Source organism: Streptomyces pseudoechinosporeus (genome assembly GCF_054783935.1).
In genome coordinates this window covers 1-57671 of the sequence record NZ_BAAGPS010000028.1, presented here as the reverse complement: position 1 = coordinate 57671, position 57671 = coordinate 1, and the positions used below count along the sequence as shown (strand labels likewise).

The window sequence follows — 57671 nt, the reverse complement described above, 5'->3', positions numbered from 1 at the left end:
TACGGCTCCGACTCCCGGATCACGAACATGGTGAACAACCGCGAGATCTGGATCCTCCCGGACCTCAACCCGGACGGCGGCGAGTACGACATCGCGACCGGGTCGTACCGCTCCTGGCGCAAGAACCGCCAGCCCAACAGCGGTTCCTCGTACGTCGGTACCGACATGAACCGCAACTGGAACTACCGCTGGGGTTGCTGCGGCGGGTCCTCCGGTTCCACGTCCTCGGAGACCTACCGGGGTTCCGCTCCCGAATCCGCTCCCGAGGTGAAGGTCGTCGCCGACTTCGTACGCAGCCGGGTCGTCGGCGGTACGCAGCAGATCAAGGCGGGCATCGACTTCCACACGTACAGCGAGCTGGTGCTGTGGCCCTTCGGCTACACCTCCGCCGACACCACGACGGGGATGACGGCCGACGACCGCAACGCCTTCGCCACCGTCGGCGGGAAGATGGCCGCCAGCAACGGCTACACCGCCGAGCAGTCCAGCGACCTCTACATCACGGACGGCTCGATCGACGACTGGCTGTGGGGCGACCAGAAGATCTTCGGCTACACCTTCGAGATGTACCCGTCGTCCGCCTCGGGCGGCGGTTTCTACCCGCCCGACGAGGTCATCGAGCGCGAGACGTCCAGGAACCGGGACGCGGTGCTGCAACTGCTGGAGAACGCGGACTGTATGTACCGGTCCATAGGCAAGGAGGATCAGTACTGCTGACGGGCGGTGTGTGAGGGTGCGCCCCGGCTTGGCTCGGGGCGCACCCTCACGCATGAAGTACGCGGTTACTCCTGGAAGTACGCGTCCAAGACCTCGTCCAGCTCCTTCTCCCACTCCTTGACCTTGGCGCGGGACGGGACGCGGAGTTCGACCGGGTACCAGCGGCGTTCGGGGGTGTGCACCGTGATGGTGTACCAGCGGCCGAAACGCGAGGTCTCCGACTCGACCGCGCCGATCTCGTCCCAGCGGAACTCGGCCTCGTGGTCGTCCAGGCGCAGTCGTACGCCGCGGTGGTCGGCGGTGATCTTCGCGCGGTAGTCGGAGGCCTCGAAGACGGGACCGCCGGGGCCGGCCGCCTCCGAGTCGTCCGACTCGTCGGAATCCGCGGCCTCGTCCGACTCGGCTGCCACCTCCGCCTCGTCCGACTGATCCACCTCGTCGGACTCCGCCGAGGCGTCCTCGTCGGAGACGTCATCGGCCTGGCCGGCGTCGGCTGCCGTTTCCGTCTCCTCGGAGGCGTTCTCTTCGTCTGCCGCGATCTCCTCGACCGGGTCCTTGTCGTCCTTCGGATCGGCAGGGCGCGGGCCCGTGATGCCGGGGACGAACGCCGGGTCGGCTGCCGCGCCTTGCAGGGGCTGGATGCTGGGTCCTATGCGCTGCTCCACGGTGGGCAGTATGGCCGATGAAGCTGTGGCGTGGGGTGCCGGGGCGTCACTCGTCACCTGAGTGATGCCAAGGTCCGGGCAGCCGCTATACGAACACGCTCAGCGCCGCCGCCACCACGAACCCGGCGACGGAGAGTACCGATTCCAGGACCGTCCAGGTCTTGAGGGTGTCCCGTTCGGAGAGGCCGAAGTACTTGGCCACGATCCAGAAGCCGCCGTCGTTGACGTGCGAGGCGAAGATGGAGCCCGCCGAGATCGCCATGATGACCAGGGCGACGAAGGCCTGCGAGTGGTCGCCCTCCGACAGCAGTGGGGCCACGATGCCCGCCGTCGTCACGATCGCGACCGTCGCCGAGCCCTGGGCCACGCGCAGCACCAGCGAGATCAGGTACGAAAGGACGAGCACGGGCAGGCCCACGTCGTTGAAGGTGTCCGAGAGGGCCTGCGCGACCCCGCTGCCCTGGAGCACGGCACCGAAGATGCCGCCCGCGCCGACCACCAGCAGGATGTTGCCGACCGGCTTGAGGGAGGCGCTCGACACGGTCTCCAGGGACTTGCGGGACCAGCCGCGGCGGATGCCGAGGAGGTAGTACGCGAGCAGCAGCGCGATGGTGAGCGCCACGAAGGGGTGGCCGAAGAACTCGATCACGCTGCGGCCCGTGGAGGGGTCGAAGGCGATGGAGGAGAACGTTGCCAGCAGGATCAGGAGCAGCGGGGTCCCGATGATCGCGAACACGATGCCGAGCGGGACCGGCTTCTCCGGTGGCGTCACACCGTCCTTGCGCTGCTCCTCGGCGAGCGCGGCCTTCGCCTCGTCGGCGGCCTCGACCATGTCCTGCGGTACGGGGACGAAGAGCCGCCTGCCGATCCACGCGGACCAGGCCCAGGCGGCGACCACGGCGGGGATGCCGCAGACGATGCCCATCAGGATGACCCAGCCGAGGTCGACCTTCAGCAGTCCGGCGGCGGCGACGGGGCCGGGGTGCGGCGGCAGGAAGGCGTGGGTCATGGACAGACCGGCGAGCAGTGGCATGCAGTAGAGGACGATCGACTTGCCGCCGCGCTTGGCCGCCGCGTACACGATCGGCGCGAGCACGAAGATGCCGACGTCGAAGAAGACGGGGATGCCGAAGATCAGGCCGGTCAGGCCCATGGCGAGCGGGGCGCGCTCTTCGCCGAAGAGGTTCAGCAGACGAGAGGCGAGCACCTCGGCTCCGCCGGAGACTTCGAGTACGGCGCCGAGCATGGTGCCCAGGCCGATGATGATCGCGACATGGCCGAGTGTGCCGCCCATCCCGTCTTCGATGAGCGAGACGGCGTCGGAGCGCTGGACAGTGCCGAAGAGTTCGGTGACGGAGAGGCCGGCCGCGAGGCCGACGGCTATGGAGACGGCGAGCAGGGCGACGAAGGGCTGCAGCCTGACCTTGATGATCAGGACGAGGAGCAGAACGATGCCGAGGGCCGCGATGGTCAGCAGACCGGCGGTGCCGTCGATGAGGGTGAGCAGACCGCCGGTGTGGGGTGGAGTCTCGGGGGTCTCTGCGGCGATGAGTACGGCTGTGAGGGGGGACGACATGGAGGAGGGCCTCTTCTTGAGTGCATGGGGCTTTCGAGCAGGGGGGATCGCGGTGCGGCGACCGGGGAGCGGGCGCCGCACCGTGAGGATGTACGGGGTGCGGGAGTTGAGGTGAGAAGCCGGCTCAGCCGAGTACGGCCAGCGCGTCGATCTCGATGAGGAGGCCCGCCGGCAGGCCGACGTAGACCGTCGTGCGGGCGGCGGGAGGAGCGGTCAGGCCCTGCTCCTCGAAGTACTGGTTGTAGATGCCATTCATCTCGGCGAAGTGGTCGACGTCCGTCAGATAGACGCGGATCATCATCACGTCGTCCCAGGTCGCGCCGCCCTCTTCGAGGACCGACTTGACGTTGGTGAGCGTCTGGAGGATCTGTTCGCGCAGGGTCGGGCCGGCGGGCGTCGGCGGCTGCCCCTCCACGGCGGGCAGGAAGCCGACCTGGCCGGCGACCTGGAGGATGTTCCCCTTCTTGACTCCGTGCGAGAACTTGGCGGGCGGGGTGGTGTGGGTCTTGGGGGTGAGCGCGACCTTCTCGGTCTTCTCGGTCATGCGGTGTCCATTTCTTTTGGGCCTTCCTTGACTGGGGTGTTGCCTGAGCCGGAGTACTCCCGGCTGATGGCGTCCGCCGTACGGCGCACCAGTGGGAGCAACGTGAGAAGTTCGTCGGCGGTGACGACGACGTTCGGGGCGGAGACCGACATGGCGGCGACGACGCGGCCGTCGGTGCCCCGGATGGGGGCGCCCACACAGTTGATGGACTCCTCGTGGCCGCCGAGGTCGGTGGCCCAGCCCTGTTCGCGTACGGTCGCCAACTCCTTGAGGAAAGCAGGGGCGTTGGGGATCGAACGGGCCGTGTACATGGGGTAGTCGAGCTTCTCCGCGAGGGCGTGGCGCTCGGGCTCGGGCAGGTCGGCGAGGAGGAGCTTGGCGACGGCGGCGACGGTGATGGCCACCGGCTTTCCGATACGGGAGTACATGCGCACCGGGTAGCGGCTCTCGACCTTGTCGATGTAGAGGACCTCGCCCTCCTCGTACACGGCGAGGTGGACCGTGTGCCCGCACTGTTCGTTGAGGCGTACGAGGTGGGGGTGGGCGATCTCGCGGATGTCCAGGTTCTCGACGGCTTCCTGGGCGAGGGCGAAGAGGCGGGCGCCGAGGCGGTAGCGCTGGTCGGACTGGCGGTAGACGAGGCCGTGCTCGTGGAGGGTGCGCAGGAGGCGGAGCGCGGTGGACTTGTGGACGCCGAGCCGTTCGGCGACCTGGCCGAGGTCGGCGGGGCCCTCGGCGAGGAGCGGCAGGATGCTCAGGGCGCGATCAACGGTCTGGCTCATGGGGTACGTACCTCCTCCTTGGCCCGCGTCCACCCGGGGCCGAGTCGAAGTGTCCCCCACGCGACGTCGTCGAGGGCGACCAGCCGGTCGGCGTGCTCGCGGGCGGGAGGCGCCGCGAGGTCCCCGGGCACGGTGAGCGCGGCGGCGGCCATGAGATGACCGTGCCTGATGCGGTCCCGCACGGGGAGCCCGCGAAGGGTCGCGGACAGGAATCCGGCGGCGAAGGCGTCCCCGGCGCCTACGTGGTCGACGACGTCCACGCGCAGGGCTGGGACATAGGTGACGGTGCCCGTGGCGTCCTCGCCCACGCCGTCGGTGTTCTTGTCGAAGACCGTCGCTCCTCCCTGGCCATGCTTGACGACCAGCAGGTCCGGTTCGGGAAGCGCCTCCCGGACGGCGCGGGCACCGTGCAGTCCCCACGCGTCCCGTGCCTCGTCGTCCCCGACGAACACGATGTCGGCGCCGCGCGCCAGGTCCAGCAGGACACGCGGCCCGTCCACGTCGCACCACAGGCCCGGCCGGTGGTTGACGTCGAAGGAGACGAGCGGGCGTCCCGGCCGGCGCGCGGTCAGCTCGCGCAGCAGACCGCGGCAGTCGTCGGAGAGTGCGGCTGTGATCCCGGAGAGGTGGAGGACGCGGCCCGAGCGGAGCGCGTCCAGGTCCACCGTGTCCGTGGCCATCGCGGAGGCAGCGGAGCCCGTCCGGTAGTACGCCACCTCGTGGGCGTCGGTGGCCCGGTCCCCCGCCGTACGGAAGTAGACGCCGGTGGGGCGTGCCGGATCGCGTCGTACGGCGGAGGTGTCGACGCCGTACGACGCGATCGTCTCCACCAGGTGGTCGCCGAAGCCGTCGGCACCCACCCGGCTGACCCACTGCACGGAGTGCCCCGCGGCGGCCAGTCCGCAGGCGACGTTGGACTCCGCGCCGCCGATGCCCCGGTCGAAGGACGGCACGTCGGCGAGACGCCCCGGCCGGGAGGGCAGGAACGTGACCATGGACTCGCCGAGCGTGACGGCGTCCACGGCGTCCACGGCGGCTTCGGGACGAGCGGGTCCGGTGCGGGTAACGATGGCGGAGGCTCCTCGTCGGTTCGCGGGTCGCAGCGGCTCCGTTGACCCGGCGTTGGCCGAGATGTTAGACAGCAGTGAGCGCTATACGCAATGAGCGTTGCATATAGCGCAATACCATTCAACAGGGAGGCTCCATGGCCGCCGACTCAGCCGCCGACACCGCCGCAGCGCGTGCAGAGAGTGCAGAACGTCTCGCCACGCTCGCCGGGGAACGCGTCGACCACCGCTTCAAGGGCCTCCCTCCCGACGCCGACGGCCTGACGGTCGGCGAGCTGACCGCCCAGCGCCGCAACCTCTTCACCGACGGCTTCACCACCCCCGTCCTCGCCCTCTCCGCCGAGCGCCTGGAGCACAACCTCCAGCTCATGGAGACGTACGCGACCCGCCACGGCCTCGCCTTCGCCCCGCACGGCAAGACCTCGATGGCACCCCAGCTCTTCCACCGCCAGATCGAGTACGGGGCATGGGGGATCACCCTCGCCGTACCGCACCAGGTGCGGGTGGCCCGCGCCTTCGGGACCCAACGCGTCTTCCTGGCCAACGAGTTGGTGGACCGGGCGGCCCTCGCCTGGGTCTCCTCGCAGCTCGCCACCGACCCCGCCTTCCGCTTCATCTGTTACGTCGACTCCGTGCACGGCGTCGAGCTGATGGACGCCGCGCTGCGCGAAGCCCGAAGCGGATCCACCCGCCCCGTGGACGTCGTCGTCGAGCTGGCCGCGGGCGACGGCGCCCGGACCGGCGTCCGTACGGAGGCGGAGTGCGCGGCGGTCGCGGACGCGGTGGCCGCGGCGGACACGCTGCGGCTGGTGGGCGTGGCGGGGTACGAGGGCGAAGTGCCGGACGCGAACCCGGAGCGCGTGCACGCGTGGCTCCGCCGCCTCACCGCACTCGCCGCCGACTTCGACAAGGCGGGCCGCTTCGCCGCAGCGGGCCTGGACGAGATCGTGGTCAGCGCGGGCGGCAGCGCCTGGTTCGACGCGGTGGCCGACGTCTTCGCCAAAATCCCCGAACTCTCCCTCCCCGTACTGAAGTTGCTGCGCTCCGGCGCGTACGTCTCGCACGACGACGGCCACTACCGCCGGATCACCCCCTTCAACCGCGTCCCCGAGGAGGGCGCCCTCCACCCCGCCTTCCGCCTCTGGGCGCAGGTCGTCTCCCGCCCCTCCCCCGGGCAGGCCTTCGTCAACGCGGGCAAGCGGGACGCGGCGTACGACCTGGACCTTCCGCAGGCCCAGGCGGTCCGGCGCGGCGGAGCCGAACGCCCGGCCACCGGCATCACGGTCACCGGACTCTCCGACCAGCACGGCTGGCTCCGTACGACCCCGGAGGCGGACCTCCGCGTGGGCGACTGGCTCGGCCTGGGTCTCTCCCACCCCTGCACGTCCTTCGACAAGTGGCAGCTGATCCCGCTCGCGGAGGCGGACGGCACGGTTGTGGACTACATCCGTACGTTCTTCTAGGAGGCTCGCGTGGAAGACCTCGTCATCCGGGACGCGGACGTCGTCGACGGCTCCGGCGCGCCCTCGTACCGCGCCGATGTGGTCGTGGACGGCGGCCGGATCGTCTCGATCGTGCAGGAGGCGGCTGCGGCGGGTTGTCAACGGCCCAATGCCACACGGGAGTTGGACGCCGAAGGCCTCGTCCTCTCCCCCGGCTTCATCGACATGCACGCCCACAGCGACCTCGCCCTGCTCCGGGACCCGGACCACAGCGCGAAGGCCGCACAGGGGGTGACCCTCGAAGTCATCGGCCAGGACGGGCTGTCGTACGCACCGGTCGACGACCGTACGCTCGCCGAGGTGCGCCGCGCGATCACCGGCTGGAACGGCCACGGCGACGACATCGACTTCGACTGGCGTTCCGTCGGCGAGTATCTCGACCGCCTCGACCACGGCTTCGACGGCGAGGGCGTCGCGGTGAACGCGGCGTACCTCATCCCCCAGGGCACCGTCCGCATGCTGGCCGTCGGCTGGGACGACCGCGAGGCGACGCCCCAGGAGCTGGACAGGATGCGGAAGTTGGTGGCCGACGGGATGCGCGAGGGGGCGGTCGGCCTGTCCTCCGGGCTGACGTACACCCCCGGCATGTACGCCAAGGACGCCGAACTCACCGAGCTGTGCCGGGTGGTGGCGGAGTACGGCGGCTACTACTGCCCGCACCACCGCTCGTACGGGGCGGGCGCCCTGGACGCGTACAAGGAGATGGTGGAGCTGACGCGCACCGCGAACTGCTCCCTCCATCTCGCCCACGCCACCATGAACTTCGGCGTGAACAAGGGGAAGGCCCCGGATCTGCTGGCGCTCCTGGACGACGCGCTCGCCTCGGGGGCGGACATCAGCCTCGACACGTACCCCTACACCCCCGGCTGCACAACTCTCGTGGCAATGCTGCCCAGTTGGGCGAGTGAGGGCGGCCCCGAGGCAATCCTCGCCCGCCTGAAGGACGACGAGACCGCCGAACGGATCCGTCACCACATGGAGGTCGTGGGCGCGGACGGCTGCCATGGCGTCCCCATCGAGTGGGACACCATCGAGATCTCGGGCGTGACGAACCCGGCCCTGGGGGACTACGTCGGCCGTACGGTCCAGGAGTCGGCGGACCTGCGCCGCGAGGCTCCCTGGACGACCGCCCGCCGGCTGCTCCTCGACGACGGGCTCGGCTCGACGATCCTGCAGCACGTCGGCCACGAGGAGAACGTGCAGGAGATCATGCGCCACCCCGTCCACACCGGCGGCTCGGACGGCATCCTCCAGGGCGACAAGCCGCATCCGCGGGCGTACGGGACGTTCCCTCAATATCTCGGCCGGTACGTACGGGAGTTGGGCGTCCTCGGCCTTGAGGAGTGCGTCGCGCATCTCACCTCGCGCCCGGCGGCCCGGCTGAGGCTGCCGGACCGGGGACTGGTGCGCGAGGGGTACCGGGCCGACCTGGTCCTCTTCGATCCGGCCACGGTCGCCGCGGGCTCGACCTTCGAGGAGCCGCGCACGCTCCCGGCCGGCATCCCGTACGTCCTGGTCGACGGCCGTTTCGTCATCGAGGACGGCCGGCGCACTGACGTACTGGCGGGGCGGGCGGTCCGCCGTACTGCCACGTGACCGCCCGCCTTCCAGAAGCTACGGCTTGGGCAGGGTGCACCCCGGGCGGTTCAGGTCGATCTTGTTGTCGAGCCCGACGCAGGGGACGATCTGGTACGTCTGCTGCCCGTAGTTGATGCCCTCGCGGACGGTGATGTTGCCGCTCTCGTCGACCTCACAGGGGTTGTTGTCGGTGCAGCGGGCGCCGTCCTCGTTGCCGGTGTTGTTGACGGCGACGACCTTGCCGGTGGCGTCGTCGACCACGGGCGAACCGGACGTACCGCCGATGGTGTCGCAGGCGGAGGTGTAGCGGACCGAGTCCTTCCAGGTCCAGGCGCCCTCGCGCAGGCGGTACGCGAAGCCGTCGACGCTGCAGTTGTAGATCCGCTTCCAGTAACCGGAGACGACGCTGATGGCGGTTCCGGCGGTGGGGCGCGCGGAGTTGAGCTCCAGGGCCTGGATGTCGTACGAGTCCTCTATCTGCTGGTACGTGCTGGTCAGCTGGTACAGCGATACGTCGGTGTCCGTCATCGTCGCGTACGCGATCTTGTCGGCCCGGAGCGTCGCGACGCGCGTACCGGCCGAGTTGAGCAGCCCGAAGGTCCTGGTGGACGGCTGGTCGACGATGACCTCACCCGGCTCCGGGAAGCCGCTCTCCAGGCAGTGGCCGTTGGACATCACGAGGGCGGGATCGTCCGCCTCCGAGTCAGGCATGCGCACGACGGAGCCGGAACAGTTGCTGAGCGAGACCGTGCCGGCGAAGTCCACGGCCTGGGCCTTCGGCGCGGTGGCCCGGGACAGGTTCGCCGTGGTGGACGTGACCACGTCGTGGGCCACCGATGTGAGCGTGTCCGCGTCCACGCCCTTGCCCGCGGTCGAGGCCGCGGGCTCGGCCGCCACGGCGGTTGCCGCGCCGGTGGGTACCGCGCCGAGCCCGGCGAGCGCCAGGGCACTGAGCGCGGCGACGAGAGGCTTTCTCATGTGGGGGTCCCCTCTTACGACTTGGGCGACCGGAGAATTTCCGGTCGCCCGCTGCATTGTCATGCGCATTGTGATCGCAGAGGGGCGTATGAGCAAGGAGTTGTATCACGCCGCCGGTTGGGGTTGATTCACGCCGTACGGCGGGGCGGTTGCCGCTACTTGGGGCGCTTGCTGGCTCCCTGCCCCCGACCGGGGTTGTCATTCCCCTTAGCCGGCTCGCTCGTTGGGGCGGCGGCCGTAGTCGAGGGTGTGCCTGTGGTGGGTTCGCCGGAGTCACCGGACTCGTCGGACCGGGAGTCGCTCGGTGAGGGGCTCACCGAGGCTTTTTCCGAGGCTTTGTCCAACACCTCGGACGACGACCCGTCCGAGGCCTTGGGCGACGCTCCTGACGGGTCGTCGGCCAACGGGGCGGTCGAGCCCGGTTCGTCCGTGGCCGAGGAGGACTGCTGGGCCTTCGGCGCCTCTGGGTCCTCCTTCTCGGAGGACTCGGAACCGAAGAGCCCGGAGATCGCGACGGCGAAGATCCCGACGCCGGCCACACCGGCTGCCACGGCTCCGCGCCTTTTCATCCGGACCCGGCGGCGACGCATCAGCCGCTCGTGACGCCCTACGTCATCGGGGAGATCCGCGTCCCCCGCGTCCTTCGCGGGCTCGATGCGGACCGTGGCGTCGTACGCGTTCTGCCACCCGTGCGCGACCGCAGGGTCCGCGTACTCGTCGTACGGCGGAGCCGTGTCGCCGTACGGGTGGTACACAGGCGGCGCACCTTGGCCTTCGACGTTCTCCCGGTATGCGTCGTTCACGTCGTACGCACCGGCTGACTTATTCGCGGCATAGGCGTCGTGCGTACTTCTGCCACGCTCTGTGTCAGGAACATGGTGGGGGATTGTAGAGAAAAGAGGTGCCTGTGGTGTAACTGGGGACGATATCCACCCAAAGCACCACGTCTCGCGTGGTGGAAAACACGTCCCACGGAGCGTTACGCGGCCGTAAGCTCGCGGACATGCAGGTGATCCAGTCGACCAAGCTCGCCAACGTCTGTTACGAGATCCGGGGCCCGGTTCTCGAGGAGGCGATGCGACTCGAGGCGGCCGGTCACCGCATCCTGAAGCTGAACACCGGAAATCCGGCAGCGTTCGGCTTCGAGTGCCCGCCCGAGATCCTGGAAGACATCCTCCGCAACGTCTCCTCCGCGCACGGATACGGCGACGCGAAGGGCCTGCTCGCGGCGCGCAGGGCCGTGGTCATGCACAACCAGACCCTCGGCATCGAGACGGACGTCGAGCACGTCTTCATCGGCAACGGCGTCTCCGAGCTGATCGTGATGGCGATGCAGGGCCTTCTCGACGACGGCGACGAGGTCCTCGTACCGGCGCCCGACTACCCGCTGTGGACGGCCGCGGTGTCACTGTCCGGCGGTACGGCCGTGCACTACCGCTGCGACGAGCAGTCCGACTGGATGCCGGACCTCACCGACATCGAGCGGAAGGTCACCGACCGGACCAAGGCGCTCGTGATCATCAACCCGAACAATCCCACGGGCGCGGTATACGACGAGGCGATGCTGCGCGGCCTTACGGACATCGCGCGCCGGCACAATCTGCTCGTCTGCTCCGACGAGATCTACGACAAGATCCTGTACGACGACGCCACGCACACACCGACCTCCGCGGTCGCCCCGGATCTGCTGACGCTCACCTTCAACGGGATGTCGAAGGCGTACCGCGTGGCCGGGTACCGGGTGGGCTGGATGTCGATCTCCGGGCCGCGGGCGCACGCCGACTCGTACATCGAGGGGCTGACGATCCTGGCGAACATGCGGCTGTGCGCGAACATGCCCGGTCAGCACGGGGTGGTCGCCGCGTTGAGCGGCCGGCAGACCATCAACGACCTGGTGCTGCCCGGCGGGCGGCTGCGGGAGCAGCGGGATGTGGCGCACGAACTGCTCACGCAGATTCCGGGCGTGACGTGCGTGAAGCCGAAGGGGGCGCTGTATCTCTTCCCGCGGCTCGATCCGAAGGTGTTCAAGGTCAAGGACGACCGGCAGCTCGTACTGGATCTGCTGCGGGCCGAGAAGATCATGGTGGTGCAGGGTACGGGGTTCAACTGGCCGGAGCCCGATCACTTCCGGGTCGTGACGCTGCCCACGGAGCGGGATCTGACGGACGCGGTGACGCGGATCGGGAACTTCCTGGACGGCTACAGCCAGCCGTGACGCTGCGTGACCTTCTGAACCTCTTCTGCGAACCGGCTCAACTTTAGACAGAATCCAAGCTAGGATGGCTTCCTGTCAGAGCAGCAGGAGGCCGTCCCCATGTACGAACCGATCCGCACCAAGTCGGTCCACACGTCGGCCGGTACCGCCGACTTTCCCCACCGGTCGCGGGAGGAAGAGCTGGACATCCAGCTCGCCGGTCATCTCGCGGCGTTGCTCGCGGTGACGGATGAGCTGCGCGGCGTCTCGCCGTCCGGCGACCTGGACATGGCTGCGGAGCGGCTGGCTCGGCAGGTTTCGCGTCTGCGGGGCGGCCGGCCGCCGGTCCGCACGTCTCAGGGCTTGCACGAGCCGCGGCTCGTGTCGCTCCACGAGCGTGCGCATGCCCTTGCCGGGCGTGCGCTTGTCGTGGCGGCGTCGCGGGCGGACACGGCGGCGGCGATTCTTGCGGCGGAGCGCATGGATGCGCATGCCGCCGCTCTCGCCTCCGAACTCGCCCCGCACTGAGCCCTCCGGGCTCCCCTCGATCGGCCCCGGTCCGCGCGTACCCGCAGCGACGCGCGGACCGGGAGCCATGGCACTGCGTTCGCTTGGGCGGTTCGAAGCTGCGGGCTTGTGGGTGGTTGCTCGCGCCCACGCGGCGGAGCCGCACATCGATACAGCCCCGCGCCCCTTGGGGTCCGGTGGGTGGGTCGGGGCCGTGGGCCGGTGCGTCAGCCCGTCGCAGGCCGGGCATACGGCCCGGTGTTGGTACAGGGTCCTGGTTCTCCGAGACAGAACCTACGCGACGGGCATACGACGCACCGGCCCACGTCCCCTCCCGCCGGTGGGAGGGTGCGGGCACGTGGTGGCTGGTGAGCATGGTGGCGGGCGGCTCCGGGAGCGCCCCTTCAGGGGCGCGGGGAACGGCGCGACCAGCCACGACGCACCCGCAGCCGCGACACGGTGTGTCACCCCCCACCCCCTTGGGGGCCTGAGGGCGCAGCCCCCCGTTTCGGGAAGGGGCGGGGCTGGGGAAAGAACCCCTCCCACCCCAGCCCCCGCGTACCCGCACCCGGCGGAGTCCCCCGTTGGATACCGGGACCGGTAAGTCACCGCCCGTTCACCCCCGACGCCGGGGAACTTTGGATTCCGCGCGCAAGCTCCCGGTGTGAGAAGAATCGTCGCAGTCGTCCTCGCGGTGTTCCTGATCGGCGGAGTGGCAGCAGCCGTCGTCGTGGGCCGCGAAGGGCAGGACAAGGGCACGGCAACGAAGACCGTGCGAGCAGTGATCGGGTCGGAGAAGGCCGAGTTCTTCGCCGATCCCGACGTGGTGAAGGCCCTCGCCGCCAAGGGCTACACCGTGGAGACGGAGACGTCGGGTTCCTGGGCCATGGAGGGCCTGGACCTCAAGGGATACGACTTCGCGTTTCCGGGCAGCCAGGCGCCCGCCGACGAGTTGGCGAAGAAGTACGGCGTACGGCAGCCACTGCCGCGCCCCTTCTACTCGCCGATCGTGGTCGTGGCGCACCGCAGCGCCGCCGAGGTGCTGGCCGCGAACGGACTCGCGACCGTCGGCAAGGGCAACGGCACCCTGAAAATGGGCGCCTATCTCGATGCCGCCCAGGCCAACAGGACCTGGCAGCAGCTCAAGGGTGCGGACAAGTACGGGGAGTTGACCGGGACGCTGTTCGTGTCCACCACCGACCCGACCAGTTCGAACTCCGGCGCGCTCTACCTCGCCGCCGCCTCGTACGTCGCCGCCGGCGGCCGGGTCGCCGCCGACGCCTCGGCCGTCGACGACACTGCGCCCCTGATGCGCAAGCTGATCAGTGTCCAGGGCGCCCAGCAGACCAGCTCGGACGCGACGTTCAGGGACTTCATCAGTGGGGTCGGCAACCCGCTCGTCCTCGTGTACGAGTCCCAGGTCGCCTCGCTGCTCATGCGGGGCCAGTCCGTCGACGACCTGACCGTCCTCTACCCGGACACCACCGCCAACAGCGACCACACCGTCGTGCCCCTCACCGAAGAGGGCCGGGCGCTCGGTGAACTCCTCAGCACGGACAAGGAGTTGCGCAAGCTGGCGGTGCGGCACGGGTTCCGGCCGCAGGACGCGAGCGCGGAGTTCACGGCGGCGACCGCCGCCCACACCACGTATCTGAACCAGAAGCTGACCGGCGTCCGGCAGGCGCCCGTGCCCGCCTCCAAGGTGCTGCACGAGATGGCACGCCAGGCCCGGGGCTAGGGGGAACAACAAGTGACCAGCGACAACGAAGACTTCACTCTCAGCCCGCCCGAGCCCGTCGCGGCCGTGCCGAAGGAGAAGGCCGGCGGGCTCGTGCCCGTCGACGAGTCGGTCCGTACGGACATGGACCGGAAGGCCGCCGAGTACGTCGACTCACTCGCCGCCCTCGACGCCCGCTCCCCCGAATTCGCGAGCAAGCTGGGGGAGATCGTCGCCCTCGGCTCGGGCGAGATGCGTGCCGCGTCCGCGCAGTCCAACCGCATGCTGGACCGTACGATCCGCAGCCTGCCCTCGAACGGCGAGGACGCCCAGTCCCGCGTCTCGTCCTCGCTCGTCGAACTCCGGCGTACAGTCGAGGACCTGGACCCGCGCGACCTGCCCGCGAGCAAGGGCCGCAAGCTGCTGTCCAAGCTCCCCGGCGGCAACAAGCTGCGCGACCACGTCGCCAAGTACGCCTCCGCACAAGGCACGTTGAACAAGATCGTCGGCTCCCTGCGCGGTGGCCAGGACGAACTGCGCCGTGACAACGCCGCCTTGCAGACCGAACGTGTCCGCCTCTGGGACACGATGGGCAAGCTCCAGGAGTACGTCGTCCTGACGCAGGCCCTGGACTCGGCGGTCGAGCGGCACATCGCCGGCGTCGAGGCCACGGATCCGGCGCAGGCCGACACCCTGCGCGCCGATGTCCTCTTCCCGGTGCGCCAGAAGCACCAGGACCTGCTCACCCAGCTCGCGGTGTGCGCACAGGGCTACCTGGCCATGGATGTCGTACGCCGCAACAACGAGGAACTCATCAAGGGCGTCGACCGCGCGGCCACCACCACCGTGTCCGCGCTGCGCATCTCCGTGATGCTCGCCTCCGCCCTCGACAACCAGAAGAAGGTCGTCGAGCAGGTCAACGCCCTGCGCGGCACGACGGAGGACCTCATCCGCGGCAACGCGGAGATGCTCGCCACGCAGTCCGGCGAGATCCAGCGCATCGCCGCCGACCCGGCGGTCGGCGCGGAGACGCTCCGCAGCGCCTTCCAGCAGATCTACCGGACGCTCGACACGATCGACAACTACAAGGCCCAGGCCACGGAGACGATGGCCGCCACGGTGGAGTCCCTGACCTCCGAACTCCAGCAGGCCACCGCGTACTTGGAGCGGTCCCGGTCGCAGGGCGCGCTGGAAGGAGGGCTCGCGTGAGACGACACCGCACCGCTCTGGCCGCCGTCCTGCTGCTGGCGGTCACCGCGTGCACCGGGGGCGAGAGCCCAAAGGAGGAGCCCGGGCAGCCCGCCAAGGCCAAACCCGGTGTCCTCCGCGTCCTCGCCTCCAGCGAGCTGTCCGACATGGGCCCCGTACTGGAGGAGATCCGCAAGGACACCGGCATCACGGTCCTCCCCACCTTCATGGGCACGCGCGACGCGGTCGACCAGCTCGCCTCGGGGAAGGCGGACGGCGCGTACGACGCCGCGTGGCTGGCCTCCAGCGACTACCTGCGCCTGGACGCGGGCGCCGCGAAGAAGGTCGTGTCGCAGACCTCGATCATGTCCAGTCCGGTGGCGATCGGCGTCAAGCCGGAGACCGTACGGCGGCTGGGCTGGAAGCCGGAGGATCTGACCTGGTCGCAGGTGCATCAGGCGGTGGCGGCCGGTGAGCTGACGTACGGCATGACGGATCCGTCCCGCTCCAACTCCGGTTTCGCCTCGCTGATCTCGGTGGCCTCGGGCCTTTCCGGCGCCCAGTCCGCGCTGACGGACGTGGATGTGGAGAAGGCGACCCCCAAGCTGGCGGAGTTCTTCAAGGGGCAGGAGCTGACGTCGGGTTCCTCCGGCTGGCTGGCATCCGCGTACAAGCGCCGCGGTTCCGTCGATGCGCTGCTCAACTACGAGTCGGTGCTGCTGGGCATGAAGGACCTCACCGTGATCCGTCCCAAGGACGGCGTGGTCACGGCCGACTACCCGCTCGCCTCGCTCGCCTCCACCGACCAGAGGACTCGGGAGACGGTCCGGCGCCTCACCGACGCCCTGCGCGCCCCCGACGTCCAGAGCAAGATCACGAACCGTACGTATCGCCGTCCGGTCGTCGCCTCTGTGCCGCCCGCGTCCGGTCTCGACACGAGCCGCCGTCGTGAACTCCCGTTCCCCGGCAGCAAGTCCGTCGCCGACGGGCTGCTGGACGCGTACGAGAACAAGCTGCGCCGGCCCTCGCGCACGGTGTACGTCCTCGACACCTCGGGCTCGATGCGCGAGGACGGCCGCCTGGGTCAGCTGAAGAAGGCGCTCACCGCTCTGACGGGCGACTTCCGCGACCGTGAGGAGGTGACGCTGATGCCGTTCGGCTCCGCCGTCAAGAGCGTACGGACGCATGTGGTGCAGCCCGAGGACCCGCGGACGGGTCTCGACGGGATCCGCCGCGACACCGAGGCGCTGACCGCTGACGGGGACACGGCGATCTATACGTCGCTGGAGAAGGCGTACGAGCATCTGGGCGCCGATGACGACACGTTCACGTCGATCGTGCTGATGACGGACGGCGAGAACACGGTGGGGGCGGGGCCGGAGGACTTCGACGGCTTCTACGCCGGGCTGCCCGCCGAGCAGCGGGAGATCCCCGTCTTCCCGATCCTCTTCGGCGACTCCGACCGCGCGGAGCTGGAGCACATCGCCGAACTGACCGGCGGCCGTCTCTTCGACGCCCAGAAGGGCTCGCTCGACGGTGCCTTCGAGGAGATCCGTGGCTACCAATAAGCTCTTCGCGTACCTGGAGTCCCGCAAGAACCTCACGGGCAGCGCGCTCGGCATCGTGGGCCTGGGCCTGACGTTCACGGGCCTGGCGGGCGCGTACTGGCCGGTCGTCGTCGCGGGTCTGTACGGCGCGGGCGCGCTCCTCGCCCCGCCGGAGCGCCCGCCCCTGCCGGACTTCCCCGACCCGTCGGCCCAACTCGACGAGCTGCGGGCCGACTTCGGCAAGCTACGCGACTACCTCGCCGACATCGAGCTGCCACCCGCAGCCTCCGGCCGCCTCACCGAACTGACGGAACTCCTCACGGCCCTCCTCGACCCGGGTTGGGTCGCCGAGGTCCTCGCGCAGGAGCCGGAGGGCGTGCACGCCCTGTCCCGGGTCGTACGGCAGGACGTCCCGGAGGCGGTGGACGCGTACGTACGGACGAGGTGGTGGACGCGGCTGACGCCGGGCACGGATCCGCCGGAGCGGCACCTGGAACGCCAACTGGCGTTGTTGCAGGGTGAGATGGAGGAGCTGGCGACGAGCCTCCGGGAGGTGGAGGCTCGTCGTCAGGAGTCGCATACGCGGTACCTGGAGGACCGGTCGTAGGCGACCGCGGGTCGGCTCCTGGGGTTCTTCGCCCCGCCTCAGCCCAGGCGCTTCACCAGCGCCCGGTACTCGTCCCACAGTTCCGTCGGCGTGTGGTCGCCGAACGTGTTGAGGTGGTCCGGGACCAGGGCCGCCTCCTCGCGCCAGACCTCCTTGTCGACGGTGAGGAGGAAGTCCAGCTCGGACTCGGAGAGTTCGAGACCCTCCGTGTCCAGGGCCCCCTTGGCCGGCAGGATGCCTATCGGCGTTTCGACGCCCTCCGCCTTGCCGTCCAGACGGTCCACGATCCACTTCAGGACGCGGCTGTTCTCGCCGAAGCCCGGCCACACGAACTTGCCCGCGTCGTTCTTGCGGAACCAGTTCACGTAGTAGATCTTCGGGAGCTTGGAGGCGTCCTTGTCCTTGGCGACGTCGATCCAGTGGCCCATGTAGTCGCCCATGTTGTAGCCGCAGAACGGCAGCATGGCGAAGGGGTCGCGGCGCAGTTCGCCGACCTTGCCCTCGGCCGCCGCCGTCTTCTCCGACGCCACGTTCGCGCCGAGGAACACGCCGTGGTTCCAGTCGAAGGACTCCGTGACCAGGGGGACCGCCGTGGCGCGACGGCCACCGAAGAGGATCGCCGAGATCGGTACGCCCTTCGGGTCCTCCCACTCGGGCGCGATGATCGGGCACTGGGACGCGGGGACGGTGAAGCGGGCGTTCGGGTGGGCGGCCGGGGTCTCGGACTCGGGTGTCCAGTCGTTGCCCTTCCAGTCCGTGAGGTGGGTGGGCGTCTCCTCGGTCATCCCCTCCCACCAGATGTCACCGTCGTCCGTCAGCGCGACGTTCGTGAAGACGGAGTTGCCCCACAGCGTCTTCATCGCGTTGGCGTTGGTGTGCTCACCGGTGCCGGGCGCGACACCGAAGAAACCGGCCTCGGGGTTGATCGCGTACAGCTGGCCGTCCTCGCCGAACCGCATCCACGCGATGTCGTCACCGATCGTCTCCACCGTCCAGCCGCGGACCGTCGGCTCCAGCATGGCGAGGTTGGTCTTGCCGCAGGCGCTCGGGAAGGCTGCGGCGACGTACTTCGACTCTCCCTGCGGCGGGGTCAGCTTCAGGATCAGCATGTGCTCGGCCAGCCAGCCCTCGTCGCGCGCCATCACTGAGGCGATGCGCAGGGCGTAGCACTTCTTGCCGAGCAGCGCATTTCCGCCGTATCCGGAGCCGTACGACCAGATCTCGCGGGTCTCCGGGAAGTGGGAGATGTACTTCGTGGAGTTGCACGGCCACGGCACGTCCTCCTGGCCCTCCTCCAGCGGCGCCCCGAGCGTGTGCACAGCACGCACGAAGAAGCCGTCGGAGCCGAGCTCGTCCAGGACCGGCCGGCCCATACGCGTCATCGTGCGCATGGAGACGGCGACGTACGCGGAGTCGGTGATCTCCACGCCTATCGCGGAGAGGTCCGAGCCGAGCGGGCCCATGCAGAACGGCACGACGTACATGGTCCGGCCGCGCATCGAGCCGCGGAAGACGCCCTGCTCACCGGCGAAGATCTCCCGCATCTCGGCGGGGTCCTTCCAGTGGTTCGTCGGGCCCGCGTCCTCCTCCTTCTCGGAGCAGATGAAGGTGCGGTCCTCGACCCGGGCGACATCGGTCGGGTCGGAGGCCGCGTAGTAAGAGTTGGGGCGCTTGATCGGGTCGAGTTCCTTGAAGGTGCCCTTACGGACGAGCTCCTCACTCAGTCGCTCGTATTCCGCCTCTGAGCCGTCACACCAGACCACGTTGTCCGGCTGCGTCAGTTCTGCGATCTCGTTGACCCACGAGATCAGTTCCTGGTGATTGGTGGGAACGGCAGGGGGAGCCGCGATGTCGCGCGCCACGATTGCTCCTAGATGAGGGGTTTTGTTGTCGAATGCCCCTTGGGGGCCGCGGCCCGGATGCTTCGTCTGGATCATTGGCGCTCATCCGGTGCCGACCGCACTCATTTGATCATCCGACGGGTTCGCGCATATGTCCAGAGCGCCTCACAGCTGAGCGGGCGTGACCATCACCACGCGATTCCCCCCGGGGTTCACCGTTTATTGTCCGCTTCGCCCCCAAATCGTCGTAGCGGACTGATTCACCTGGCCCTCAAACCTCGGTGAGACGATGGCCACTTGAGGCTTCCCACCTGTCCGAACTGATTCAGTACTTACGGTTCCGTAGGTACGATTCGCCCTATGACTGCGTCCGTCCCCGACGCGCCCTCGGACTCGCCGGCCGCCGGCCGTGTCTCCGCCGCGCTATCCCACCTGCCGCACCCGGACAAGCCGAAGCTCCGGGGCTGGCTGCACGCCGGGATGTTCCCGGCCGTGGTCGTCTCCGGCCTGGCCCTGACCGCCCTCACGGAATCGACGCGCGCCCGCATCGCCTGTGGGATCTACGTCCTGACCGCCTGCCTGCTGTTCGGCGTGAGCGCGCTCTACCACCGGGGGGACTGGAGTCCGCGGGCCGACGGCGTACTGCGCCGGCTCGACCACGCGAACATCTTCCTGATCATCGCGGGGACGTACACGCCACTGACGATGCTGCTCCTGCCGGACACCACGGGGCAGTGGCTGCTCTGGGGCATCTGGGGCGCGGCGGCGGCGGGCATCCTCTTCCGGGTGTTCTGGGTCGGCGCCCCACGCTGGCTCTACACCCCCTGCTACATCGCGATGGGCTGGGCGGCCGTCTTCTTCCTCCCCGACTTCATGCGCGCGGGCGGGATCGCCGTCCTCGTCCTGGTGATCGTCGGCGGACTGCTCTACAGCGCGGGCGGCGTGATCTACGGCCTCAAGCGCCCCAACCCGTCACCGCGCTGGTTCGGCTTCCACGAGGTCTTCCACTCGTTCACGCTCGCGGCGTTCGTCGCGCATTACGTCGGGATCTCGATCGTGGCTTACCAGCACGGGTGACCTGACCGACCTCCCCTTCAGTGGCCGCGACTTTCGAGCCGCGGCCACTTTTGCGTGCCCACACATTGACGGACGGCATCTTTTGAGAGTTACTCTCATTTCATGGCTACTGTCACTCCACGGGCCGAGACTCAGCCCGACCCCCGCCGCTGGTGGGCCCTCGGCGCCCTCGTCGCGAGCATGCTCGTCCTCGGCTTCGACCTGACGATCCTCAACGTCGCGCTGCCGACGATGGCCGAGCAGCTGGATGCGAGCACGGGTGAGCTCCAGTGGATCGTGGACTCGTACATCGTCGTGTTCGCGGCGCTGATGCTGCCCGCCGGACTGCTCGGTGACCGCTTCGGACGGCGCAGGATGCTGATCGCGGGGCTCCTCGTGTTCCTCGCCGGTGCCCTGTTCGGCACCCTCGTCTCCACGCCCGAGCTGGTCATCGCCGCCCGCACGGTCATGGGCGTGGGCGCCGCGCTGGTGATTCCGCTCGGGCTGTCCGTACTGCCGTCGATGTTCGGGCCCGAGGAGCGCAGCAAGGCGGTCGCCGCCGTCACCGCCTCGATGGCCGCGGGCATGCCGCTCGGGCCGCTCGTCGGCGGGCTGCTGCTCGACCACTACTGGTGGGGCTCGATCTTCCTGATCAACATCCCGATGGTCGCGATTGGCGTCGCCGCCTGTCTGTTCCTGCTGCCGGAGTCCCGCGACCCGGCATCGCCGCGCGTAGACGTCCTGTCCACCGCGTACAGCGCGATCGGTCTCGGCGCCCTGGTCTTCGGCATCATCGAGGCGCCCGAACACGGCTGGGGCAGCCCGCTGGTCCTCGGCTCGTTCGCGCTGTCCGCGGCTCTGCTCGCCGCCCTCGTCGTACGGGAGCGCCGGGCGGTGCGGCCCATGCTCGACCTGAAACTGCTCGGGCACCGCGGTTTCCTGTTCAACAGTCTGGCCGCGACGCTCGGCACCTTCGTCTTCTCCGGTCTGCTGTTCATGCTGCCGACGTACCTCCAGGAGGTCGGCGGCAGCGACGCCTTCGGCACCGGGCTGCGGCTGCTGCCGATGATGGGCGGTCTGATGGTCGCCGCGCGGGCGAGCACGCCCCTGGTGCAGCGTCTGGGCCCTCGCCCGGTGGTCACCGCGGGCCTGGCGGTGCTGTGCTTCGCCGCGCTGCTCGGCTCACGCACCGAGGCGGACAGCGGCTACGGGTTCACCGCGCTGTGGCTGACCATCGCGGGCCTGGGCTTCGGCCTCGCCATGGTGCCCGCGATGGACGCGGCGCTCGGCGGGATCCCCCGCGACGAGGCCGGCAGCGGCTCCGGGCTGCTGATGACGCTGCGGCAAGTGGGCGGTGCGATCGGCATCGCGCTGCTCGGCAGCCTGGTCGCCAGTGCCTACGGCAACCGGATCGACACCTCGCGCCTCCCGGCCGAGGCCGCGGAAGCGGCGCGTGAGTCGCTGACCGGGGCGCACGCCGTCGCCGAGCGGCTCGGCCTGCCCGGCCTCGCCCGCTCCGCCGACGCCGCGTACGTGGACGGCATGGGCGCGGTCCTGGTGGTGTGCGGCATCGCGGCGCTCGTGACCGCCCTGCTGACGGCGGCGCTGCTGCCGAACGTGCGGCCCGCCAAGGCCGAGGAGGCCGCGGAGGGCGAGGCTCCGGTCATGGCTCGTACCGAGTCCGATGGCGGACAATGACGGGCATGACCACGGCACGCACCTCCCTCCCCGAAGCCGCCCGGCACCTGAGCCTGCGGGAGCGGAAGAAGCTCAAGACGCGTATCGCGATCAGGAACGCCACCTACGAGCTGATCGAGGAGCAGGGGTACGACGCCACGACCGTGGAGCAGATCGCCGATCGCGCGGAGGTCTCACCGAGCACCGTCTTCCGGTACTTCCCGACCAAGGAGGACATCGTCCTCACCGACGAGTACGACCCCCTGGCGGAGGAGCTGCTGCGGGCGCGTCCGGAGGACGAGAGTCTGCTGGACTCGATGCGGTTCATCATCCGGCAGTCGATGACCATGGCGATCGCCGACGACCCGACCTTCGTGGAGCGCGAGATGAAGCTGCGCCTCCGGCTGATGATGGAGGTCCCGGCCGTGCGCTCCCGGGTCATGGAGAGCATGTCCGTGACGGGCCGCCTGATGTGCCGGGCGATCGCGGAGCGTACTGGGCGGCATGAGAACGACCTGGAGGTGCGGGTCTACACGATGGGACTGATGGGCGCGCTCCTCGAAGCGACCATCTACTGGACCGAACACGACTACCAGGGCGACCTGCTGGACCTGCTGGACCGCACCCTCGCCACCTTCAAGGACCTCCCCAAGCGATGACCCGGATGCCCCGGCGATGACCTCAGGGCGCCGGAAAAGGACCCGGCCACCGCACGGCGGTCGTGGCATCCTGACCCCGTGAACGGACCGGAGATCCACGTCGAGTTCGCCCCCGAGCTGGGCATGTTCGTCCCGCAGGCGCGGCGCGCGGGGGCCACCGAGGTCGTCACCGACGGAGTCTCCACGCTCGGGCATGTCGTGGAGTCGCTCGGTGTGCCGCTGACGGAGGTCGGCGGGCTCGTCGTGGACGGGCGTGCGGTGCCCGTGTCGTACGTGCCGAAGGCGGGCGAGTCCGTCGAGGTGCGGGCGGTCGCGCGACCGCAGCGGGTGGCGGGGGCGCCGCTGCGTTTCCTGCTCGACGTCCACCTCGGGACGCTCGCCCGGCGACTGCGGCTGCTGGGCGTGGACGCCGCGTACGAGTCCGCCGACATCGGCGATCCGGCCCTCGCCGCCCGCTCGGCGGCCGAGCGGCGCGTGATGCTCAGCCGTGACCGGGGTCTGCTGCGGCGCCGTGAGCTGTGGGCCGGCGCGTTCGTCTACAGCACGCGGACCGAGGACCAACTCCGAGATGTACTGGGCCGGTTCGAGCCTGAGCTGAAGCCGTGGACCCGCTGCACGGCCTGCAACGGCCTGCTCAAGGAGGCCGTCAAGGAAGACGTCGCGGACCGGCTCGAAGGCGGCACCCAGCGCTCGTACGACGTCTTCGCGCAGTGCGAGGAATGCGGGCGCGTGTACTGGCGGGGCGCGCATCATGACCGCCTGGAGGCGATCGTGATGCGCGCCGTGTCGGAGTTCGGCTAAGCCCGGTTCGAGGCTGCGGGTCCGTTGTGGCTGGTCGCTCCCCCACTCTCGGCTTCGCTCGAGCGGGGGGACCCCCATCGCGGCGGAGCCGCAAATGTCACAGCCCCGCGCCCCTAAGGGGCGCTGCACCGCACCGGACTTCGGCAAGCCCGCCTAGTGCTTGTGCACCTTGGGCACCTTCGGTGCCTTTGGCGTCTTGCGGAAGTCCCCCTTCCCGCAAGCGAACCCGTCCTTGTTGCGGTCCAGCTGGTGCCGGTCGCGGTCGTGCACCTTCATACGGCCGTAGCCCTCCGCCTTCAGCCAGTCGCACCGCTCGGCCTTCGGCATTGACGGGAACGTCCACGGCACGCACTGGTTGATCTCGCCGTACGCGTGGTCGCAGCCGTCGTAGCCCTCGGCCATCTCGACGCCCTCGTGCTGGTCGTGCTCCTCGTGAGCGGAGCTCTCGGCCAGGTCCTCCGCAAAGGCCTGGACACGTTCGGCGGCGACCTGGCCCTCCGGGCCGATGCGGACCCACTTGGACACGGACGGGACGCCGTTCGCGTCGACGACCGACAGCATGTACCAGCCGGGCGGGGCGAGGTTCGGGTTGCTGGTGAGGCTGAGGTCGATGTTGTTGCCGTCGACGGTCATCGGCAGGTCGACGTAACGCTGGTTGGGGTCGGAGGAGTGGGTGACGGCGGCCGGGCGGATCAGGGAGGCCTTGACCACCGGCTTGTCGACGGTGATGCGCTGCGACGTGCCGTACGCCCAGTTGTCGTCGGCCACCGAGGTGATCTGCGGGCGGTCGCCCTTGAAGAGGTACGGCGGCTTGTAGATCGACACGCGCAGATCGAACGAGCCGTCGCCTGGATTGTCGCCCACGTTCAGGACCCGGCCGTCCGGCAGCAGCGTGGACGAGGAGTGGTACGTCCGCGGCACCGGGTCGGTCGCGAGGCCCGGCTCGAAGGCGTTGGTCGCCGGGTCGTACATGGAGGCCTCGAAGACGGGGTCCTCCCGGTACGTGTGCAGGGCGCCGCCCGTCTCCAGGACCTTGCCGTCCGGGAGGATGACGGCCGAGACGTACACCTTGCCCTCGTCGCCGGTCTGCGGAGTGCCGTCCTCGTAGTGGCCCTGCGGCAGGTCGGGCGCGGGACCGTACTGCGGTGAGTCGGCCTTCATGTCGATCAGGTCGACGAGGCGGTGCGCGTCGGGCGAGACCGTGTGGTTGCCGCCGCCCATGGTGAGCACCTTCTGATCCTGGGCGGGCGGCAGCAGCACGGACATGGACTGGTCGCGCTCGTCCTTCTTCCTGAGGCCCGGTACCTCGGCGATGGTGCCCGCCTCGTAGTCGTAGACGGAGGCTCCGGTGCCGGGCAGTCCGTTGCCGAAGACATGGCTGCCGGTGTAGAAGAGGCGGCCGTCCTGGAGCAGGATCATCGACGGGTACAGGCCCCAGAAGGACCAGGCCTGCTTGGCCTCGCCCATCGGCAGCCACTTGTTCTGCGCGTACGAGAAGTGCTCGTTGACGACCGTGCCCGAGGAGTCCTCGGCGAGGCCGCCGAGCGCGATGACGTCACCGTTGCCCATCGCCGTGGCCGACGGGTACCAGTGGCCGGCGAGCATGTCGTTGACCTTGGCGTAGCTGTTCGTGTCCGGGTCGAAGACGTAGCTGGTCTTCAGGCCCTTGTAGCCGACGCTGCCGTCGGGCGCGGCGTAGTCCTTGTTTCCGCCCACCACCAGGACGCGGCCGTCCGGGAGTTGGACGTGTCCGGCGCAGAAGAAGTCCTCGGGGGTCGGGATGTCGGTGTACGTCCCCGTCTCCGGGTCGTACAGCGTGGACTTGAAGGTGCCCGCCTCGAACATGTCGAGGTCGTTGCCGGAGCCCGCGATCAGCAGGACCTTGCCGTTGTGCAGCAGCACGGAGTGGATGGCCCGTACCGGGGTCTCCATGCTCTCGACGGTCCACTCGCCCTTGCATTCCGGCCCGGTGCCGCCCGCCTTGCAGGGGTCGGGCTCGGAGGGGACGGTCGCGTCGACCATGGCGTAGTCGTCGGTGGTGAGGGAGCCCACGCCGTAGAGCGCGCCGCCCCAGGTGACCTGGTCGGTGTTCGGCGGAATTTCCGGGGTGCGGACCTCGGTGCGGCTCCAACCGGCGGACTGCTCAAGGGTCTTGAGGTCGGTCCAGTAGACCCAGCCGAGGGTGGTGTCGTGCCGGAAGATGGTGAACGCCACGTCCGGGGTCGTCGACTTGTACCAGAGCGACAGGTCGTACTGGTGGCCCGGAGTGACCTTCGGTGCGCAGGAGTTCTCCAGCATCATCGTCTTGCGGTCGCCGTCGGCGCGGCGGCTCAGATCGATGCGTACGGCGCGGCTGCCGCTGTGGGCGTCGTCGGTGACCGTGAACGTGTAGTCGTTGTCGCCCCAGCCCGACTTCTCGAAGCACTGCGGGAACTGGGAGGGGCCGTCGAGAATCTCCAGGCCCGGGTTGGCGACCAGGTTGGTGGCGGCGGTGGCGGGCTGTGCGCCGAGCGGCCCGAGCCCGAGGGCGGCGGCGAACAGCGCGAGCGCGGTCAGCAGCAGACGGGTGCGTCTGGCGCCCGGGTGCGGCAGCCATGATCTGCGGCGCGGTCTTCGGGCTCCGTACGCCATTTCGGTTCTGTACGACATCACGAGTCCTCCCTGAGCGGATTCGGCGAAGTCCGGTGCAGTACCCGCGCCCCTAAGGAGGCCGCAGGCCCCCTTAGAAGGCCGCAGGCCTCTTAGGGGCGCGGGGAACTGCGCGACCAGCCCCCACCGGGCCGCGGGTTCATCACTGTGCTTCCAGCGGAGCGCTTAGGGCTCGCAGAAGAACAACTTGCGGGCAAGTGACGCGCTGACCTGCGGAGTCAAGCCGCAAAACCCGCAAGTTAATTCTCTGCAGGCCCTTACGTCCCGATCTTGAGGATGTCGATCCGGCCGTCGCCCTCCCCGAAGGTGGCGACCGGACTGCTGTGCGCGAACAGGTCGCGCAGGGTGGGCAGGTTCTGGCGTTCACCGCGCAGGGCGGGGGTGGACACGACGTAGTCGATGTCCTTCCAGCCGTGCGGCAGCGTCTTGGTGACCGCCGGGTCCTGGTCGAGCTTGTAGTGCCAGATGGCGCCGGTGCCCGGCCGGTAGCCGGCGTCGACCGCGTCCAGCCACAGGACGCCGTCCGTGACGATGCGCAGCTCGTCGCGGTCGCCGACGGGGGTGTCGCGCAGCCAGCGTGAGGCGTCGCGGTAGACCTGGTTGTTGTCGGCGGTCATGGCGGCGCGGTCCTCGTCGTACCAGTGCGGTCCCGCGAGCGCCACGGCGGCCACGGCAGCTGTTGCCGCGGCGCCGATTCGCAGGCGCCGCTTGCCCGGCAGCCAGGCGACCGCGGCCTGGACGAGCCCGGCGAGCGTGATCGCCAGGAAGGGCAGCACCTGCACCACGTACATCTGTGGCAGATATCCGCCGGGGCGCAGCGCGACCAGTGCGAGCAGCAGGACGGCGAGGGCCACCGGCCACAGCCGGCGCACCGCGAGCGCCAGCACCGCCGCGGCGGCGCCTCCCACCAGCAGATACGGGTCCCGGGTCAGCCAGTCCTCGAACAGCTGGTGTGCGTCGGTGCCCGCCTCGAAAGGTGAGCCGCTGCCCTCGCGCCCGCCGAGCTGGAACTTGAGCGTGCCGAGCAGGGAGACATGCCCGGCGCCGGGCAGCAACTCGCCCTTGAGCAGGGCGTACAGCGGATAGAAGAGGGTGGTCAGGACGAGCCCGGAGCCGAAGCCCGCGAAGGAGAACTTGCGGGTTCTGGGATGGCTGCCCTGCCAGAGCGTCAGCAGCAGCACGGGCAGCAGGACGCCGACGGTCTCCTTGGACAGCACCGCCAGCGCGAAGGCGATGCCCGCCGCGGCATGGTGCGCCAGATGGCGGCGCGGTGAGAGCGCGAACGCGAAGGCGGCCAGCACCCACAGGACGGCGAAGTTGTCCAGATAGATCTGGCGGTGCAGGACCACCGAGAGCGGCGAGAGGGCGTACAGCAGCATGGCCGCCGCGGCTGTGGGGCGGGCCAGGCCGACGCGGCGGCCGACGACATAGACCAGTACGCAGGACACGGCCGCCACCGGCAGCATCGCGATCCGCCCGTGCACGAACGTCGGCAGGTCCGGCAGCAGCCAGGAGGGCAGCCAGGACATGCCGGCGAGCTGCATCCAGCCGAGCGGCGGGTGGTCGTACCAGTAGGTGTAATGCGCGAGCTCGCCGTGCTGGACGGCCCAGGCCTGCGCGAGATAGGTGCCCTCGTCGTCATTGGGGAATGGATAATTCCCGATTCCCCAAATCCTCACCGCCAGGGCGACGAGGAGAACAGGCGCAACCCAGAAATAATCTGGCCTTAACATCCTGCGGCGTACGGAAGACCTGTCCCCCGGTGAATTCTCCGGAGCCGGCCGGAGAGCAGACGAGGAACGCTCGGTTTTCTCCTCGTCAGAACGGTCGCGCACACCGATTTGCGGTATGGCAGTCCCCATACGGAATCCCCCACCCCCACTTTCAGGCGCCTGGCAGCCGAGGGCCTCCCCCTTGAAACCCCCCGGAATCAGGCATGCCGCAGCATCATGGCACACACTGGCCGCCGACATGACAAGAATGCGCCATTCCGGAAGTGTTGAAGATCATCGCCGCGGGTTCGTCATTGCCGGAGAATTGGGAAAGCTGCTAGCTTCGCTCGGGGGATCCTGATCGATCACGCGAGAACGCACGAGATCGCGCCGGATCGCGCGAGAAGAATCAGGAAGTTCCGGGGGAGCAAGGGGGCTCCGTCACCGGAACGATCCAGGTAGACCAAGGAAGACCGAGGGGGGAATTCATGGTCTCCGCTGTCCTTTTGCTGGATTCAATCGTGCTCATGGGCGCTGCCGGTATGACGCTCTGGTGGATGCTCCATGCCTGGCGCACTCCGGAGACGCTGGAGTCGACGGCGTTCGCGGAGCCCGACGGGCAGCACGGGCTGTCCTTCTCGCTCCTCGTGCCGGCCCGCCACGAGGAAACGGTCCTGCGGGCCACGGTCGAGCAGATGCTGCGCATGCAGCACTCCGCGTACGAGATCGTGCTGATCGTCGGCCACGACGACCCCGGCACCGCCGCCATCGCCCACGAACTGGCCGCCGAGCACCCCGAGAAGGTGCGCGCGGTCGTCGACACCCACGAGGTGAAGAACAAGCCGCGCGCCCTCAACAGCGCGCTGCCGTACGCCCGCGGGGACGTCGTCGGAGTCTTCGACGCGGAGGACATCGTCCATCCCGAGCTGCTCACGCACGTGGACTTCGCCTTCCGGCGCGAGAACGCCGACGTCGTCCAGGGCGGCGTACAGCTGATCAACTACCAGAGCAGCTGGTACAGCCTGCGCAACTGCCTGGAGTACTTCTTCTGGTTCCGCAGCCGGCTCCACCTGCACGCCCGCAAGGGCTTCATCCCGCTCGGCGGCAACACCGTCTTCGTCCGCTCCGAGCTGCTGCGGCAGACCGGCGGCTGGGACGGCAACTGCCTCGCCGAGGACTGCGACCTGGGCGTACGCCTGTCCAGCGGCGGCGCGAAGGTCGTCGTCGCCTACCACTCCGCGCTCGTCACCCGCGAGGAGACACCCGACTCGATCAGGGCGCTCTACAAGCAGCGCACCCGGTGGAACCAGGGCTTCCTCCAGGTCTACCGCAAGGGCGAATGGCGCCGGCTGCCCGGCTTCGGCCAGCGCATGCTCGCCCGCTACACCCTCAGCACACCGTTCGTGCAGGCCGCCACCGGCGTCATGATCCCGCTCGGCCTGGTGCTCGCCCTGGTCGGCGGCGTGCCGCTGCCCTTCTCGATGTTCGCCTGGCTGCCGATGCTCCCGATGGTCGCCATGGTGGTCTTCGAGGCCGTCGCCCTGCACGACTTCGGCCGCGAGTACGGCTTCCGCATCGGCTTCTGGCGATACGTCAAGCTGCTCGCCGGAGGGCCCGTGTACGCGGTGATCCTGGCCGCCGCCGCGCTGCGCGCCGTGTGGCGCGAGTACACCGGGCGCCGCGACTGGGAGCTGACCTCCCACGTCGGCGCCCATCTCCACGGCCAGACCCCGCAGCCGCAGGAGGCACGGTGACGGCGCTGCCCGCCGAGGTGTCCATCGTCGTCCCCACCTTCAACGAAGCGGACAACATCCACGAACTCCTCGGCCGGATCACCGCCGCCGTCCCCTCCGGGACGCGCGCGGAGGTGGTCTTCGCCGACGACTCCACGGACCACACCTGCCAGGTGATCGAGCAGGCGGCGGCGTACTGCCCGCTCCCCGTTCTTCTGCACCACCGGCCCGTCCCCGAGGGCGGCCTCGGCGGCGCGGTCGTCGAGGGCATCGCCCGCTCCTCCGCGCCGTGGATCATCGTCATCGACGCCGATCTGCAGCATCCGCCCGAGCTGATCCCGGAGTTGATCGCACGAGGCGCGGCGAGCGGCGCGGAACTGGTCGTGGCCAGCCGGTACGCGGCGGGCGGCGACCGCGACGGCCTCGCCGGCGGCTACCGCAAGCTGGTCTCCAGTACGTCGACACTGGTCACCAAGAGCCTGTTCCCGCGCACCCTGCGCGGGCTGACCGACCCGATGAGCGGCTTCTTCGCCATCCGCCGCACCGCCGTCGACCGGGCCGCGGACTCCGAGGAGAGCGAAGGGCTGCAACCGCTCGGCTACAAGATCCTGCTGGAGCTGGCGGTGCGCTGCCGTCCCCGGGGCATCGCGGAGGTGCCGTACGCCTTCGGGGAGCGGCACGCGGGCGAGTCCAAGTCCACGGCACGGGAAGGCGTACGTTTCCTGCGCCACCTGATCACCCTGCGCACCGCCGACGCCCGCGCCCGCGCCATCGCCTTCGGCCTGATCGGCCTCACCGGCTTCGTCCCGAACCTCGCCCTGCTGTGGCTGCTGACCTCACCGTCGGCGAACCTGCACTACGCCCCCGCCGAGATCATCGCCAACCAGGCGGGCCTGCTGTGGAACTTCGCCCTGATCGATTCCCTCGTCTACCGCAACCAGCGCCGCCACCACAGACGTTCGGTACGACTCCTCACCTTCGCGGCGGTCGGCAACGCGGACCTGGTGGCCCGCATCCCCCTCACCGCGCTGCTCATCGCGACGGCGGGGATGACGGCCCTGCCGGCCACCGCGCTGAGCATGGCGATCGTCTTCACGGCCCGTTTTCTGGTGGTCGACCGGTGGCTGTACCGGCGGGCTCGGACGGGGATGGAGGCACCGAAGCCGCTGGTGGCAACGGATCCGGTGCCGAATCCGTTGCCGGACCCTCTCGGCTGAAGGCTGCCCCTGGAGTCTGATGGGGCGCGCTCCTACATCAGCGCCCCGGGAGCAGGAGCAGTGATTCTGGCGGCGCCGCTTGCGGGTGGTCAAAGCCGGCGCGCGATGACCAGCCAGGCGCGGGAGTCGAACCATACGCCGTCGCCGGTGTCGTGCGCATCGAGAGTCGCGCCAAGCCGATCGAGTGCGCGCTCGGCGGACGCGGCATCCAGATCGGTGACCAATTCCTTCGCCATCCACAGCTGGAGTACGGCAGCACGCGCGCGGGCGGCGTCCGGGCCGTAGTAGACGGGCTCGCGTACGTCGACGACGTCCACTGCGGTGAAGCCGGCCGCGGTCAAGTGGCCGACCACGACGTCCGGATCGGCCAGTGTGAAGGGATCGACGGCCGCTGGGGCCGACGTCGATGACGCATGCCCGCGAGAGAGCGCCGCCCGGATCGCGACATGCCACTCCTGACGGTCGGCGGCCTGCCAGACCAGCTGCACGAAGCGCGCACCCGGACGCAGGGCTCGCCCGATGTTGGCGAACGCGGCGATGGGGTCGGAGAAGAACATCGTGCCGAACCGGCTGACGCCCAGACTGAAATGCTCCTGTGGGAAGGCATGGGTCTGGGCGTCGGCCTGCACGAAACCGACATTGCGGAGCCCTTCCGTCTCGGCCTGTTGGCGGGCCCGCGCCAGCATCGGGCCCGAGACGTCGATGCCGAGCGCGGCACCCGGCGACGCGGCTCGGGCCGCGTCCCGGGTGGTCTGGCCGGTGCCGCAGCCGATGTCGAGGACACGGTCGCCGGGTCGGATGTCGAGGGCGTTCCGCAGCCGCTCGTGATAGCGGGCGAGCTCCGAGTCGTAGTCGAACAATGCGATCTCCTCCTCATGCCGCGGGGCCGTCGCGGAGTACGCCGCGCACGGTGTCGAGCCGTACACCTGGTTCGAACTCCGGCAGCCACCACGTCGCGCCGGCCTTCGCGTACGGCTCGGGATCGACACCGGGCGGCAGAGCGACGGCGATGTCGTACGAGGCCATCTGGCCATGGCGCAGTTCGGTGAGGGTGCCGACGGCCTCGGCGAGCTGATCCGGGTGCTCGAGATTGGCCGGGAAGAAGCCGTCGAGCCGGGCGGCCCGGCGGATCGGCTTGACGTTGCCCGGGAATCCGGCGGCCCACACCGGCACGCCGGGCCGCTGAACCGGCCGCGGCAGGAACGCGATGTCGTCGACGGTGTAGTGCTCGCCGCGGTGGCGCACCGGCTCGCCGGACCAGGCGGCGGCCAGGATCGCCAAGGACTCGTCGAGCATCCGCCCGCGCCGCCGGTCGTCGAGCTGCTCACCGGTCTTGGACAGCTCGCCGGCGAACCGGTCGCTGCCGAGGCCGACGCCGAGCGTGAGGCGGCCGTCGCTGAGCCGATCCAGCGTCGCACTCTCCCGCGCGACCTTGGCCGGCCGGCGACGGGCAGGCGTCGACACCATCGGGCCGAGCCGCAGCCGTTCGGTCGCGGTCGCGATCGCCGCCAGTGCGATCCACGGGTCGGCGACCTGTCGGACCGGCGCCCGCCAGCACAGCTGATCCCATACGAAGCAGCCGTTCCACCCGGCTTCCTCCGCGTCGGCGGCGAGGCGCTGGGCCGCCCGCGGGTCGGCGAGGTCGTCGAAGAGCGGCAGCCAGAGTGCCGACCGCAGCCGGTTCATGGGCGGCCTCCTTCCGTGTGCCGCACCAGGGCCGACACGAAGTCGTCCCACACCGGTCTCGGCAGGTCATGTCCGGCCCCCTTGAGGACCAGCAGCCGCGCACCGGGGATCGCGTCGCGCAGCGCCTCGCCGTGCGGCAGCGGCAGCAGTGGGTCGTGGTCGCCGTGGACCACGAGCGTCGGCGCCGCGATGTCGCCGAAGCCGCCGCGCACCGGACCGTCGAGCTCGATGGCGTAGTGGTTGACCAGAGTCGACGCGTAGCTCCTGGCGCGCGCCACGTCACGTTCGACCAACGCTCGGATCGCGGCCTCGTCGAAGTACGGCGAGCCACCGGCGTACGCCCTCGCGCCGGTGACCACGTACTCGACGACCGCGCCCGCGTCGGAGAGGTCCGGCTCGGCCGGCATGGCCAGGTCGCTCGACGGCGGCGGCAGGTCGTCGGCACCGGTCGAGCTCGAGACGAACGTCAGCGACGCGACCCGGTCGGGATGGTCCACACCGAGGATGAGTCCGATACCGCCGAACATCGACTGACAGACCACATGGGCGCGCTCGATGCCCAAGGCGTCCTGGATGCCGAGCACGTCCAGGGTCAGGTCCGTGAACGAGTAGGCCGGCTGTCCCGGCGGGTAGCAGGTCGACCGGCCAGTGTCCCGATGGTCGTACCGGACCACGAACCGGCCACGGACGGCGATCTGTTCGCACAGATCGGCGTCCCACCACAGCATCGAGGCGGCCGACCCGGCGACCAGCACGATCGCCGGAGCCGCGCGGTCTCCGAAGGTCTCGGCACACAGCTCGACGCCGTTGATCCCGAGTAGTCGCTCGTCGTGAGATTGATGTGAGGTCATGTCTGGCACGCTAGAGCCCGCGACTTCATCGTGAAAAGCGATGATTTCCGATCGATTCGATCGCTCATGACGATGTGCGTCGCTACGCTGGAATGCGTGAGCAACGTCGAGCTGCGCCATCTGGCGGCGATGGCCGCCATCGCCGAGGAGGGCTCGTTCGGTCGGGCGGCCGCCCGTCTCGGGTACACCCAGTCGACGGTGAGCCAACAGATCGCCGCGTTGGAGAGGGCCGTCGGCGGTCCGGTGTTCGACCGGCCGGGCGGTCCCAGGCCAGTGCGGCTCACCCCACTGGGCTCCGTGGTCCTGGACCAAGGTCGCGCACTGCTGGCGAAGGCGGATGCACTGGCCGACGCCGTGGACCGGTTCAAGGCGGGAGACGGCCGGATCGACATCGGCACGTTCCAGAGCGTGTCCAACATGATCCTGCCGTCGGTCGTACGCCGGCTGCGAGACGAGCACCCCGGCTGCGACATCAGGTTGTCCGAGGAGGAGCCGGAGCAGCCGCAGATCGGTGACCTTGACCTGCTGTTCTACGACGGCCGCATCGACGGCGACGTCGAGCACCGCAAGCTGCTCGACGATCCGTATCTGCTGGTGGCGGGCGCCGGCACCTTCCCCGAAGGTCCGGTCCCGCTGGAGCGGCTCGACGGCGCACCGATGGTGGCCTGGCCGCTGACCTGCGACCAGCCCTTGATGGAGCAGGCCCTCGCCCGCAGCGGTGCCCGTCCGCAGGTCGTGTTCCGCAGCGCGGTCAACGACACCCTGTTGTCGATGGTGCGAGCTGGCCTGGGATCGGCGGTGCTGCCCTGGCTCGCCATCCGTGGCGCCGACGTCCCATCCGACGACAGGCTCCGCATCCACGAACTACAGCCGTCCCTGCCGTCGCGGGAGATCTACCTGCACTGGCGGGCCGGACGTACCCACTCACCACTTGCCGGCCGGGCCATCGAGATCGCCGTCGAGGTCGCGGCCGATCTCGCGCCGCCGCCGGCAGACCGGCTCTAGGAGACCAGCTTCTGCCGGAGGCCCGCCGTGTCCGTCACCGGTGCGTCGCAGGTGAACCGGCGGCAGACGTAAGCCGCCGGTTCGCCCTCCACCAGCGGGCGGTCGGCGAGGAGCGGGAGTTCGTCGCTGCCGGGGGCTCCCACCGCGACGACCGCACCCGGAGCGGTGGTGAGGAGGGCGGTGCGGTGCAGTTCCTTCGTCGCCGGGGCATCCGCCGGTCCGACCACGGCCACCTCACGCGGCCCGTCGAGCAGGGCCTCCGCGGTCGCGAGCCCCCAGCCGATGAAGCGCGGCGCCCGCGGGCCGAGCGCCCTGACGACGCCCAACGCCCGTTCCGCGGCGGTGCGATGGGGCTCGGCGCCGGTCTGCGCCGCGTAGCTCAGCAGGGCACCGGCCGCCGCGCTCCACCCGGAGGGCGTGGCGCTGTCGGTCGGGTCCTGCGGGCGGCGGATCAGCTTCTCGGCGTCGGCGGCCGTGTCGTACAGGGTGCCCGACTCCTCGTCGGCGAACTGCACGAGCACATGGTCGAGCAGGAACCCGGCGAACTCCAGCCAGACCCCCTCACCGGTCACCGAGGCAAGGGCCAGGAACCCCTCGGCAACATCCGCGTAGTCCTCCAACACACCCGCGTTCGCTCCGACTTGGCCGTCCTTCGACGTACGGGCGAGCCGGGCACGCTCGTCCAGATGCAGACGTACGAGAAGATCGGCGGCACCGAGCGCGGCCTCGACGAGGTCGGGACGGTCGAAGTACGCACCGGTCTCCGCGAGGGCGGCGATCGCCAGCCCGTTCCAGGCGGCGACCACCTTGTCGTCACGGCCGGGAGCGGGCCGCTGGGCACGGGCCTGGTTGAGGCGCTGCTTGACGGATTCGATCCGCTCGGCGTCGAACACGCCTTCCTGCTGCGGCAGTTGAAGAACGGAGGCGCCCTCTTCGAAGGTCCCCTCTTCCGTCACGCCGAAGTACTGGGCGGCGAGCTCGGCGTCCTCGTCGCCGAGGACATCGGCGAGCTGCTGAGGCGTCCACACGTAGTACGCGCCCTCGACATGCTTCCCGGTTCCGTCGTCGCTGTCGGCGTCGAGCGCGGAGGCGAACCCGCCCTCGTTCGTGCGGAGTTCGCGGACCATGAAGTCGGCGGTTTCGAGGGCGACGCGGCGGGCGAGGTCGGAGCCGGTGGCTCGCCACAGGTGGGCGTAGACGCGGCACAAAAGTGCATTATCATAGAGCATTTTCTCAAAATGGGGCACAATCCACTCACGATCGACGGAGTATCGAGCGAACCCCCCGCCGAGCTGGTCGTAGATCCCCCCGCGAGCCATCCGCTCACACGTATCGGCGGCCATCTGCAACGCACCCTCGGACCCGGTCCGCGCGTGATGCCGCAACAGGAACTCGATCACCATGGACGGCGGAAACTTCGGTGCTCCGCCGAACCCGCCGCGCTGGGCGTCATAATCCCGCGTGAGCCCGAGCAACGCCTGCGCCAGCCCCTCCTCACCAGGCACGGTCGTGTCCCCGTACGAGATCTCCCGCCCGGCAAGATCCCGCACGATCTTCCCGGCAACCTCGGCGACCTCGTCCCGCCGGTCGATCCACGCGCTGTGCACGCCCTCCAGCACCTGCCGGAAGGAGGGCATGCCCTGCCGCGGCGCGGGCGGGAAATAGGTCCCGAAGTAGAACGGCTCGGCGTCCGGCGTGAGGAACACGGTCATGGGCCAGCCACCCTGCCCGGTCGCCGCCTGCACGGCCTCCATGTAGACGGCGTCCACGTCGGGGCGTTCCTCGCGGTCGACCTTGATGTTCACGAAGTGGTCGTTCATGTACAAGGCGGTTTGTTCATCGTCGAAGCTTTCGCGCGATAGGACATGGCACCAATGGCAGGCCGAATAGCCGACGCTGAGGAGCACCGGCACGCCGCGCTTCCTCGCCTCCTCGAATGCCTCGGCCGACCACGGCCACCAGTCGACCGGGTTCTCTGCATGCTGGAGGAGGTACGGGGACGTTTCGTGGGCCAGTCGGTTCGGCATACTCCCATCCTGCCCGACAGCTTCAGCTCCGCCATGCGACGGGCCACGCGATCAGGCCGGTCTGCATACGGCCACTCGGTCCGCCCAACGCCAAACGGGAGACACACGCGAGTAGTCCCAGCTGTGGTTTCCCTTCTCACCGGGCCGAACCACCAGCGAGTCGAACACCGAAGCAACGAGCCTCCGCTTCTCGTCGAAGCTCATCTCGCCGGACATCCAGCGCAGCCGGAACGACTCTGGAAGGCGGACCTTTCCATCCCCGGCTTCGGGGAAGAGGAGTCTCTCGATCGCACCATCGGCGAGTGGGCCACTGATCGCGCAGCGCCCGCAGCCGCGCCCCGCGGACCCATTGCAAACGTAGACGTACGGACTTCTCTTGCTCTTGGCCTTGCTGCCGCCCATCCGGCGGCCGCAAACTCGCCCGTCCGAGAACTCACCACCGCAGCGCAGGAAGCCACTGGCCAGATACCGAGGCTCAGCTTTCTCACCTGTAACTCTTGGCGCGCCACTCCCACGGTGCATATAAAGACTTCCCGCCCTGAACGTTGTGCAGACCGCCTGCCATTGCTCAGCGTTCACGATGGCTTCCCATTGGCCCACCACAGGCAGCCCACTGTCGGGGTTGAGCAGCAATTCGCCACGATTTGCCCGATAGCCGCACACGCGGGGCGCCGTCATCATCTGCGTGACGGTTTGTGGGTTGGGGCGCCCACCACGCGTACCCGTCACACCTTGGTCACACCACTCCCTGGTGATGGCGTTCACCGACTTACCGCTGATGCGTTCTTCGATGGCTTTCCGCAGCAACTCGGACTCCACAGGGTGGAGGGTGAGCCTGTCATCCATCCACCCGAAGGGGCGGGGGCCACTGTGCGGCACGCCGTCAACCGCCCGCGACCAGTGCCAGTTGAGGAGTCGTTGTCGTCTGTTTTCCGTCTCCCCCGTCGCGGCATCAAGTGACCTGATGGCCTGCAGCAGCCCCTCCCGCGAATACGGGTCGCGCACTCCGCTCTGGTCGACATAGATACGTCCGGGCCGACAGGTCAGCGCCTCCAGGAACCGCGCGAAATCCTCCGCACGCCGGTAGAGCCGATCATCGGCGACACAGACCACTCCGCTCAGCGATATACCGCTGGATGTCGCTCCTCGCTTCAGGTCCCCGATCAATCGATCGAAGGCCGGTCGTTCACCGCCAGGCTTCGACGCGCTGCGTCCGTTGTCCGTGTAGAGGGCGGCTACAACACATCCGTGCGCTTCTGCTGAGAGTGAGTTGATCCTGTGCTGGTTCCGGACCCCATGAGCATCCCGCTTACGGAAGTCCTCTGACGAACGCGCATACGAAGCAATCGCAACGGTTCCTGATTCACCAGCATTCATGCCGAGCCTCACATCTCCCCCTTTTCGTCAGCTTGTCCAACACCCGTATGAACGAGCGAGTTCAGGGCAGGTCACCCTGAGATCACGAGAGAAGCGATCTGTGTGATCGTCCGCCCCCTCGCGCATGCACCCGGGGCGCAGGACACTTGACCGGGAAAGTCATCGCTGGCGGAGGGGGACCTGACATGCGGGACAGCCATCGGGCTGATGCCGAGCGGCTGTTGGCCCGGGCCGTGGAGGAGGAGGTTCGGCGGTCGGGTGGGCGGACCGACGGGAGTGTGCTGCTGTCGCGGGCGCGTGGGGCGCTGGACGCCATCGCGGGGACGGCGGCGGAGGAGTACGAGGCGTACACGAAGGCGCTGGACGAGGCGGAGGCCGGGCGGCTGACATTCGGGCAGCGGTATGCGCGCGAGGGCGCCGGAACTCCCCTGCTGGTGGCGGTCGTTGCCGCCGTCGCGGCCTGTGTGGCGGATCTGGCGCTCGGCACGAGTGCGGGGACGGCGCTCGGCGCCGGAGCCGTGGTCGGTGTGGCGGGCGCCGCGGCGACGGTGGCGAAGGTGACCGCTTCGCATGTGCCGGCCGCGAGTCGCCGGGCCGGGGCCCTGGGGCAGCCGGGCGGGCCGGAGCAGTTGCGGCTGCAGTGGCTGACGGCGCTGGAGGTGCGCGGTATCCGCCCGTTCCTGGACCAGCAGCGGGTGCTCAGCGCGTCGACCGGCGCGAAGCGGAAGGCGCCGCAGTTGCGGCGTACGGACAAGAGCGCGGCGGCGCGCAGCCGCAGTGTCCTGGAGCGGTCCTTCGATCAACTCCCGGAGCCGGATGGCCCGTTCGCGGGCCGCAGGCAGGAGCTGGGGCGGGTGGCGCAGTGGGTGCACGCGGCCCGCGCGAGTACGGAGACCAAGCCGACGGTGGTCGTGCTGCACGGCGCCCCGGGCTCGGGTCGCAGCACGCTCGCGATCCGTGCGGCGCATGCGCTGAGGGATCAGTTCCGGGGCGCGTGCGTGGTGGACCTGCGCGGCGACAGCCCGGAGGAGCCGCCGCTGTCCACCCGCGACGCGCTGCTGCACCTGCTCAACCGGCTCGGTGCGTCCCGCGAGCAGTTGCTGTTCCGGGAGCGTTCCTCGCCGGAGCAGCAGGTGCGGCGGCTGAGCGAGCTGTACCACCAGCATCTGACCGGCCTGCCGGTGACGATCGTGCTGGACGACGCGAGCGACGCGGAGCAGGTACGGACCCTGGTGCCCGAGCGTTCCGACAGCCTCGTGCTGGTCACGGCACGCAAAGCGCTCGATCTGCCCGCCGACCTCCCCGCCTGGGTGCACCAGCTCCCTGTTGAGGCACTGGACGCGTCGGGCGCCGAGGAGCTGCTGAACGCCGCGGCGCAGGACGCCTCGGGTCCGTACGACGCCGAATCCTGCGACCGGGTGCGGGAGTTGTGCGGCGGCCTGCCCCTGGCGTTGCGGATCGCGGGCTCCTCGCTCGGCCCGCGTACGCATCGCCGGCTGGCCACGGATCTCGAGGCGTACGGTCCGGTCGAGCCGGTCGAACGGGTGCTGTGGCTGCGCTACAGCGACCAGTCGGACACGGCCCGGCGGCTGCTGCGTCGCCTGGCGCTGGCGGGCCGCGCGTCCCTGGGCGCCGCGGCGGCGGCCGCCCTGCTCGCGACGGACGAGGCGGAGGCGACCCGGCACCTGGAGGCGCTGTCGCGGGCCGGCCTCATCGATCATGTACGCGGCAGCCGTTACCGTCTGCACGATCTGGTCCGTGCCTTCGCGCAGGCCCGTCTGCTGGACGAGGAGGATCCGGCCGAGCGTACGGCCGCGCAGGAACGACTCATCGTGAACTACGGCGAGTTGGCGGACTCGGTGATCCGTCTGGTCGACGGCAAGACGTCGACGCGCGCGGACACGGTCGGCCCGCACGGCTTCACCTCGCTGGACGCGGCGCTGCGCTGGCTGGACGACGAGTCGAGCTTCATCACGGCGGCGCTGCGGCACGCGGAGGGCGTGAACCAGGCGGCCGTCCTGAATCTGCTCGGCGCGCTGTGCGACTACTGCCTGCTGCGCGGTGACCTCTACCGGCTGGGCGAGATCAGCGAGTTGACGCAGGCGGTGGACCAGGGACTGCTGGTGCGCTCGGTCCAGTGGCGTACGGGTATCGCGGCCCGTCAGCTCGGCGAGCTCGACAAGGCGCGTACGCAGCTGGCTTCGGTGGTGGACCTCTACTTCGAGGCGCACCACGACGCGGGCGCGGCAAGGGCGCTGTGCTCGCTCGGGATCACGCTGCACCACCAGGGCAATCTCACAGAGGCGGCGGCGAAGCTCCAGGAGGCCATGGATCTCCAGGCCTCTCCCGAGCTCGCGGCGGACCGGGCCTGGACCATGCACGCGCTGGCGGCGGTGGAACGGGACCGGGCCCGCCTCGCCGCGGCCCTGGATCTCCTCACCCAGGCGCTGGTGCTGCACCGCCAGGGCGAGTCCGTGCACGGTGAGGCCTGGGCGCACTTCCAGCTCGGCCAGCTGGGCCTGCGCATGGGTGACGTACCGCGCGCGGAGGCGGAACTCCGCGAGGCCCTCGATCTGTACGGCCGCACCCGTGACCCTCGCGGCGAGGCCTGGGCCCTGACCCAGCTGGCCCGCGCCCGACTGGTCGACGGCGACCCGTCCTCCGCCGTGGACGGCCTCCGCCAGGCGATCTCCCGCCATCGCGACAACGAGGACGCGCGGGGCGAGGCGTGGACGGTGTACTACCTCGGCCAGGCGCTGGAGGAGTCGGGCAACCTGGACCAGGCGGTGCGGGAACTGGAGCGTTCACGGACGATGTTCTCCCGCATCCGGGACGTGTACGGCCTGGCGTGCGCCCGCCACCACTCGGCCCGCGCCACTCGCGACCAACGGGCGGTCCAGACGGGCTCGTTGCGCAACTCGGGCTTCGCCCGCCAACTGCTCGTGGACGCCCGGGCGGACTTCCAGCGCATCGGCGTGGCTCATGGCGAGGCATGGACGTGCCTGGAGCTTGCGGTGGTGGACGCGGGCAACGCCCGTACGCAGTCCGCCCTTTCGCTGTGCGACGAGGCGGCGACACTCTTCGCGTCGTACGGCGACCGGCGGGGCGAGGACTGGGCCCGGTTCCTGCGCTGCACCCTGCTCCCGTACGCCTCCCCGGGCGGCGCCGAGATCGGCACCGCCGTCGCCCAGGAGGAGCTGACCCAGCTCTCCCGCACCAACCACCCGTCCCGCGACGGCAAGCTGGACGACTACATCGAGGCGTATCAGCTGCTGCTGGAGCGAGGCGTCGACCTGGACGCGGGCTGGCAGGCGTGGCGGCTGGGGATGGTGCCCAGTCGGCATGCCCGGGAGGTCATGGGGGTGGCGGTGGCGGCTCAGTCCTCGTAGGGGCGGCTCGGCCTTCGGCGGGGCGGCTCAGTCCGCGTGCTCAGTCTTCGTACGGGTCGACCAGGCGCAATGGCCGACGGACTCGCCGATCCTGAGCCGTCGGAGCGGGCGTATGAGGCAGCGTGTCTGAATGACACGCACTGGGTCTCATTCAGACACGCTGCCTCAGCAGTTCAAGCCGCTGAGCTCTCAGCCCTTCGCAGGCGAGGCCTTCCCCCCGGAACCGGCCTTCTTGTCGGAGGCGTCCCCCTTCGGGCTCTCGTCCTCCTCGAAGTCGACCTTCCCCATGTGCCGGTTCATCGACTTCATAAGCCCCCACACCGCCACCGCCATCACCGCGAACACGATGAAGCCGAGGACGCCAGGGGTCACCTTGTCCTCGTCGACCTCCGCCGCGAGGGGGACGAGGTGCGTCATTGCCAGGCTTGCGCTTGCGCTCATGTCAGGCATTGTCCCTCAGGACTGCCGGACGCCCGCGAAGAGGTCGTCCTCGGGGAGGGACGTATCGACGAGGGACTTCGCGAGTTCGTACTCCTCCGTCGGCCAGACCTCCTTCTGGATCTCCATCGGCACGTGGAACCAGCCGCCGTCGGGGTCGATCTGCGTGGCGTGTGCGATCAGGGCCTTGTCGCGGATCTCGTAGAAGTCGGCGCACGGGACGTGCGTGGTCAGGGTCCGCTCGGCGCGCTGGAACTCGTCCCAGCGCTTCAGCCAGTCCCCGTACGGCGACTCCAGGCCGCGCGACAGCAGCGCGTTGTGCAGCGCCTCGGTGCGCGGGCGGTTGAAGCCCTGGTTGTAGTAGAGCTTCTGCGGCTGGTACGCCGGGCCGAACTCCGACTCCGGGTACGTCTCGGTGTCCGCCGCCCCCTCGAACGCCACCATCGAGATCTTGTGGGTCATGATGTGGTCGGGGTGCGGATAACCGCCGTTCTCGTCGTAGGTGGTGATCACCTGTGGGCGGAAGGAGCGGATCTTGCGGACCAGCTCGCCCGCCGCCTTCTCGACGTCCTCCAGCGCGAAACAGCCCTCGGGCAGCGGCGGCAGCGGGTCACCCTCGGGCAGCCCCGAGTCGACGAAGCCGAGCCACTCCTGCTTGACGCCGAGGATCTCGCGGGCCTCGTCCATCTCCTTCTTGCGTACCTCGTGGATGTGCTCCTCGACGTACTTGTCGCCTTGAAGCTTCGGATTGAGGATGGAGCCGCGCTCCCCGCCCGTGCAGGTCACGACCAGCACGTCCACCCCCTCGGACACGTACTTCGCCATGGTGGCCGCGCCCTTTGACGACTCGTCGTCAGGGTGGGCGTGTACGGCCATCAGTCGCAGCTGGTCAGTCAAGACACAATCCTCGTCAGTCGGCGCCCCCGTATGTTTGGGCGCGATCGGCGGCTTCTATAGTGACCGAAATCGGGGGCGAAAAATTCCGGGGTCCGGCCCTTTGCGCCCCCACAGAGAGGACGATCATGAGTACGGCGAGTACGCAGCTGCCCGAGGGCCGCTACGGTCGCTCCGCGGACGAGCGCGCCGACCGCAAGCTCAAGATCATCGGCAGTGTTCTGGGCGTCGCTCTCCTCACCCTCATCGGCTGGTTCGCCTTCCACTACGTGGTCGGCAACAAGATCAGCGCCGAAGTGATCAGCTTCGACACCTCCGCCGACTCGGTCAAAGTGCACCTGGAGGTACGCAAGGACGCGGACGCCGCGGGCTACTGCACCATCCGCTCGCAGGCCGAGGACGGCGCCGAGGTGGGCCGCGCCGACTTCCGCTTCGACCAGAACGCCACGCGCATTGACAAGGTCGTCACGCTGCGTGTGACGGCCCCGGGCACCACGGCGGAGCTGCTCGGCTGCCACGCCGAGTGACGCCGGGCTCTCCACGCGCCGGTGGCGCCGGGGCTCGATCCGTGCGCGCCGACTGGAATACGTAGGCACGGACCTGCGTTGATGTGATTCTGATGGCTTATGTCCTCCCCCTTCGCCCGCTGAATTGTTAGGCTCGTGGTTTCGCCCTCCCCTGGAGGAACATTCTTCTGGGTAGGGCGATGCTTTGTATTCCCAGTACCGACGAGGAGCACCTGTGACCCAGACCAGCGAGAACGTCACCTGGCTGACCCAGGAGGCGTACAACCAGCTGAAGGCCGAGCTGGAGTACCTGTCTGGTCCTGCGCGCACGGAGATCGCCGCCAAGATCGCGGCCGCGCGCGAGGAGGGCGACCTGCGCGAGAACGGCGGGTACCACGCGGCCAAGGAGGAGCAGGGCAAGCAGGAGCTCCGGGTGCGCCAGCTGACCCAGCTCCTTGAGAACGCGAAGGTCGGCGAGGCGCCGGCGGCCGATGGTGCGGTCGCGCCCGGCATGGTCGTCACCATCGCCTTCGACGGTGACGAGGACGACACGGTGACATTCCTGCTCGCCTCGCGCGAGTACGCGAGCTCGGACATCGAGACGTACTCGCCGCAGTCCCCGCTGGGCTCCGGCGTGAACGGCAAGAAGGTCGGCGAGGACGCCCAGTACGAACTGCCGAACGGCAAGCTCGCCTCGGTGAAGATCCTCAAGGCCAAGCCGTACACAGCCTGAGTCCGAGCTGAGCCCCCGGCCGAGGTCTCCCTCGCGCCGGGGGCTTCCTCATGCGTCACACTGTTGCCGAGCGGTACTTGCGCACCGCCAGCGTCCGGAATATGACGATGATCAGGATCGAGTAGATCAGCGAGGCCCAGACCGGGTGCTGCATGGGCCAGGCGTCCGACGGTGAGACCCCGGGGTTGCCGAACAGCTCGCGGCAGGCCTGCACCGTGGCGCTGAACGGGTTCCAGTCGGCGACATGCTGCAACCAGGGCGTCATCCTGCTGGAGTCCACGAACGCGTTCGAGACGAACGTGACCGGGAAGAGCCAGATCAGCCCGCCGGAGGTGGCCGCCTCGGGCGTACGCACGGAGAGGCCTATCAGTGCGCCGATCCACGTGAACGCGTACCCGGCCAGGAGCAGCAGGGCGAAGGCGCCGAGCACCTCGCCGGCATTGGTGTGTGTGCGCCAGCCGACGAGGAGGGCGACGACGGCCAGCACGAACACCGTTACCGCCGTCTGCACCAGGTCGGCGAGCGTGCGGCCGGTCAGTACGGCCCCGCGCGCCATGGGCAGTGAGCGGAAGCGGTCTATGAGCCCCTTGTGCATGTCATCGGCGATGCCCGCTCCGGCGCCCGCGGTGGCGAAGGTGACGGTCTGCGCGAAGATGCCGGCCATCAGGAACTCGCGGTACGTGCCCGGGTCTGTACTGCCGGCGATATTCATGGAGCCGCCGAACACGTAACTGAACAGCACCACGAACATGATTGGCTGGAAGAGCCCGAAGATGATCATCTCGGGGATGCGGCTCATCCGGATCAGATTGCGTTGGGCGACGACGAGGGAGTCCCGCACGGACTGGCCGATGGCATTCCCCGGCTGCGCGACGCGCACGGTGTCGCTGACGGCGCTCATTCTGCGGCCTCCTTCTCGGCCTTGTCCTGCTTGGACTTGGGCTTGCGGCCCTTCGCGTCCTGCACCCCGCCGTTCCCCTCGTCCTCCGCCTCGGCGTGGTGTCCCGTCAGGGAGAGGAAGACGTCGTCGAGGGTGGGGCGGCGCAGGCCGATGTCGTCGATCTCGATCCCGCGGGTGTCCAGCTCGCGGATGACCTCCGCGAGGAGCTTCGCGCCGCCGGTGACGGGCACGGTCAGCTTGCGGGTGTGCTCCTCGACGGTCGTCTCGCCCTTGCCGAAGCCCCGCAGCACCTCGGACGCGGTGGCTATGTGCTCGCGCTCGTGGACGACGACCTCTACGCGCTCGCCGCCGGTCCGCGCCTTGAGCTGGTCGGAGGTGCCGCGGGCGATGACGCGGCCGTGGTCCACGACGCAGATGTCGTGGGCGAGGTGGTCGGCCTCTTCGAGGTACTGGGTGGTCAGCAGCAGGGTCGTACCGCCGGAGACCAGTCGCTTGATGACCTCCCACAGCTGCTGGCGGTTGCGGGGGTCGAGGCCGGTCGTCGGCTCGTCCATGAACATGACCGGCGGCGAGACGACAAGCGCTGCCGCGAGGTCGAGTCGGCGGCGCATGCCGCCGGAGTACGTCTTGGCGGGGCGGTCGGCGGCGTCGGCGAGGTTGAACTGCTCGAGCAGCTCGCCCGCCCGCACCTTCGCGTCCTTCGCCTTCATCTGGTAGAGCCGGCCGACCATCTGGAGGTTCTCGCGGCCGGTCAGATACTCGTCGACCGCGGCGAACTGGCCGGACAGGCCGATCGAGCGCCGCACTTCGTTGGGGTTCTTGAGCACGTCGATGCCTGCGACGATCGCCTTGCCCCGGTCGGGGCGCAGCAGCGTGGTCAGGCAGCGGACCGCGGTGGTCTTGCCCGCGCCGTTCGGCCCGAGCAGGCCCAGCACGGTGCCCTCCGGGACATCGAAATCGACGCCGTCCAGAGCCCTTACGTCACCGAAGGTCTTCACGAGGCCTTCGGCGTAGATGGCGCCTGGCATGTGAGTTCTCCACGTCGTTGGGGTTTCTTCGGAAATACTGGTTTGCGCGCTTGGTCCCGCCATGAGTGGCGACAGACACACCATAACGCGATGTATCGCGTCTCTCAATGGATTTTTCCAGGTTGTGGATAACTGGGCCTTGACCTCGGCCGCCGGTCTGACGGACTGCCGGCCTGAGGCACTCGCGGCCTGTCGCGCTCCCGACCTGACGGACTGCCAGGCGTCAGTCGATGACCGTGTAACCGGCCTCGCGCAGTGCCTGTCCCACCTCGGCGCAGTGCTCCGGCCCCTTCGTCTCCAGGTGCAGCTCCACCTCCGCCTCCGTGAGCCCGAGCCGCGGATCGGTCCGTACGTGGCTCACATCGAGGACGTTAGCGTCCACCACTGACAACACCCCGAGGAGCGTGGCCAGGGCGCCGGGGCGGTCCGTCAGCCGCAGCCGGACCTGGAGGTAGCGGCCCCCTGCGGCCATGCCGTGCCGCAGGATGCGCTGCATCAGCAGCGGGTCCACATTGCCGCCGGACAGCACCGCCACGACCGGCCCTTCGAACTCCTCGGGCGTGCTCAGCAGCGCCGCGACGGGGCTCGCGCCGGCCGGCTCGACGACCAGCTTGGCCCGCTCCAGACACAGCAGCAGCGCGCTGGACAGGGCGTCCTCGGAGACCGTACGGACCTCGTCCACCAAGTCGCCGACGATCCGGAACGGCACGTCGCCGGGACGCCCCACCTTGATGCCGTCGGCCATCGTCGCCGGGTTCTCGATGGACACCGGGCGCCCCGCCGCCAGCGAGGGCGGGTACGCCGCCGCGCCCGCCGCCTGCACCCCCACGATCCGTACGTCGGGCCGCAGCGACTTCACGGCGATCGCGATGCCCGCGGCGAGACCGCCGCCGCCGATCCCGACGACGATCGTGCGCACCTCGGGGCACTGCTCCAGGATCTCCAGGCCGACCGTGCCCTGGCCCGCGATGATGTCGGGGTGGTCGAAGGGGTGGATGAACACCGCGCCCGTCTCGGCCGCGTACTCCTGGGCGGCGGCCAGCGTCTCGTCCACCACCGTGCCGTGCAGTCGCACCTCGGCTCCGTAGTGGCGTGTCGCGGCGACCTTCGGCAGCGGGGCGCCGGTCGGCATGAACACCGTGGAACGCACCCCGAGCAGGGAGGAAGCCAGTGCGACCCCCTGGGCGTGGTTGCCGGCGCTCGCCGCGACGACACCCGCGGCGCGCTCCTCGGGAAGCAGCCCGGCTATCCGCACGTACGCGCCGCGCAGCTTGAACGAGCCCGTCCGCTGCAGGTTCTCGCACTTGAAGTGCACGGGCGCGCCCACCAGCCCGGACAGATACCTGCTGCCCTCCATGGCGGTCACCCGCGCCACGCCCGCGAGCATCTTCTGGGCGCCGCGCACATCGTCGAGGGTCACCGTCGGCAAGGAGTCAGCCGTGCTGTAGCTCATGACCACCAGTCTCGCAGCTCACGCTCCACCCCACGGGCCATGACCAAGGTCCCGTACAGGTTTGCGCAGCGCCGGTACGGCCCGCCCCCCGTCCGCGTACTCTGTCCCCCAACCCAGCCCCACGCATGAATAGAGCCCCCGGCCATGCCCACAACACCAGAAATGTCGATGGACATGACGACCGTCGGTGACACCGGTCTTCTCGAATCGCTCCAGCACGAGGTGGCGGTGTTCGCCCGCCGTGCAGAACAGACCCGGCTCGGCGGGGTCGGGCAGGTCCGCAACTCCATGGACCGCGCCGCGTATCTGCTGCTCAACCGCCTCGACAAGGAGGGCCCGATGGGCGTCAAGGCGCTCGCCGCGAGCATGGGCATCGACTCGTCGACGGTCACCCGTCAGGTCGCGCCGCTCGTGGACACCGGGCTCGTCAAGCGCACCTCGCACCCGGAGGACGGTCGTGCCGTGGTGCTCCAGCTGTCGCCGCGCGGGCTCTCCCGCCTGGAGGAAGTCCGCTCCTCCAGGCGGCAGTTGATGGCCGAACTCACCGAGGACTGGACCCCGGAGGAGCGGGAGGCGTTCTGCACGCTCCTCACGCGTTTCAATGTCGCGCTGTCCACCCGGATGGCCGCGGCGTCGGTGGAAGGGGCCTCCGTAGAGGCGCCCTCGCCCTCCTGACTGCCCCCGCATCGTGTCCGCCTCTTGACCAGGGGGCCGTGCCTGGCCTCAGATGAGATCGGGTCCCTGTAGTACGCGATTTTCCTCGCCGTACGCCCCAGGGGCCCGGTTTCCCAGAGTCGGGAGGCGCGGTGCGAGATCGGCAGGCGTCCCAAGGCGCCCGCCGGGCCCGGGAGTTCGAGGCGTTCGTCGCGGGCGCGGCAGGGCGGCTGCTGCATGCGGCCACACTCCTCACGGCGGAGTCCCCGAACGACAACCCGCGCGCGCGGCGCCTGCTCACGGCATCGCTGGCGCATACGTACGCCTCCTGGGACCGGCTGCGCGGCGAGGACCCGTACGACCGCACCCGGCAGCAGCTGGCAGTGCGCTTCGCACGCGGGGCCTGGCATCAGTACGGCGCCCTGGGCTGGGCACACCCCCGTGGCCGCCCGAACACCGGCGGCGTACTGCACCGTCTCAGTCCCCAGGAGCGGCTGATCCTGGTCCTGCGCATGTTCGAGGGCGTGGCCGAGGAGCAGACGGCGGCGCTGCTGGGGCTGCCCCTGGAGCGCGTACGGGCGATCTGTGCCCGCGCGATGGCGAACCTGCTGCATCCGCCGCGTGAGCCGGCCCCGGCGGTGGCGAAGGTGGTGCCGTCATGAGCCCGTATGACCGCAGGGAGGACGCCGTCCGCCGCATCCTGGAGGACGCGCCGCCCCCCGTACCGCCCCATCTGTACGCGGACGTCGTGCGGCGCGGCAGCCGCATGCTGCGCCACAGGAAGGCGGCCCGGCGGCTGCTGTGGCTGCTGTTGTTCGCAGCCGCCGTGGCCTTCGTGGTGTGGGCATCGATGGCCCAGCCGTGGGTGGAGCCGCCGTCGGAGACGACTCCACCGCTCACCGGCTGGTAGGCCTCACCGGTCGGCAGACGATCAGCCGAGGGCCTGGGTGAGGTCCTGGAGGAGGTCGTCGACGTTTTCGATGCCTACGGAGAGGCGTACGAGATCGGCGGGCACCTCGAGTGCCGAGCCGGCCGCGGACGCGTGCGTCATACGCCCCGGATGCTCGATCAGGGACTCGACGCCGCCCAGGGACTCGCCCAGGGTGAACACCTTGGCGCGGTTGCAGACCTCCACGGCCGCCTCCTCGCCGCCCGTGACCTGGAAGGAGACCATGCCGCCGAACGCCTTCATCTGCTTGGCGGCGACCTCGTGCCCGGGGTGCTCCGCAAGGCCCGGGTACAGAACACGCGTCACGCGCACGTGCCTGCTGAGCATCTCGGCGACCGTGGCGGCGTTCTCGCTGTGCCGGTCCATCCGTACGGCGAGCGTCTTGATGCCGCGCAGCACCAGCCAGGAGTCGAAGGGGCCGGCGACCGCGCCCATCGCGTTCTGGTGGTACGCCAGTTCCTCGCCCAGCCCCTCGTCGTTCACGACGAGCGCACCGCCCACGACGTCCGAGTGGCCGCCCATGTACTTGGTCAGCGAGTGCACCACGATGTCCGCGCCGAGCGCGAGCGGCTGTTGGAGGTAGGGGCTGGCGAAGGTGTTGTCGACGACCAGCCTGGCGCCCGCCTCGCGCGCGATCTGGGCGACCGCGGCGATGTCGGTGATACCGAGGAGCGGATTGGACGGCGTCTCCACCCAGACGATCTTGGTCTTGGGGGTGACGGCGGCCCGGACGGCGGCGGGATCACTGGTGTCGGCGACCGACCATTCCACCCCCCACCGGGAGACGACCTTCGCGAAGAGGCGGAACGTACCGCCGTACGCGTCATTGGGGATGACCACGTGGTCCCCGGGGCTGAGCAGCGTACGCAACAGGCAGTCCTCGGCCGCCAGTCCGGACGCGAACGCGAGGCCGCGGCGACCGCCCTCCAGGGCGGCGAGGTTCTCCTCCAGGGCCGTCCTGGTCGGATTGGCGCTGCGGCTGTACTCGTAGCCGCCGCGCAGTCCGCCGACGCCGTCCTGCTTGTAGGTCGAGACCTGGTAGATCGGCGGGACGACCGCGCCGGTGAGGGGATCGGCGGTGTTCCCCGCGTGGATCGCCACGGTTTCGAAGTGCTGGCTGATGTGCCTGTCGCTCATGGGCACCGAGGGTAGTGCGCTTGCGCGGATCGTGACGGCGGGAGACTGTGGCGGGGCCGGGACGGCGGTACGAGCGACGGTTTTCCACAGGAACTGCCGACCAGGTTGGCCAATTGTCAGACCCGTCTGGTTCGCTTGAGACATGGAGATTCTCTGGGTACTGATAGCGCTGGTCATGATGGGCTTCGTCCTCGGACCGATCTTGATGCGCAGGCGTGCCGGTGGTATCCAGCAGGTCGCTCCCGGCGACCCGGACGCGGCCGACCCGGCGAACTACGGCTTCCTGCGCCAGGAGGAGCTGGACATCCGCATGCCCGGCCCCGACCCGGACCTGCTGGAGGTCCTTGACCTGGTGCAGAGCAGCCAGGACTACCGGGGAGCGTCGCAGCTCCTCGCCGGCACGGAGACAGACGGCGAGCTGCGCTGGCAGCGCGTGCAGGCCTTCGCGGGCGCCGCGTCGCTGGAGCTGCACCAGCGCCCCGGCGGAGTCAGCGAGAGCCCCGGCGGTCAGTGGCTGCGGGTCTGGCGCGCCGAGAAGCCCAAGGACGCGGGCGGCGCGGCCGTGCACGCGGAGTTCCTGGTGCAGCAGGCGTGGCGTACGTCGACGCCCGGCACGGACGAGTTCCGGATCATCATGGAGGAGGCGAAGTCGGCCTGCGACGAAGCGGCGCTGCTCTCCCCCGGTGACCCGATCCCGTACATCATCGAGCTCTCCGTGGCGCGCGGACTGGCGTATCCGCAGGCGGAGTTCGAGAAGCTCTGGCTGAAGATCCTGGACCGCGCCCCCGCGCACATGGGGGCGCATCTGGCGGCGCTGCACTACTGGTGCGAGAAGTGGCACGGCTCGCGCGAGGTGGCGTACGCCTTCGCGGAGGCGGCGGCAGCGCGCGCCCCGCAGGGTTCGCTGCTCGCGGCGATGCCCCTCTTCGCGGTCTTCGAGCACCTGCCGGAGGTCAACCTCGTCCAGGGCTTCTACCAGAGCGAGGTCGTCACGAAAGCGGTCCACGGCGCGCTCTTCGCGGTGCACGCGGCCCGCCCGGACGACCCGATGCTCGCCCACGTACGTCATCTCCTGGTGTTCTTCCTGGTACGCGGCGAGCGCTGGGCCGAGGCGATGAGCCAGCTCGTGCATGTCGACGGCCACGTAGGGGCGCTGCCGTGGACGCTGACGCCGGACCCGGCTGCGGACTACGCGGTGTACCGCGCGCTGGCGGTCGCGGGATACGAGGCGAACGGAGGGAGCCCGGCGACGCTGCCGCACTGAACGTCCCAGTTGGAATTCCGGACGGGCCCCGTACGTTCTCTCAACGGGCCCACCGCCGAGGAGACCGCGTGTTCCTGCACAGCCGTTCACCGCAGCTGCCCACCCCCGAGCAGGCCCTGACCGGCCGCCCCGAGCCGGCCTTCTCGGTCCCCGAGCGCCACACCGTGCTCGGCAACCCGCTCCTCGGCCCCTACCCCGAGGGCCTGGAGATCGCCGACTTCGGCCTGGGCTGCTTCTGGGGTGCGGAGCGCAAGTTCTGGCAGCTCCCGTCCGGCGTCTGGACGACACTGGTCGGCTACCAGGGCGGCTTCACCGAGAACCCCACGTACGAGGAGGTCTGCTCGGGCCTGACCGGCCACACGGAAGCGGTCCGAGTCGTCTACGACCCGTCCCTCATCTCCTACGACCGCCTCCTGAAGCTCTTCTGGGAATCCCACAACCCCACCCAGGGCTTCCGCCAGGGCAACGACGTGGGCACCCAGTACCGCTCGGCCATCTACACCCACACCCCTGAGCAGGCGACCGCCGCAGAGGCGTCCCGCGACGCGTACCAGAAGGTCCTGACGGGCTCGGGCTACGGCACGATCACGACGGAGATACTTCCCGCGGAGGGGCGCCCTCTCTATCCAGCGGAGGGGTATCACCAGCAGTACCTCGACAAGAATCCGGCGGGGTACTGCGGGATCGGGGGGACGGGCGTCAAGCTAGGTGACCCGTTCGGGACGAACTGGGGGGAGTCCTGCCCGACCGGTGTCGCTCCTGCGCCGGAAGCGCGCGACAAGTAGCACCCGTGCCCTCAAGCTGCCGCACAGTAGTGCGAACAGCGATACCGGTGTGACTTGAGTAAGCAATAGAGTGCCCACGTGACTGCCACGTTGAGTTCCACGAGGACCCGCGCCGCGCTCCGCACATCGGCGCGTGTCTCCGGGGAGCTGCTACTGATATTTGTGATGCTGGCGGTAACTTTGTGGCTTTTGGGTCGGATGTGGTCGGTCGTGTGGCCGCTCGTAGTCGGCCTGCTTCTGACCACACTGACTTGGCCCCTGACTCGTTTCCTCCGTCGTCACGGGTGGAAACCCGCCCTCGCTGCGTCGGTCGTGACCGTGCTGTTCCTCCTGGTCGCGGCGGGCGTCGTAGCGTTGATCGCAGTACCGGTGGCGTCCCAGTCCGGCGAGCTGACCGACGGCGTGGTCGAAGGCATCCAGAAGCTGCGCGAGTGGGCCGCCGGTCCGCCGTTGAACATCGGGGACGCCGAGATCAACAAGGCCTTCGACACCGCGGTCGCCCGGGCTCAGGACGGCCTCGGCAGCATGGTCGGTACTGTCGTCACGGGAGTGAGCACCGTGGTCAACGGCGTGGTCACCGCCGTCCTGGCACTCTTCCTGATGTTCTTCTTCCTCAAGGACGGCCCACGGTTCCTGCCGTGGCTCGCCCGTCAGCTGCCCGGTCGGCTCGCCACCGACGTCCCGACCGTGGCCGCGCGCGGCTGGGACACCCTGAGCTCGTTCGTGCGTTCGCAGGCGGCCGTCGGCCTGCTCGACGCCGTCCTGATCGGCCTGGGTCTGTGGATTCTGGGGGTACCGCTGGTGCTCCCGCTGGCGGTGCTGACCTTCGTCTCCGCGTTCGTGCCGATCATCGGCGCCCTGTTCGCCGGTTTCGTCGCGGTGCTTATCGCGCTGGTCTCCAACGGGCTGACTGACGCGCTGATCGTGCTGGCCATCATCGTCGTGGTGCAGCAGCTGGAGGGCAACGTGTTCCAGCCCATGATCCAGAGTCGGGGGCTCGGCCTCCATGCGGCCGTGATCCTGCTGGCGGTGACGTTGGGCGGCAGTCTGGCCGGCATTGTGGGCAGTCTGCTCGCCGTACCGATCGCCGCGCTGATCGCGGTGGTCTGGAACTATGTGCGCGAGCAGCTCAGCGCCCCGTCACGGGAACCGGGGACCGACGAGTCGGACACCGGCGCCGCCGTCCCGTCATAGCAGGTGCCCAGGTTTGGCCCCCGACCCGACGCCTGACGAACCGTTGCCCCAAGGGCGGGTCACATGACAGCACAGACACCGCGGGACGAGCGTCAAGCTAGGTGACCCGTTCGAGACGAACTGGGGAGCTTCCTGCCCGACGGGCATCGCTGCGGCTCCCAGCTGAGTGGATACGTGCCTCGCAGACTGCAGGTGTTCGGCTCATACGTTCCCTCCGCCCAGAGCAGTGTCCCGGTGAGCTCCCGCTCGTGGTGAATTCGGAAGTCGTGATCCCGAGTACGTCGGCGGCCGGGACCTGGCGGGGTCCACAAGGACGCTTCGTTGGTCGAAGCTGTGTTGGAGGTCCGCTTCGGAGTGGAAGACCGGCCTCTGCCGGCACAGCTTCGTCATGACCTCGTCCAGTGAGATCAGTCCGGCAATGGTTGCAGCGCAGCCCATCGGTTCCATGGTCACCGTGCCATTCAAGTCGTCCCCCGGGTGAGCCCTCAAGACCGGCGAAGGTGCAAAGTCGCCCGGTGAGCCTTTGACCTTGACACGGTGACAACGCCTTCACTGCTTCCCAAGGAGGTGGTCCCGATGACCATGACGAGAGGGGACACGGATGCGATACGAGCACTCCAGGGCCTGGAGGACAGCCGTTCGTCCGTGCGACTGCGGGCGGCTCTGGCGGTCGGTACGGCGCCTGACCCGTGCTTCGTCGACAAGCTCATCGAGCGATGCGCGATCGAGCCCGAGTTCTTCGTCCGCGACATGCTGACCTGGGCGCTCACCCGCCACCCGGTGTCCCTGACGCTCCCCGAGCTGCTCCGCGAAGTCCACTCGGAGCGTGCGCAGGCACGCAGCCAGGCGCTGCACACGCTGTCCAAGATCGGGGACCGGCAGGCGTGGCCGGCGATCACACGGACGCTGTTGTCCGACGCCGACGACGAGGTGGCGCGGAGCGCCTGGCGGGCCGCGGTCGTGCTCGTGCCGGAAGGCGAGGAGTCCGCCCTGGCCACGGTCCTGGCGACGCAGTTCGGACGCGGTGAGCAGGAGACGCAGCTGAGTCTCAGCCAGGCGCTGGTCGCGCTGGGTGAAGTGATCGTGCCGGTTCTGCATGCCGCGACGACGGCTGATGACCCGCGCGTGCGTGCGCACGCGCTCGCCACACAACGGCTGCTGCGCGACCCGGACGCCGGATTCGAGCTGGCGATCGAGGAGGCCAAGCGCGTCGTGGCCCTCACCGGGGCCCCTCAGGACGGACGATAGAACCGTGCTGATCGGTGAGGTGGCGCGACGGTCCGGGGTCAGTGCCCGCATGCTCAGGCATTACGAGTCGCTCGGCCTCATGCGGCCTTCGGGCCGTACGGGCTCCGGCTATCGGGAGTACTCCGGCGAGGACATCCGGCGGATCTTCCACATCGAGAGCCTGCGGTCGCTGGGACTGTCGCTGCGTGAGATCGGACGCGCGCTCGACGATCCCGGCTTCACGCCCTCGGCGCTCGTCGACGACCTCATCCGTCAGACACGCGACCGCATCGCGGCCGAGACCGAGCTGCTCACGCGGCTGCGCCGGATCGACGCCGCGGACCCCGCCGGCTGGGAGGACGTCCTCCAGGTCGTCGCATTCCTCCAGGCGCTGGGGTCGAAGAGCGCCACCGCCCGCCAACGCGCGGCCCTTTCCTCGGTCGACGAGGTTCCGGTGCCGGTGGAGGCCCTGGTCGAGGCGGTACTTCGGGAGACGGAGCCGAACGTCGCCGGAGCCCTTCGATGGGCGCTGGCGCGATCGGGCGACGGCGGCACGGCGCTGCTGGCGGAGGGCCTCGGCTCACCGGTGGCCGCGGTGCGGGAACGTGCCGTTCAGTCCCTCGCCGAGATGCCCGGTGATGAGGCCACCGCCCGGCTACGGGACGCTCTCACGAACCCCGATGTCGTGGTCCGCGGCCATGCGGCTGTGACGCTCGGGACGCGTGGAGTCGCCGATGCGGTCCCTGCACTCGTCGGCATGATCGTGGCGGGCAGGAACGACACCGATGCGGCCGATGCATTGAGCATGCTGGCCAGCGACACGGCGACGGCGGATCAGATCGCCACCAGGCTCGTCGACCGCCTCGCCCACGACACCACTGAAGCACCTGCACGCGTACGGCTGACCCAGGCGCTGGCGGACATCCCGGGGAGCACGGCGTCATGTGCCCTCGTGGAGCTGTCGCATGACGGGGACCGTGCCGTTGCGCTGACTGCGGCGTACCTTCTTCGGCTACGCGACGCACGGTGACGGATCTCTCCTGGGGTGCCGCAGCGCCCACCCCATCCGGCGCGCCGACCGGACGCTCAGCCGAGCCAATTCGGGCGTCAAAATGCCAACTGCGCCACTCAGTCACAGCTTCGTGGCGTCGCTGCCCGGCGGAACGGGTCACACGGCATTACAGGCCCGGCGGGGCGGGCGCCAAACTGGGTGACCTGCCCCGACTGTGTACCGCTGCCCGTCCCCTTCGCCCACAGTGGGGCACCCGGCCCCGCAGAGGCAAGCGCGGCCCGGCTTGCGGAGCCTCTGCCAGTCAGTCTCCGCCGTCCGCCGGGCCGCCTCGCGGTCAGCCCTCAGCGCGGGCGGGCAGCCGCCATCCCGGGCGCGGGAAGTGGCAGGTGTAGCCGTCCGGGTAACGCTGCAGGTAGTCCTGATGCTCGGGCTCGGCCTCCCAGAAGGGGCCCACCGGCTCTACCTCAGTGACGACCTTGCCCGGCCACAATCCAGAGGCGTCCACATCCGCGATCGTGTCCTCGGCGATCCGCTTCTGCTCGTCATCCACGTAGTAGATCGCCGAGCGGTAGCTGAGGCCGATGTCGTTGCCTTGGCGGTTCTTTGTGCTCGGGTCGTGGATCTGGAAGAAGAACTCCAGGATCGCGCGGAAGTCGGTCTTCGCGGGGTCGAAAAGGATCTCAATGGCCTCCGCGTGCGTGCCGTGGTTACGGTACGTCGCGTTCGGCACGTCACCCCCGGTGTATCCCACCCGGGTCGCCGTCACGCCCGGAAGTCGGCGGATCAGCTCCTCCATCCCCCAGAAGCATCCGCCCGCCAGCACGGCCCTCTGCGTCTGCGCAGCCATTGCGGCCCTCCCATATCTGCCAGCTCGGTCACTCGGACTACTCGGCTCGTACACCACCGGCATCCCATGCCCACCCTCCTCAACGCGCGAGGGTTCCTGGCAATTCCGTGCCCGTCCGACCGGCCCGCGGTTGCCCACCCCCACGCCGGCGAGGCCGCCGAACGCTCAACCGTCGCTGCTGTGGGTCCACACGGCATCACAGACCCAGCGGGACGGGGGTCAAGCTAAGTACCCCGTTCGAGACGAACTGGGGTGCCTCGTGCCCGACGGCCGTCGCTCCGGCGCCGGAGGTTTCGGAAAAGTAGCCGAACCAGCCTGCGTCTCACCCAGTCGGCCCTGGCATCGATCATCGTTCGCGCGGTGCCACGGCCGACTCGGCTTGCAACTCCTGAGGCGATGCCCTCATGCCCCTTGCTTCTCGGGGCCTGCCGCATACGCCAGGGGCGGCGCAATCGCCTGAACGTCTGCCCCTTCTCCGACCCACAGGGCGATGAACAGCGCGGCGGTCGCCTCCAGCAGCCCGGCCCGTTCCAGCCCGCCCCCCATGAGGGGCTCACAGCCCGCATCTCGCACCAGATCGCGTACGAGCGCCAGTGCCCGCTGATCGTCCCCGCAGACGGGAACGGCAAGTGGCCGCCCGTCGAAGACCGGCGGACTCATGCGCCACACGTCTTCGTGGCAGAGGTTGAACGCCTTGACCACATGCGCACCAGGTGCTGCGGCAGCCAGCCTGCGTGCGGCCGAGGGGCCATCTTGTGTCAGCAGGCGAAAACCGGGCCCCACCGGATTGGAGCAGTCGAGCAGGACCCTCCCGCTCAGGACCGTGTGAAGTTCCTGAGCGACTTCCGCCCCCGCCTCGTAGGGCAGCGCGACCAGCACCACCTCACCGAACCCGGCCGCCTTGCGCAGAGTCCCGTGCCTCGCATCACCCCCAAGGCGCGTTGCGAGCCGCTGTGCCTTCCGCTCGTCCCGCCCTCCGACGAACACCTCGTGCCCCGCCCTGGCCCAGTGCGTGGCGAGTGCGTCCGCCATATTGCCCGTCCCCAACACGCCGATCTTCACCGATCTGCCCCTCTACGCTCGCCGCACTTGCTTCACAGCTTTTGAGGCAACGCTAGAAAGCTCGTCAGGCACCATGTGGTAAGTGACAACCGACGCCTTCCTCGCCGACTGCCGTGCCCGCCTTGCCTTCGACCTTCTCTCCAACACGTGGAACGCCGTTGTGCTCTGGGCCCTGCGCGACGGGCCCAAGCGCCCCGGCAGACTGCGTGACCACATCGGCGGCATCAGCCCCAAAGTCCTCACCGAGACGCTGCGGCGCCTGGAATTCAACGGCTTGGTGAAGCGGGACGCCTATAGCGAGGCGCCGCCCCGTGTCGAGTACGAACTCACCGATCTGGGCCGGACGTTGCTCGGCCCGATCGATGCGTTTGGCGCGTGGGCCTTCGAGCACGGCGATGAGGTCATGGCTGCCCAGGACCGGCATGCCACGTAGGTTCCGGACCGGCAAACTGACCACCCTCACAGCCGCTAGAACTCGCTTCGTGCGTGACTACACGACCTTCGGATGCCCGTACTTCGGCTGATCTCCGGCACTGAACGGGTCACATGGCATGAGAGGCTCGGCGGGACGGGGGTCAAGCTAACCCTGGGTATTCAGCGGAATCGGGCGATCTGATGCCCCGATAGCAGAAAGGTGCCGTTGACCTGCGAGGATGCGAGTGTCTAGATCGTATCCGCTGCAGAGAGCAAGGCACCTTTCTGGTGGTCGAGAGTACAGGGTGGGACCGTCGGCTGAAC

51 protein-coding genes (1 of these 51 running past the window's edge) are annotated in these 57671 nt (G+C 69.3%); 28 read left to right on the top strand and 23 right to left on the bottom strand.

Annotated elements, in window-relative coordinates:
• Positions 1–717, top strand: partial view of a M14 family metallopeptidase gene (locus ACYVO6_RS28670; RefSeq protein ID WP_461066116.1) — the 3' portion only. It extends 630 nt beyond the left edge of the window; the window shows 717 of its 1347 coding nt (coding positions 631–1347); the start codon falls outside the window, past its left edge; its stop codon occupies positions 715–717.
• Between the two features lie 65 nt (positions 718–782).
• Here the strand turns inward: ACYVO6_RS28670 and ACYVO6_RS28665 are convergent, their stop codons facing one another.
• The 5 genes from ACYVO6_RS28665 to ACYVO6_RS28645 all read right to left on the bottom strand — a co-directional run bounded on the left by ACYVO6_RS28665 (position 783) and on the right by ACYVO6_RS28645 (position 5315).
• Positions 783–1382, bottom strand: coding sequence for a hypothetical protein (locus ACYVO6_RS28665; protein WP_461066114.1), 600 nt, complete (start codon positions 1380–1382; stop codon positions 783–785).
• 85 nt (positions 1383–1467) lie between these two features.
• On the bottom strand, positions 1468–2958 hold the full coding sequence (locus ACYVO6_RS28660; RefSeq protein ID WP_461066112.1) for a GntP family permease: 1491 nt from the start codon (positions 2956–2958) through the stop codon (positions 1468–1470).
• 124 nt (positions 2959–3082) lie between these two features.
• Positions 3083–3502 (bottom strand): RidA family protein, encoded by a 420-nt coding sequence (locus ACYVO6_RS28655; protein ID WP_461066110.1) that lies wholly within the window; start codon positions 3500–3502, stop codon positions 3083–3085.
• Positions 3499–4284 carry an IclR family transcriptional regulator gene (locus ACYVO6_RS28650; RefSeq protein ID WP_461066108.1) on the bottom strand — a complete coding sequence of 262 codons (786 nt, stop codon included), beginning with the start codon at positions 4282–4284 and terminating at the stop codon, positions 3499–3501. Before ACYVO6_RS28650 ends, ACYVO6_RS28655 begins: the two co-directional genes overlap by 4 nt.
• A complete protein-coding gene (locus tag ACYVO6_RS28645; protein ID WP_461066106.1) occupies positions 4281–5315 on the bottom strand; it encodes a sugar kinase in 1035 nt (344 codons plus the stop codon). Before ACYVO6_RS28645 ends, ACYVO6_RS28650 begins: the two co-directional genes overlap by 4 nt.
• Before the next feature lie 173 nt (positions 5316–5488).
• Between ACYVO6_RS28645 and ACYVO6_RS28640 the strand changes: the two genes are divergently transcribed.
• Both ACYVO6_RS28640 and ACYVO6_RS28635 read left to right on the top strand, forming a co-directional pair.
• The gene (locus ACYVO6_RS28640; protein ID WP_461066104.1) at positions 5489–6814 is read left to right on the top strand and encodes an amino acid deaminase; all 1326 of its coding nucleotides are present in this window, start codon (positions 5489–5491) and stop codon (positions 6812–6814) included.
• 9 nt (positions 6815–6823) lie between these two features.
• Complete coding sequence (locus ACYVO6_RS28635) at positions 6824–8449, top strand: N-acyl-D-amino-acid deacylase family protein (RefSeq protein WP_461066102.1); 1626 nt, start codon at positions 6824–6826, stop codon at positions 8447–8449.
• Between the two features lie 18 nt (positions 8450–8467).
• On the opposite strand, the gene ACYVO6_RS28630 is transcribed toward ACYVO6_RS28635, so the two are convergent.
• Complete coding sequence (locus ACYVO6_RS28630; RefSeq protein WP_461066100.1) at positions 8468–9409, bottom strand: S1 family peptidase; 942 nt, start codon at positions 9407–9409, stop codon at positions 8468–8470.
• A gap of 155 nt (positions 9410–9564) precedes the next feature.
• Positions 9565–10212: a hypothetical protein gene (locus ACYVO6_RS28625; RefSeq protein ID WP_461066098.1), complete on the bottom strand. Its 648-nt coding sequence runs from the start codon at positions 10210–10212 to the stop codon at positions 9565–9567.
• A 200-nt stretch (positions 10213–10412) separates the two neighbouring features.
• Between ACYVO6_RS28625 and ACYVO6_RS28620 the strand changes: the two genes are divergently transcribed.
• The 6 genes from ACYVO6_RS28620 to ACYVO6_RS28595 all read left to right on the top strand — a co-directional run bounded on the left by ACYVO6_RS28620 (position 10413) and on the right by ACYVO6_RS28595 (position 17169).
• Positions 10413–11624, top strand: a complete 1212-nt coding sequence (locus ACYVO6_RS28620) for a pyridoxal phosphate-dependent aminotransferase (RefSeq protein WP_461066096.1) — start codon at positions 10413–10415, stop codon at positions 11622–11624.
• A gap of 99 nt (positions 11625–11723) precedes the next feature.
• Complete coding sequence (locus tag ACYVO6_RS28615) at positions 11724–12131, top strand: SCO4983 family protein (protein WP_461066094.1); 408 nt, start codon at positions 11724–11726, stop codon at positions 12129–12131.
• Positions 12132–12774: 643 nt separating this feature from the next.
• The gene (locus tag ACYVO6_RS28610) at positions 12775–13848 is read left to right on the top strand and encodes a hypothetical protein (protein ID WP_461066092.1); all 1074 of its coding nucleotides are present in this window, start codon (positions 12775–12777) and stop codon (positions 13846–13848) included.
• 12 nt (positions 13849–13860) lie between these two features.
• Complete coding sequence (locus ACYVO6_RS28605) at positions 13861–15036, top strand: toxic anion resistance protein (protein WP_461066090.1); 1176 nt, start codon at positions 13861–13863, stop codon at positions 15034–15036.
• The gene (locus ACYVO6_RS28600; RefSeq protein WP_461066088.1) at positions 15033–16583 is read left to right on the top strand and encodes a substrate-binding and vWA domain-containing protein; all 1551 of its coding nucleotides are present in this window, start codon (positions 15033–15035) and stop codon (positions 16581–16583) included. The genes ACYVO6_RS28605 and ACYVO6_RS28600 overlap by 4 nt, the downstream gene beginning before the upstream one ends.
• Positions 16570–17169, top strand: a complete 600-nt coding sequence (locus ACYVO6_RS28595; RefSeq protein WP_461066086.1) for a hypothetical protein — start codon at positions 16570–16572, stop codon at positions 17167–17169. The genes ACYVO6_RS28600 and ACYVO6_RS28595 overlap by 14 nt, the downstream gene beginning before the upstream one ends.
• 38 nt (positions 17170–17207) lie before the next feature.
• Here ACYVO6_RS28595 and ACYVO6_RS28590 read toward each other — a convergent pair whose 3' ends face one another.
• A complete protein-coding gene (locus ACYVO6_RS28590; protein ID WP_461066084.1) occupies positions 17208–19031 on the bottom strand; it encodes a phosphoenolpyruvate carboxykinase (GTP) in 1824 nt (607 codons plus the stop codon).
• 339 nt (positions 19032–19370) lie between these two features.
• Between ACYVO6_RS28590 and trhA the strand changes: the two genes are divergently transcribed.
• The 4 genes from trhA to ACYVO6_RS28570 all read left to right on the top strand — a co-directional run bounded on the left by trhA (position 19371) and on the right by ACYVO6_RS28570 (position 23203).
• Complete coding sequence (gene trhA, locus ACYVO6_RS28585) at positions 19371–20087, top strand: PAQR family membrane homeostasis protein TrhA (protein ID WP_461066082.1); 717 nt, start codon at positions 19371–19373, stop codon at positions 20085–20087.
• 102 nt (positions 20088–20189) lie between these two features.
• Positions 20190–21764: an MFS transporter gene (locus ACYVO6_RS28580; protein ID WP_461066080.1), complete on the top strand. Its 1575-nt coding sequence runs from the start codon at positions 20190–20192 to the stop codon at positions 21762–21764.
• A 5-nt stretch (positions 21765–21769) separates the two neighbouring features.
• Complete coding sequence (locus tag ACYVO6_RS28575; protein ID WP_461066078.1) at positions 21770–22402, top strand: TetR/AcrR family transcriptional regulator; 633 nt, start codon at positions 21770–21772, stop codon at positions 22400–22402.
• Between the two features lie 78 nt (positions 22403–22480).
• On the top strand, positions 22481–23203 hold the full coding sequence (locus tag ACYVO6_RS28570; protein WP_461066076.1) for a Mut7-C RNAse domain-containing protein: 723 nt from the start codon (positions 22481–22483) through the stop codon (positions 23201–23203).
• 153 nt (positions 23204–23356) lie between these two features.
• Here ACYVO6_RS28570 and ACYVO6_RS28565 read toward each other — a convergent pair whose 3' ends face one another.
• Entirely contained in the window at positions 23357–25852 is a 2496-nt protein-coding gene (locus ACYVO6_RS28565; RefSeq protein WP_461066074.1) for a galactose oxidase-like domain-containing protein, read from the bottom strand.
• A gap of 257 nt (positions 25853–26109) precedes the next feature.
• Positions 26110–27531, bottom strand: coding sequence for a glycosyltransferase family 39 protein (locus ACYVO6_RS28560; protein ID WP_461066072.1), 1422 nt, complete (start codon positions 27529–27531; stop codon positions 26110–26112).
• A 560-nt stretch (positions 27532–28091) separates the two neighbouring features.
• On the opposite strand from ACYVO6_RS28560, the gene ACYVO6_RS28555 reads away from it, so the two are divergent.
• Positions 28092–29318: a glycosyltransferase gene (locus tag ACYVO6_RS28555; protein ID WP_461066070.1), complete on the top strand. Its 1227-nt coding sequence runs from the start codon at positions 28092–28094 to the stop codon at positions 29316–29318.
• On the top strand, positions 29315–30514 hold the full coding sequence (locus ACYVO6_RS28550) for a glycosyltransferase (RefSeq protein WP_461066068.1): 1200 nt from the start codon (positions 29315–29317) through the stop codon (positions 30512–30514). Before ACYVO6_RS28555 ends, ACYVO6_RS28550 begins: the two co-directional genes overlap by 4 nt.
• Positions 30515–30603: 89 nt before the next feature.
• On the opposite strand, the gene ACYVO6_RS28545 is transcribed toward ACYVO6_RS28550, so the two are convergent.
• From ACYVO6_RS28545 to ACYVO6_RS28535, 3 genes are read right to left on the bottom strand one after another with little or no spacing between them, the layout of a single operon-like run.
• Positions 30604–31374 (bottom strand): class I SAM-dependent methyltransferase, encoded by a 771-nt coding sequence (locus tag ACYVO6_RS28545; RefSeq protein ID WP_461066066.1) that lies wholly within the window; start codon positions 31372–31374, stop codon positions 30604–30606.
• 13 nt (positions 31375–31387) lie between these two features.
• On the bottom strand, positions 31388–32200 hold the full coding sequence (locus tag ACYVO6_RS28540; protein ID WP_461066064.1) for an LLM class flavin-dependent oxidoreductase: 813 nt from the start codon (positions 32198–32200) through the stop codon (positions 31388–31390).
• A complete protein-coding gene (locus ACYVO6_RS28535; RefSeq protein ID WP_461066062.1) occupies positions 32197–33051 on the bottom strand; it encodes an alpha/beta fold hydrolase in 855 nt (284 codons plus the stop codon). The genes ACYVO6_RS28540 and ACYVO6_RS28535 overlap by 4 nt, the downstream gene beginning before the upstream one ends.
• 96 nt (positions 33052–33147) lie before the next feature.
• Between ACYVO6_RS28535 and ACYVO6_RS28530 the strand changes: the two genes are divergently transcribed.
• Positions 33148–34056, top strand: a complete 909-nt coding sequence (locus tag ACYVO6_RS28530) for a LysR family transcriptional regulator (protein ID WP_461066060.1) — start codon at positions 33148–33150, stop codon at positions 34054–34056.
• Here the strand turns inward: ACYVO6_RS28530 and ACYVO6_RS28525 are convergent.
• Together ACYVO6_RS28525 and ACYVO6_RS28520 are read right to left on the bottom strand one after the other, a co-directional pair.
• Positions 34053–36083 carry a thioredoxin domain-containing protein gene (locus tag ACYVO6_RS28525; RefSeq protein WP_461066058.1) on the bottom strand — a complete coding sequence of 677 codons (2031 nt, stop codon included), beginning with the start codon at positions 36081–36083 and terminating at the stop codon, positions 34053–34055. The two genes, ACYVO6_RS28530 and ACYVO6_RS28525, sit on opposite strands and share 4 nt — an antisense overlap.
• A gap of 51 nt (positions 36084–36134) precedes the next feature.
• Positions 36135–37472: a recombinase family protein gene (locus ACYVO6_RS28520; RefSeq protein WP_461066056.1), complete on the bottom strand. Its 1338-nt coding sequence runs from the start codon at positions 37470–37472 to the stop codon at positions 36135–36137.
• A 173-nt stretch (positions 37473–37645) separates the two neighbouring features.
• Here ACYVO6_RS28520 and ACYVO6_RS28515 point away from each other — a divergent pair, with 173 nt between their 5' ends.
• The gene (locus tag ACYVO6_RS28515; protein WP_461066054.1) at positions 37646–40849 is read left to right on the top strand and encodes an NB-ARC domain-containing protein; all 3204 of its coding nucleotides are present in this window, start codon (positions 37646–37648) and stop codon (positions 40847–40849) included.
• A gap of 189 nt (positions 40850–41038) precedes the next feature.
• On the opposite strand, the gene ACYVO6_RS28510 is transcribed toward ACYVO6_RS28515, so the two are convergent.
• Together ACYVO6_RS28510 and mca are read right to left on the bottom strand one after the other, a co-directional pair.
• A complete protein-coding gene (locus tag ACYVO6_RS28510) occupies positions 41039–41299 on the bottom strand; it encodes a hypothetical protein (RefSeq protein ID WP_461066052.1) in 261 nt (86 codons plus the stop codon).
• Positions 41300–41305: 6 nt separating this feature from the next.
• Complete coding sequence (gene mca, locus ACYVO6_RS28505; RefSeq protein WP_461066050.1) at positions 41306–42184, bottom strand: mycothiol conjugate amidase Mca; 879 nt, start codon at positions 42182–42184, stop codon at positions 41306–41308.
• A 125-nt stretch (positions 42185–42309) separates the two neighbouring features.
• Between mca and ACYVO6_RS28500 the strand changes: the two genes are divergently transcribed.
• Both ACYVO6_RS28500 and greA read left to right on the top strand, forming a co-directional pair.
• Positions 42310–42708: a DUF4307 domain-containing protein gene (locus tag ACYVO6_RS28500; protein ID WP_461066048.1), complete on the top strand. Its 399-nt coding sequence runs from the start codon at positions 42310–42312 to the stop codon at positions 42706–42708.
• 214 nt (positions 42709–42922) lie between these two features.
• Entirely contained in the window at positions 42923–43420 is a 498-nt protein-coding gene (gene greA, locus ACYVO6_RS28495; protein WP_189322309.1) for a transcription elongation factor GreA, read from the top strand.
• A 55-nt stretch (positions 43421–43475) separates the two neighbouring features.
• Here the strand turns inward: greA and ACYVO6_RS28490 are convergent, their stop codons facing one another.
• The 3 genes from ACYVO6_RS28490 to ilvA form a co-directional block, all read right to left on the bottom strand.
• A complete protein-coding gene (locus tag ACYVO6_RS28490; RefSeq protein WP_461066046.1) occupies positions 43476–44321 on the bottom strand; it encodes an ABC transporter permease in 846 nt (281 codons plus the stop codon).
• Complete coding sequence (locus ACYVO6_RS28485) at positions 44318–45349, bottom strand: ATP-binding cassette domain-containing protein (protein WP_461066044.1); 1032 nt, start codon at positions 45347–45349, stop codon at positions 44318–44320. The genes ACYVO6_RS28490 and ACYVO6_RS28485 overlap by 4 nt, the downstream gene beginning before the upstream one ends.
• A 223-nt stretch (positions 45350–45572) precedes the next feature.
• Entirely contained in the window at positions 45573–46802 is a 1230-nt protein-coding gene (gene ilvA / locus ACYVO6_RS28480) for a threonine ammonia-lyase (protein ID WP_461066042.1), read from the bottom strand.
• A 162-nt stretch (positions 46803–46964) separates the two neighbouring features.
• On the opposite strand from ilvA, the gene ACYVO6_RS28475 reads away from it, so the two are divergent.
• The 3 genes from ACYVO6_RS28475 to ACYVO6_RS28465 all read left to right on the top strand — a co-directional run bounded on the left by ACYVO6_RS28475 (position 46965) and on the right by ACYVO6_RS28465 (position 48366).
• Entirely contained in the window at positions 46965–47477 is a 513-nt protein-coding gene (locus ACYVO6_RS28475) for a MarR family winged helix-turn-helix transcriptional regulator (protein WP_461066040.1), read from the top strand.
• A 131-nt stretch (positions 47478–47608) separates the two neighbouring features.
• Positions 47609–48118 (top strand): sigma factor-like helix-turn-helix DNA-binding protein, encoded by a 510-nt coding sequence (locus ACYVO6_RS28470; RefSeq protein WP_461066038.1) that lies wholly within the window; start codon positions 47609–47611, stop codon positions 48116–48118.
• Entirely contained in the window at positions 48115–48366 is a 252-nt protein-coding gene (locus ACYVO6_RS28465; RefSeq protein WP_461066036.1) for a hypothetical protein, read from the top strand. Before ACYVO6_RS28470 ends, ACYVO6_RS28465 begins: the two co-directional genes overlap by 4 nt.
• 21 nt (positions 48367–48387) lie before the next feature.
• Here ACYVO6_RS28465 and ACYVO6_RS28460 read toward each other — a convergent pair whose 3' ends face one another.
• On the bottom strand, positions 48388–49542 hold the full coding sequence (locus ACYVO6_RS28460) for a cystathionine gamma-synthase (RefSeq protein WP_461066034.1): 1155 nt from the start codon (positions 49540–49542) through the stop codon (positions 48388–48390).
• Positions 49543–49684: 142 nt separating this feature from the next.
• Here ACYVO6_RS28460 and ACYVO6_RS28455 point away from each other — a divergent pair, with 142 nt between their 5' ends.
• From ACYVO6_RS28455 to ACYVO6_RS28435, 5 genes are all read left to right on the top strand, one after another.
• The gene (locus tag ACYVO6_RS28455; protein WP_461066032.1) at positions 49685–50806 is read left to right on the top strand and encodes a hypothetical protein; all 1122 of its coding nucleotides are present in this window, start codon (positions 49685–49687) and stop codon (positions 50804–50806) included.
• Between the two features lie 68 nt (positions 50807–50874).
• Positions 50875–51591 carry a peptide-methionine (S)-S-oxide reductase MsrA gene (msrA, locus tag ACYVO6_RS28450; RefSeq protein ID WP_461066030.1) on the top strand — a complete coding sequence of 239 codons (717 nt, stop codon included), beginning with the start codon at positions 50875–50877 and terminating at the stop codon, positions 51589–51591.
• A 78-nt stretch (positions 51592–51669) separates the two neighbouring features.
• Positions 51670–52785, top strand: coding sequence for an AI-2E family transporter (locus ACYVO6_RS28445; protein WP_461066028.1), 1116 nt, complete (start codon positions 51670–51672; stop codon positions 52783–52785).
• A gap of 576 nt (positions 52786–53361) precedes the next feature.
• Entirely contained in the window at positions 53362–54033 is a 672-nt protein-coding gene (locus tag ACYVO6_RS28440; protein ID WP_461066026.1) for a HEAT repeat domain-containing protein, read from the top strand.
• 4 nt (positions 54034–54037) lie between these two features.
• Complete coding sequence (locus ACYVO6_RS28435) at positions 54038–55042, top strand: MerR family transcriptional regulator (RefSeq protein ID WP_461066024.1); 1005 nt, start codon at positions 54038–54040, stop codon at positions 55040–55042.
• Between the two features lie 316 nt (positions 55043–55358).
• Here the strand turns inward: ACYVO6_RS28435 and msrA (ACYVO6_RS28430) are convergent, their stop codons facing one another.
• The gene (msrA, locus tag ACYVO6_RS28430) at positions 55359–55871 is read right to left on the bottom strand and encodes a peptide-methionine (S)-S-oxide reductase MsrA (protein WP_033323708.1); all 513 of its coding nucleotides are present in this window, start codon (positions 55869–55871) and stop codon (positions 55359–55361) included.
• A 402-nt stretch (positions 55872–56273) separates the two neighbouring features.
• Positions 56274–56933, bottom strand: a complete 660-nt coding sequence (locus ACYVO6_RS28425; RefSeq protein ID WP_461066022.1) for an NADPH-dependent F420 reductase — start codon at positions 56931–56933, stop codon at positions 56274–56276.
• 82 nt (positions 56934–57015) lie between these two features.
• On the opposite strand from ACYVO6_RS28425, the gene ACYVO6_RS28420 reads away from it, so the two are divergent.
• A complete protein-coding gene (locus ACYVO6_RS28420; protein WP_461066020.1) occupies positions 57016–57366 on the top strand; it encodes a winged helix-turn-helix transcriptional regulator in 351 nt (116 codons plus the stop codon).
• Positions 57367–57671 lie beyond the last annotated feature (305 nt).

Excerpts from the sequence above, each read along its gene's own strand:
- ACYVO6_RS28660 (WP_461066112.1), bottom strand. The coding sequence starts at position 2,958 with ATGTCGTCCCCCCTCACAGCCGTACTCATCGCCGCAGAGACCCCCGAG.
- ACYVO6_RS28655 (WP_461066110.1), bottom strand. The coding sequence starts at position 3,502 with ATGACCGAGAAGACCGAGAAGGTCGCGCTCACCCCCAAGACCCACACC.
- ACYVO6_RS28650 (WP_461066108.1), bottom strand. The coding sequence starts at position 4,284 with ATGAGCCAGACCGTTGATCGCGCCCTGAGCATCCTGCCGCTCCTCGCC.
- ACYVO6_RS28640 (WP_461066104.1), top strand. The coding sequence starts at position 5,489 with ATGGCCGCCGACTCAGCCGCCGACACCGCCGCAGCGCGTGCAGAGAGT.
- ACYVO6_RS28630 (WP_461066100.1), bottom strand. The coding sequence starts at position 9,409 with ATGAGAAAGCCTCTCGTCGCCGCGCTCAGTGCCCTGGCGCTCGCCGGG.
- ACYVO6_RS28620 (WP_461066096.1), top strand. The coding sequence starts at position 10,413 with ATGCAGGTGATCCAGTCGACCAAGCTCGCCAACGTCTGTTACGAGATC.
- ACYVO6_RS28615 (WP_461066094.1), top strand. The coding sequence starts at position 11,724 with ATGTACGAACCGATCCGCACCAAGTCGGTCCACACGTCGGCCGGTACC.
- trhA (WP_461066082.1), top strand. The coding sequence starts at position 19,371 with ATGACTGCGTCCGTCCCCGACGCGCCCTCGGACTCGCCGGCCGCCGGC.
- ACYVO6_RS28580 (WP_461066080.1), top strand. The coding sequence starts at position 20,190 with ATGGCTACTGTCACTCCACGGGCCGAGACTCAGCCCGACCCCCGCCGC.
- ACYVO6_RS28575 (WP_461066078.1), top strand. The coding sequence starts at position 21,770 with ATGACCACGGCACGCACCTCCCTCCCCGAAGCCGCCCGGCACCTGAGC.
- ACYVO6_RS28565 (WP_461066074.1), bottom strand. The coding sequence starts at position 25,852 with ATGTCGTACAGAACCGAAATGGCGTACGGAGCCCGAAGACCGCGCCGC.
- ACYVO6_RS28555 (WP_461066070.1), top strand. The coding sequence starts at position 28,092 with ATGGGCGCTGCCGGTATGACGCTCTGGTGGATGCTCCATGCCTGGCGC.
- ACYVO6_RS28540 (WP_461066064.1), bottom strand. The coding sequence starts at position 32,200 with ATGAACCGGCTGCGGTCGGCACTCTGGCTGCCGCTCTTCGACGACCTC.
- ACYVO6_RS28535 (WP_461066062.1), bottom strand. The coding sequence starts at position 33,051 with ATGACCTCACATCAATCTCACGACGAGCGACTACTCGGGATCAACGGC.
- ACYVO6_RS28525 (WP_461066058.1), bottom strand. The coding sequence starts at position 36,083 with ATGCCGAACCGACTGGCCCACGAAACGTCCCCGTACCTCCTCCAGCAT.
- ACYVO6_RS28515 (WP_461066054.1), top strand. The coding sequence starts at position 37,646 with ATGCGGGACAGCCATCGGGCTGATGCCGAGCGGCTGTTGGCCCGGGCC.
- ACYVO6_RS28510 (WP_461066052.1), bottom strand. The coding sequence starts at position 41,299 with ATGCCTGACATGAGCGCAAGCGCAAGCCTGGCAATGACGCACCTCGTC.
- ACYVO6_RS28500 (WP_461066048.1), top strand. The coding sequence starts at position 42,310 with ATGAGTACGGCGAGTACGCAGCTGCCCGAGGGCCGCTACGGTCGCTCC.
- ACYVO6_RS28490 (WP_461066046.1), bottom strand. The coding sequence starts at position 44,321 with ATGAGCGCCGTCAGCGACACCGTGCGCGTCGCGCAGCCGGGGAATGCC.
- ACYVO6_RS28485 (WP_461066044.1), bottom strand. The coding sequence starts at position 45,349 with ATGCCAGGCGCCATCTACGCCGAAGGCCTCGTGAAGACCTTCGGTGAC.
- ilvA (WP_461066042.1), bottom strand. The coding sequence starts at position 46,802 with ATGAGCTACAGCACGGCTGACTCCTTGCCGACGGTGACCCTCGACGAT.
- ACYVO6_RS28475 (WP_461066040.1), top strand. The coding sequence starts at position 46,965 with ATGTCGATGGACATGACGACCGTCGGTGACACCGGTCTTCTCGAATCG.
- ACYVO6_RS28465 (WP_461066036.1), top strand. The coding sequence starts at position 48,115 with ATGAGCCCGTATGACCGCAGGGAGGACGCCGTCCGCCGCATCCTGGAG.
- ACYVO6_RS28460 (WP_461066034.1), bottom strand. The coding sequence starts at position 49,542 with ATGAGCGACAGGCACATCAGCCAGCACTTCGAAACCGTGGCGATCCAC.
- ACYVO6_RS28455 (WP_461066032.1), top strand. The coding sequence starts at position 49,685 with ATGGAGATTCTCTGGGTACTGATAGCGCTGGTCATGATGGGCTTCGTC.
- ACYVO6_RS28440 (WP_461066026.1), top strand. The coding sequence starts at position 53,362 with ATGACCATGACGAGAGGGGACACGGATGCGATACGAGCACTCCAGGGC.
- msrA (WP_033323708.1), bottom strand. The coding sequence starts at position 55,871 with ATGGCTGCGCAGACGCAGAGGGCCGTGCTGGCGGGCGGATGCTTCTGG.